Consider the following 57671-nt stretch of genomic DNA (forward strand, 5'->3'; position numbering starts at 1 on the left):
TTACAAAGAAACTCATCGCTATTCATGGCGTTAACCCGCTGTAACGCAATTAAATCAATTTCTTCTTTTTGCTTTTCGGTGAGTTCTAAGTGAGTTTGCTTATTAGTCATATATGCTATTCCTGCGATGAAGAAAGTTTGAACCAAGAAAGTAATTATAGCTCTATGAATATGTTAGTGAAAAATTTTCGACCTTTCGATTGAATCTGAGAGAGCGGTTGATAACAGGCTAAATTGCCCAAGTGAGAGCGAGCTAGCAAGGCCGTCGTGGTAGTGAGTGGCATGATATTGCTATATCATTGTGACCTTATTTTGATTGATAATAACTTATCAATTTCAACCATTTGATTTTAAAAGAATATTATAATGCGCCTATTTCTTGCTAGAGGACGTGAAAAATCCTTACTTCGTCGCCATCCGTGGATTTTCTCTGGGGCAGTGCAACGCCTTGAAGGCAATGCAAGCGCGGGTGAAACCATCGATATTCTTGATAGCCAGGGAAAATGGCTGGCTCGTGCGGCCTACTCACCTGAGTCACAAATTGTGGCCCGAGTCTGGACGTTCCAACAAGATGAAGTTATCGATAGCGAATTCTTTGTTCGCCGTCTACAGCAGGCGCAGAGCTGGCGTGATTGGTTGGCACAGCGTGATGGTTTGAATGGCTATCGTCTTATTGCCGGTGAATCCGACGGCTTGCCGGGTATTACCATCGACCGTTTCCAAAACTTTCTGGTGTTGCAATTGCTATCGGCAGGTGCTGAACATCAGCGTGCAGCGCTGGTCAGTGCATTACAACAGTGCTATCCAGAATGCTCAATTTATGATCGCTCCGATGTTTCGGTGCGTAAAAAAGAAGGTCTGGAACTGACACAAGGTACTGTCTGGGGCGAGATGCCTCCGGCTCTATTACCTATCACTGAGCACGGTATGAAATTGCTGGTAGATATTCAGCATGGTCATAAGACAGGTTTTTATTTAGACCAGCGAGATAGCCGCCTGGCGGCGCGTAATTATGCCGATGGCCGTCGCGTTCTGAACTGCTTCTCGTATACCGGGGCCTTTGCCGTGGCAGCGCTGATGGGAAATTGCCAACAAGTTATCAGTGTTGATACTTCACAATCCGTGTTGGATATCGCTAAACAAAATGTTGAGCTTAATCAGCTAGATCTAAGTAAAGCCGAATTTATTCGTGATGATGTATTCCAATTGCTGCGCAACTATCGCGCACAAGGGGAAAAGTTTGACATGATCATCATGGATCCACCGAAATTTGTGGAAAATAAAAGCCAACTGGCCAGTGCTTGTCGCGGCTATAAAGATATCAATATGTTAGCGATACAGCTTTTACGCCCTGGCGGCATCTTATTAAGTTTCTCTTGTTCTGGTTTGATGCCTACAGATTTATTCCAGAAAATTTTAGCCGATGCTGCGTTAGATGCAGGCCATGATATACAATTTATAGAGCAGTTCCGTCAGGCAGCGGATCACCCGGTTATCGCAACATACCCTGAAGGTTTGTATCTGAAAGGATTTGCGTGTCGGATAATGTGACTTGAAATGCCCTGCGTTGCCCTCATATATAAAGCAGCGTAATAGTTTCCCAGGAGGTTATCATGATCGCGAGCAAATTCGGTATCGGGCAGCAGGTTCGCCACCGCCTCCACGGCTACTTAGGTGTAGTAATTGATATCGATCCTGAATACTCTCTTGAGCCACCAGCACCAGATGAGGTGGCAAACAATGATACGTTGCGTTTGTCGCCTTGGTATCACGTGGTGATTGAAGATGATGAAGGGCAACCGGTACATACTTATCTGGCAGAGGCACAGCTGACTTATGAAGATATGGATGCCCATCCTGAACAGCCTTCATTAGATGAACTGGCAGCCTCTATCCGCCATCAGTTGCAGGCTCCGCGTCTGCGTAACTAGATGTTAAAATTTCTTGATAAAACCCGGCACCTGGTTGCCGGGTTTTTTATAGGGGATATTCAAGGCTATTGCTGCCAAAAACATTACTCTTTCTCTAATCCTAATCGCGGAATTTCAATTTTAGGGCAGCGATCCATAACAACCTTTAAACCGGCATCTGCGGCTAATGTTGCAGCCTGCTCGTTGATAACACCGATTTGCAGCCACAACACCTTGGCTCCGATAGCAATAGCTTCCTGTGCAACACCATATGCCGCGTCAGCATTGCGGAATACATCTACCATATCAATAGGATAAGGAATATCGGCTAATTCAGCATAAACCTGCTGACCCAATAACGTTTTTCCAGCCAGTTTAGGGCTGACGGGTGTGACCTGATATCCCTGCTCTAACAGATAATTCATCACGCCGTAGCTTGGCCGCGCGGGGTTATCGCTGGCCCCCACTAAAGCAATTGTCTTTACCTGTTGGAGAATGTCAGCAATGTCTTTATCGTGCATTTTTCAGTTCCTCTGATGCGCTAAAAGAATACTCCAATCCATTTGCATCCGGATGGATTTACCAATATTAGGTGACATCTCAGTGTATATCATTCAGAAAACTGCGGATAAACGCTCCCTAATTGATTTGATTTAATAGTTATAGCAGTAATAGCTGTTAGATTGGCTCTTTTATCTTTAGAATTCATTAAGATAACGACGACATATTTATACCGAATATTTCAAAAAGTAAATAAATATGGGCAACCGGAAAGACTTTGACACATAATCTAGCGTGTCTGACAATGTAAGTGGATATCACCCTCAGGAGTAGCACATGAAATTTGGTCTGGTGGTCGCAGGGATTTTGGCCGTTTGCTGTAGTACATCAGCTATAGCCACGACCTTAAAACTTGCTCCGGAAATTGATCTGTTGGTGGTCGATGGCAAAAATATGTCAGGTTCTTTACTCAAAGGGGCTGATAGCCTGGAGCTAAATAGCGGTCAGCATCAAATTCTATTCAAAGTTGCCAAACCTCTCCCAACGGATCCAAAAGTCTTATATTCATCCCCGCCATTAGTGGTGGTGTTCAACACCCGTAATGTCCGGTCAGTGGCGATAAAATTACCCGTAATCGAGACCGAGCGAGATGGTATCAAGTTTTCTAAAAACCCGTCATATCAGCTAATTGGCGATAATGGGCGGCCATTATCGGTACGCCACGATGTATTACATCAGGATAATCTTAATACTGCGGCAACACTTGAAACAGCGATGGCATCTTATAACGTCGGGCAATTCGGTGCTTCGGTTCCCTCTTTTGCTACTATCCCCCCCCTCGCCAGTGAGCGCTGTTCCGGGAACCACGATTGCAGTTGCAGGAACGAACTCCCCACAAAAAACCACCAATTTGCAGGGTGAAAATGTGGCAGAACAGATGCTGCAATATTGGTTCTTGCAAGCCGACGCAGACACACAACAACGCTTCTTATTATGGGCTAAAAAACAGCCATTGAAGTAACCAAATAAGCTCAAGCCCGTTCTTAAACATCAGGTTATGCTTGTTTCCTCGCATTTCTTTGCGTTACTGCTATGAACTAAAACACCATTTCAGTAATCTGTCTGCAAACCGCTGGCACTCATACCCTAAATAATTTGAGTTGCAGGAAGGCAGCCAACGCTCATGCAGCTTGAATTATGACGGTTACATTGAAGGAAAAGTTGATGGAACTCACCACCCGCACCATTGCGGCACGCAAGCATATTGCCCTGGTTTCTCATGACCATTGCAAAAAATCTCTGCTCGAATGGGTCATGCAAAACAGAGACCTTTTGTCACAGCACGAACTGTATGCGACTGGCACCACCGGAAACCTGGTACAGAAGGCAACAGGTATTGATGTTCACTGTTTACTCAGTGGCCCTATGGGCGGAGACCAAGAGGTGGGTGCGCTGATATCTGAGAAGAAAATTGATATTTTGATTTTCTTCTGGGATCCACTCAATGCCGTACCACATGACCCTGATGTCAAAGCCCTGCTACGTCTTGCCACAGTCTGGAATATTCCGGTTGCGACTAACCGCTCTACCGCCGACTTCTTAATTGACTCCGCCTTGTTTAGCGGCGAAGTGACTATTGCCATCCCGGATTATGACCGTTACTTACAGCAACGCCTGAAATAATGATGAAACCCGGAGTGATAATATCTCCGGGTTTCATTTCTCACAAAAACGCCCCATATTGGCTAAGGTTTGCGTTGGGTCGGCACCCCTAACTCACTAAGTTGATTAACAAAAATAGAAGGATTAGCGGTATCTTGCAGTAACCAAACTTGATGTTTTGCTCGCGTCATGGCGACATAAAGTAAGCGCCGTTCTTCCGCATCAGGGAAATCTTCAGGGGGCGGTAGCAGCACATCTTCCAAAATTGACTCGCGCACCACTGCAGGGAAACCATCATTTCCCTCATGTAATCCAGCAATAATCACATAATCAGCCTGCTGCCCTTTACTGGCATGGATCGTCATGAAATCAATGGTTAATTTTGGCCAGCGCGTGGTTGCTTTTTGCAATATTTCGGGCCGTAAATGGTGATAACGAGCCAAAATAAGAATGCGCTCATCATCTTTAACAAAGCCACTTAACTTATCCAACAGAGATTCAAGCTGCTCACTCGGCAAGATGACAACCGATTTTTTATTCCCCTGACTCAAGCTATTCAGGGGTTTCTTCAGTTGATAGGGATTCTGCTGAATAAACCGGTTAGCAATCTCACCAATCCGGTCATTAAATCGATAGGTAGTATCCAATGCACATTCTGCGCTTTCACCAAAATTCTGGCTGAAAGCGGTGGTGAGAGAAAGTTCTGCGCCGCTGAAACGGTATATCGCCTGCCAGTCATCACCCACGGCAAACAGGCAGGTCTGCTTATTTTGTTTGCGTAAAGCACTCAGCAGCATGGCACGCTGTGGCGAAATATCCTGAAATTCATCAACCAGAATGTGTTTCCACGGGCTGACAAAACGCCCTTTTTCCAGCAAATTGACGGCTTGATGAATCAGCCCAGAGAAATCAACTGCGCCCTCTTCTTTTAGCGCTGTTTTCCATGCTTTCAATAACGGTGCCATTAGCCGTATACGTTTTTGGAAGAGAGCACGCACTTCTTCATCAGCCTGTTCAATCATTTCAGCCTGACTCCCCCCATGCATGCGCATCAAACCTAACCAGCGCTCAAGTCGCCCGGCTAGCCGGGCTGCGAGCCGCGAATCACGCCAAAATTCGCCATCATCAATATCCCATTCAAGCTCGTCGGTTAACCACTCGCGCCACCCTTTAGCTTGCGCCTTTTTCTCACTACATTGCTGTTGCCAATGTTTGATAAGCAGTGACCGCCTGGCCTGGCTGTCTGATTCCAGTTTGCTTATCACCGGAGTTTTACGGCTACCTTGCTGAATTATTTGCAACGCGAGCGCGTGGAAGGTTTTGGCTTGAATATCATCCACGCCAAGGCGTTGTTTGATGCGGCTGTTCATTTCATCCGCGGCCTGGCGGCCAAAAGCGAGCAGTAAAATCTGCTCAGGCAGAGCTTCATTGCGCCGCAGTAACCAACCCGCGCGAGCAACCAATACAGAAGTTTTACCACTGCCGGCACCAGCCAATATCAATACCGAATCTTCGCCGTTGACGACCGCCCGACTTTGCGACTCATTTAGCGGAGAAGTTTCAACGCTCTGGAAGAAATCCTGATGCTCCTCCAGCATGCGATGAGTCCATTGCTGATTGCGGCGGTCAACACTTCGGTTACCATGCTCCAGCCAGCGCAAGCAAAGCTCATAATCTGCGCGGCAAGAGTCAAATTCGATTAAGCGCTGAACAGGCATCGGCAGCGAGGTAAAAGCCTCACGGATAGATGCTTGCACCTGACTTAACTCGCTGCGTTTAAACCATTTATCCTGCTGCTCAATTCGCTTAATCAGTTCAACTTGTTTATGCAAAACGTCAACACACACCCGGCTCATCTCCTCACTCCATTGTTGCCAGATGCCCAGTAAATGATGATAGAAACGCTGAGTTTCTTGCCATTCGGTGCCATGTAAACGTACAACTTGCTGATTTGGAAGCTCAAACTCCATCTCGCCCCAAACAATACCGCGTTTACATTGAATGTTAACCAACTGGTTAAAAGGAATCAGGTATTGATGTTTATCACCGCATACTTCGATGCCCGCATTGAGCAAACGTACCCGGTTATAGGGGTGCTGAGCCAAATGTTTGCCAAAAGATGTCGCTTTAAGTTCCATATCCGCGCGCCATAACTCGTATTAAGTGAATTGAAATAACATGATGGAGTGTAAATAAAATAATTGAGTTTAAACAACAGGTATCCGATAGTTAACAACGGAAACTAACCGGCGCCATGCGTATAGAATAGATGGCACCTGTTATCACTCATCCGCATTGCGGTTTTTTTATTCAGCTAGGCAGATTAATCACTATGCGTACTGTACTGAATATTCTTAATTTTGTTTTAGGTGGTTTTTTCACCACATTGGGCTGGTTATTGGCAACTGTGGTCAGCGTCATCCTGATTTTCACCTTACCATTAACGCGCTCTTGCTGGGAGATAACCAAGTTATCATTTCTCCCTTATGGCAATGAGGCGATCCATGTCAATGAATTATACCCAGAAAAAAGTAATCCTCTGCTAACCGCGGGTGGTTCTTTGCTGAATATCGTTTGGTTTATTTTATTTGGTTGGTGGTTATGTTTATCACATATTGCAACCGGAATTGTGCAATGTATCACCATAATTGGGATTCCGGTCGGGATTGCCAATTTTAAGATTGCTGCCATCGCGTTATGGCCTGTGGGTCGCCGTGTCGTTTCTGTTGAAATGGCACAACAAGCAAGAATGGCCAATGCTCAACGCCAGTATCAACAACGCTGAATTTTCTGTTTTTAGAGGTTTTTTGTGCTCACTTTCGTCACTGGTTTACGCCGTTATATCTACAATAGCAGCCTGCTTTATCATGTTCGTATATTTATCGCGTTGGTGGGTGTAACGGCGGTTCCGTGGTGGATTGATCAGCCAAAGCTGACAATCCCCTTAACACTGGGTGTCGTGGCCGCAGCATTAACTGATCTTGATGACCGCCTAGCTGGGCGGTTACGTAATCTATTCATTACGCTGATTTGTTTTTTTATCGCATCAGCCTCTATTGAGCTGTTATTTCCTTATCCTTGGTTTTTTGCCCTTGGCCTGACCTTTTCAACCTGTGGCTTTATTCTGCTGGGTACCTTAGGCCAACGTTATGCCACCATCGCCTTTGGCGCATTATTAATTGCCATTTACACCATGTTGGGTACTTCCATGTACCATATTTGGTATCAGCAACCCCTGTTACTGATACTCGGTGCCGTTTGGTATAATGTTCTGACCCTATGTGGACATCTTATTTTTCCTATCCGCCCGTTACAGGATAATCTGGCCCGTTGCTATCAACATCTGGCCCAATATCTTGAGGCAAAAGCTAATCTATTTGACCCTGATATAGAACCTGATGTCAATCAACCACTTATAGATGTAGCAATGGCTAACGGTACATTAGTCTCGACATTGAACCAAGCCAAAACCTCACTTGTTACGCGACTGAAAGGTGATCGCGGTCAGCGTGAAACCCGGCGCACCCTCCACTATTATTTTGTTGCGCAAGATATTCATGAACGCGCCAGTTCATCGCATGTTCAATATCAAGTATTGCGGGAAAAATTTCGCTACAGCGACGTGTTATTCCGCTTTCAACGTCTGCTTAGCATGCAAGCCAGGGCCTGTATGAAGCTATCGCAATCCATTCTGATGAGACAAAAATATCAGCATGACCCGCGTTTCGAACGGGCGTTTACTTTTTTAGATGCTGCATTGGCCCGAGAACTGGCACAGAATGAGAATGTACCACAAGTTAAAGCACTGTCTCATTTGCTCAAAAACCTGCGCGCCATTGATGCCCAGCTGGCTGGCATTGAATCAGAACAAGTATTAGCTGAAGGCCCACAACCTGAAAGTCGCTTATCCGACGATCGTCTCACCGGATGGAGTGATATCAAGCTGCGTATCAGCCGCCATCTGACCCCTCAATCCGCACTCTTCCGACATGCTGTGCGCATGTCCGTTGTACTCTGCGTGGGCTATGCGTTTATTCAGCTTACTGGCATGCGTCATGGTTATTGGATCTTGCTGACCAGCCTTTTTGTCTGCCAGCCCAACTACAATGCGACGAGACGCCGCCTCGCGCTGCGCATTATTGGCACCTTGGCAGGTATCCTTATTGGGCTACCCATCCTTTATTTTGTGCCGTCTATTGAGGGTCAGTTAATCCTGATTGTCATTACTGGCGTACTCTTTTTTGCTTTCCGCAATGTTCAGTATGCTCATGCAACGATGTTCATTACTTTGTTGGTTTTACTCTGTTTTAACTTACTTGGGGAAGGATTTGAGGTTGCCGCACCGCGGGTGTTTGACACGCTACTTGGTTGCGCTATTGCCTGGGTCGCAGTGAGTTTTATCTGGCCTGACTGGAAATTCCGCCAACTTCCTGCCGTGGTTCACAGGACACTAAATGCAAATTGCCGTTATCTGGATGCTATTTTAGTGCAATATTATCAAGGTAAAGATAACAGCTTGCCCTACCGTGTTGCCCGGCGTGATGCACATAATTGCGATGCTGAATTGGCCTCTGTTATTTCAAATATGTCAGCGGAGCCAAAGAATGACAAAGAGACTCAGGAAGCAGCATTTCGTTTACTTTGCCTCAACCACACCATGCTGAGTTATATTTCTGCATTAGGTGCTCACCGTGAAAAACTGACCAATACTGCCACGTTGAATTTACTCGATGATGCTATTTGTTATGTTGAAGGTGCTCTTGAACAAGAACAACCCGACAGTACAAAAATGACACAAGTATTAGCGGGCTTATTAACCCGGCTACAGAGCTGTAATCCTGAGCCGGAGAGCAAAGATCAACTGGTTTTACAACAAATTGGCTTATTGCTCGAATTATTACCTGAGCTTAGTGAACTTAATAAACGCATTGGTCAAGCTGACTAATGAAATCTCGGGCCAGTTTCCATCAATGGCCCTTCTCTATATTGTTTCATATTGCGCGACATCAGCCGGCTGAATGTGCATTTCAAACCATTCAATTAGCTCGCTACGCATCATTAGCGGCAACACCGCACAATGGTGGCCACTTATCGCGCCAGCCAGAGCCAATAATACATTGACGCCTAATGTGCGCCGTAACGTACGTAACTTCAGATAACAACGCTTAGCCCCCTCAAGCTTCAGCTCTGCCGCACTCTGAATACCGACTTTCCATAGTAGCCGTTCGAGGCTGGCACTAAGATTGGGTAAATCCTTCAAACGAACCGGGGGATTTTTTTTACTTAAAACTTCGGATTTAGCCCCTTGATATGACTGTTTTGCAAAGTGGCGCAATGCAAGATCATCGTCCCACAATGCCGAGTCAACCCAATAATAACGCAGTGAAACAGGAAGACCGCGTTTAGCATAAACAAGATTAACCATCCCTCTGGTGCGGAATAAATTTTCAACCAAATCATTAGCACGTAGATACAACTCCCCTTCCGAAACTACGGCAAACATAATGTTATTGGCTAACAGGCCATAACCACCAAATTGTGAGCGGACTGTGATTTGGCCCAAAAAATCAAAACGACACCGAGCCTGCATTATCTTGTTTTCTGATACTTTTTTCATCACTACTCCTTTAGTAAAAATCCTATCCAACGTCCCTTTTTAGTTGCAATAAGTGTAAGAGGAACAGCTAATTAGAAAATACGCAATATGGATAACTGAGCCAAACACAAAATCAACTTTTGCGTATTTACATCGCAATAATGCGAAGCGTCTTGTAAAAATTTAGTTGATCTTCGAACAAACAGTGACTACTGTATATACATACAGGACACCACAGGCGAGGTTCATCATGCGTACTCAATCACTAAAACCTTATAATGCTAATTATCATTCTCTTATTACCCGTGACGCACAGGAAAGAGTTGATGCACCAACCGATAGTGGCCTTATCAGTGAACTTGTGTACAGTGAAAATCAGCCTGCGGTAGCACAATTACTGCTTCCTTTATTACAACAGCTCGGTAAACAGTCCCGGTGGCTCTTGTGGCTGACCCCACAACAGAAATTGAGTCGTTTGTGGTTACAGCAATCAGGTTTACCAATGAGTAAAGTCGTTCAGGCGAGGCAGATCAATCCATTATCCACTGTTGATGCCATGGAAAAGGCGTTGTTGACGGGAAATTACAGTGTTGTTCTTGGATGGCTACCCGAATTGTCAGAAAATGACCGCATTAGATTGCGTATGGCAGCAAAGTTAGGGAATGCTTATGGGTTTGTTATGCGTCCTCTGAATGAGACAAAACTCGATCAAGGACAGTGCGCAACGTTAAAAATTCATTCTTCTTTGTATCATTAAGTAAATTTAGGATTTATCCCATGAATTATTACAATATTTAGGGCTTACTCCTGCAAAATCAGCATAAAGCGAGTCAGAATGCGGCTTGCGGCGGAAAATAAGGTCTAGGAAATACTACATTTCACTGCTAAATCGTTAAAGATTATGCACTATTTCGCTTTTTTTTCAGCCGGTTTATCACATCACACTTGTAACTTTCTCACCACGTTGTAGACTTTACATCGCCAAGGTTGCTCTAAAACGCCAAATTATACTGGCAGCGTGATTAACGGGAGCGTTAAAACCTTGACGAAGAATTTTAACCAAGGGCTTAGCTTTTAAAGCTCATTGCCTATTTGGATGATAACGAGGCGTAAAATGAAAAAGACAGCTATCGCATTAGCAGTGGCACTGGCTGGTTTCGCTACAGTAGCGCAAGCCGCACCGAAAGATAACACCTGGTACACCGGTGGTAAACTGGGCTGGTCTCAGTATCAAAATACTGGCACTGGCGGTATCTATGGCGACCAAGGCAATGACGGTCCAACTCATAAAGACCAATTAGGTGCTGGTGCGTTCTTGGGTTACCAAGCAAACCAATACCTGGGCTTTGAAATGGGATACGACTGGCTTGGCCGTATGCCTTACAAAGGCGACGTTCGTAACGGCGACTTTAAAGCACAAGGCGTTCAACTGGCTGCAAAACTGAGCTACCCAATTGCTCAGGATTTGGACCTGTACACCCGTTTAGGTGGTATGGTTTGGCGTGCAGACTCAAGCGCGTTTGACGCAGCTACTGGCGACCGTCAAAACAACCATGATACCGGTGTTTCTCCACTGGTAGCACTGGGTGCTGAATACGCATGGACCAAAAACTGGGCAACCCGTATGGAATACCAATGGGTTAGCAACATCGGTGATAAAGCTACCGTTGGTGCTCGTCCAGACAACGGCATGCTAAGCGTAGGTGTTTCTTACCGTTTCGGTCAGGAAGATGCAGTAGCTCCAATTGCTCCGGCTCCAGCTCCAGCTCCAGTTGTTGATACCAAGCGTTTCACACTGAAATCTGACGTGCTGTTTGCTTTCAACAAATCAACGTTGAAACCAGAAGGCCAGCAAGCTCTGGACCAACTGTATGCACAACTGAGCTCTATCGATCCTAAAGATGGTTCTGTAGTGGTTCTGGGCTTCGCTGACCGTATCGGCCAACCAGCTCCTAACTTAGCTCTGTCTCAGCGTCGTGCTGACAGCGTGCGTGATTACCTGGTTTCTAAAGGTATCCCTGCTGACAAAATCACCGCTCGCGGTGAAGGCCAAGCTAACCCAGTTACAGGCAACACCTGTGACAACGTGAAACCACGTGCTGCTCTGATTGAGTGCCTGGCACCAGATCGTCGCGTAGAGATCGAAGTTAAAGGCTACAAAGAAGTTGTAACTCAGCCACAGGCTTAAGTTTACTGCTTCCGTAAAAAACCCCGCATTGCGGGGTTTTTTTTATCGTGAAATTAAGAAAATCGAATCAAATCACATTTTCTTAATTTCACTATTTCTGCCGTGTTGATATTGATTCATATCCGTGCGGTTCAAACATCTTTACCAAGAATATCTTGCAAGTCCTGCTTCAACGACGACATCTGATTCTGATACTTCTCTTTACGTTCCGCATCTTCAATTAACTGAACAACTGTCTCTGACAGTGTATTACCTCGACGCCTTGCCAAGGCGGCTAAACGCTGCCACACCAGAAACTCCAGATCGATTGATTTCTTGCGAGTATGTTGATGTTCCGCATTAAAATGGCGCTTACGTCTGGCGCGGATAGTCTGCTTCATCCGGGTAGCGAGCTGCATATTCATATGCGTATCAATCCACTCCAACACCTTCACGGGTTCACTTTCCAACTTCATCAGTTGCTCAACAGCATCCTGAGCCGCACTGTTTTCTATATGACGAGTAATGGCTTCACCTTCACGGTGTTTTTTAACCAAATACGCCCATTTCCAACCGCTTTCCAGATTTTCCAGTTGCTGATATTTCATCGTGAGCTCTTTAGTGACCGTGTAACTTAAGTTAAGCATAACAGTTTTACGCAGAATTTCACCCTACTAAAAGTGCATGCTTAGTTTGTTTTTTGTACGGAATACTGTCGATATCTTACTCCTTGCCCCCAACTGCTACTCTACGTATATGAAGTCTGGTTTATTCTTGTATAATCGCCCTTTCCCTTTTTGACGATTGCATCTATCACTTTGACCAATAACAGACTTGAATGGCAGTCACTGCTGCCGAACACAACGCCATATGAAGCGTTATTTGCTACTGCCTCCCAGTTGGAGCCTGTTTCTTTCGCGGCGATTCAACCCCGGCTTGAAAATGGAATGACACTATTTTGTCATCCACAATCACTGCCGCGTTTTATGTTGATCAAAGCACAGGAAAGTACTGAGTATCTGGCACTGATCGCTCAAGCTGTTAAAGAGCTACAGCCTGAGGCCTCAGCCTTGTTTGGTGGAGACTACCTTGTGCATGGGCACCAGGTCAGCTGGCAACCTGCTCAACGCGGTGATGAGCCATTTGCGGCGATGTCGCGCTGCCTCTATCAGGAATGGGTAGAACCAGAACAGCTGTTTGGCTGTGTCAGATGGCATAAAGATCAAATAACTCTCCAGCCAGGCTTGGTTCATCAAGCTAATGGCGGTGTATTGATCCTGTCGGTACGATCATTACAGGCTCAGCCATTGATGTGGCTACGCCTGAAGCAGATGATAGTTCAGCAACGCTTCGACTGGTTGTCACCTGACGAGACTCGTCCTCTACCGGTACATATTCCCTCAATGCCACTGGATCTGCGTTTGATTCTGATCGGCGATCGTCTTGGCTTGGGTGATTTCCATGATATGGAGCCTGAGCTTGGCGAATTGGCTATTTACGGTGAATTTGAAGTTGAACTGCCGCTAGTCGATATTGATGGCATGACGTTGTGGTGCGGCTATATCAATGCGCTGTTGCAGCAAAAGCAGTTGCCTTCGTTATCCGCCGATGCCTGGCCGGTGCTATTCCGTCAGGCGGTGCGTTACAGCGGCGACCAAGGGAGCCTGCCATTATGCCCGCAATGGCTCACTCGCCAGTTAGCTGAAGCTGCACTCTATGCCGAAGAGGACTCGATTACCGCCAATGCGCTTGAAGTCGCACTAAATGCCCGCGACTGGCGTAATAGCTATCTTGCTGAACGGATGCAAGATGAAATTGAGTTAGGACAAATTCTGGTTGAGACCGAAGGCCAGGTTGTCGGCCAAATTAATGGCCTGTCGGTATTGGAATATCCGGGGCACCCTTATGCTTTCGGTGAACCCGCACGTATCAGCTGCGTTGTTCATTTAGGCGATGGCGAATTTGTTGACGTAGAGCGTAAAGCTGAATTAGGCGGTAACATTCATGCTAAAGGCATGATGATTATGCAAGCGTTCCTGATTTCAGAACTGGAACTTGATCAGCCACTGCCTTTCTCGGCCTCCATTGTTTTTGAGCAATCCTATGGAGAGGTTGATGGCGACAGTGCATCGCTGGCAGAGCTTTGCGCACTGGTCAGTGCCCTATCGCAACAGCCTATCAATCAACAAATCGCCGTGACAGGTTCAGTTGACCAATTTGGCAACGTGCAACCTATTGGTGGTGTGAATGAAAAGATTGAAGGCTTCTTCGAAGCTTGCCAACGTCGTGGGCTTACAGGCAGTCAGGGCGTTATTTTACCGGCCACTAATGTCCGTCATTTATGCTTGAATCAAGCGGTGATTGAGGCGGTACAGCAAGGTCAGTTCCATTTGTGGGCTGTAGATACAGTCGCTGAAGCATTACCTTTGCTTACGGGTATGGCTTATGCTGATGAGCAACAACCTAGCTTATTAGGTATAATTCAAGAGCGAATCTCACAAGTAAATCCGCAGGACAGACGCCGTTGGCCTTGGCCATTACGCTGGCTCAACTGGTTCAACCAGGGCTGATCGGACTTGCTCAGCGTACAGCTGTACGCTATTCTGCGCACTTCATCAAAATAAGGCTTACTGAGAACATGGTAGATAAACGCGAATCCTATACAAAAGAAGACCTTGAAGCATCAGGCCGTGGCGAACTGTTTGGCGCTGGCGGGCCACCATTGCCAGCAGGCAATATGTTAATGATGGACCGTGTCGTTAAAATGACAGAAGACGGCGGTACCTATGGCAAAGGTTATGTGGAAGCGGAACTGGATATAAATCCGGATCTATGGTTCTTCGGTTGCCACTTTATCGGCGACCCGGTAATGCCTGGCTGCCTGGGCCTTGATGCCATGTGGCAGTTAGTTGGTTTCTATCTTGGCTGGTTGGGTGGCGAAGGCAAAGGCCGCGCACTCGGCGTCGGTGAAGTTAAATTCACCGGGCAAGTCCTGCCAGATGCCAAAAAAGTAACATACCGTATTAATTTTAAACGCATTATTATGCGTAAATTGATTATGGGTGTGGCTGACGGTGAAGTGCTGGTAGATGGCAAAGTGATTTATACCGCCACCGATTTAAAAGTAGGCCTGTTTAAAGACACCAACGCCTTCTAATATTTAGACCCGTTTTCCCGTGCAGGGGCGGTTAACTCCCCTGCACATTAACTATGATGCCAATGAACTATTACTATGATGCCAATGGCATTTTTTTTTAACACTAGTCACTATAATAAATGTAGCGACTAGATTACATTTAGTTTTGACGCAGCTCGCTATGCCCACAAAAATCATCCGAGGAGTGGTATGCAAAGAACTCGCCTGCAAGATATGCCCTGCCCGGTGGCCCGTTCTCTTGAACGGGTAGGAGAATGGTGGAGCATACTGATTATCCGTGATGCCTTTCAAGGGCTCACGCGGTTTGATGAATTTCAGCAAAGTTTGCAGCTTTCTCCCACCATCCTTACCCGCCGCCTCAAATATTTAGTGGAAAGCGGTATCCTGGAGAAACAGCTCTATCATGCTCGCCCCGCCCGCTATGAATACTTATTGACGGAGCGCGGCAATGATTTCTTCCCAGTGATTGCAGCCCTGTTTCACTGGGGTAATCAGCATTTTGCGCCAGACGGCCCCGCAGTCATACTCACCGATCGCCGTACCGGTACTCCGGTCGAACCAATTTTGCTGAACAATACCACTCAGCAACCTATTCGCGCAGAGGATGTCACTATCGCGGCAGGCTCGGTCAGGAGCGATATAATTAATAAACGGTTGGCATTGATGCATGAGAAAAATGTAGCCAATGTCAGGTATTCCCCCCATTCAATTGAGTCTTCAAAGGAAAAATAATGAACATGCGCCGTGTAGTAATTACAGGAATGGGTGTGGTTTCCCCATTAGGCTGCGGTATCGATATGGTGTGGCAACGCCTGCTAGCAGGGCAATCGGGTATCCGTGTTCTGCCAGATGAAATTGTCGGTGATTTGTCGGCAAAAATTGGGGGACAAGTGCCAACACTCGCAGCAGATCCAGAAGCAGGCTTCGATCCAGATAAAGCTGTTGCGCCAAAAGATCAAAAGAAAATGGATCGCTTTATTGAATTTGCCATGGCCGCTGCAGATGAAGCCATTGCCCATGCTGGCTGGCAAGCCGATAATGCCGAGAAACAAGAGCGCACTGCGACCATTATTGGTTCTGGTATTGGCGGTTTCCCATCGATTGCAAATGCAGTACGTACCACGGATAGCCGTGGGCCAAAACGGCTGTCACCTTTTACCGTCCCCTCATTTTTGGTGAATCTGGCCGCAGGTCATGTTTCCATTAAACATCATTTCAAAGGGCCGATTGGTGCGCCGGTGACTGCTTGTGCGGCCGGTGTTCAAGCCATCGGCGATGCAGTTCGTCTTATCCGCAATGATGAAGCTGATGTTGCATTATGTGGCGGCGCTGAAGCTGCAATCGATAAAGTCAGCCTGGCTGGCTTTGCGGCTGCACGTGCATTATCAACCGGTTCTAATGATGCTCCTGAAAAAGCGTCTCGCCCCTTCGACAGTGCCCGTGATGGCTTTGTGATGGGTGAAGGTGCTGGCTTACTGGTGATTGAAGAACTGGAACATGCTTTGGCGCGTGGCGCAAAACCCTTAGCCGAGATTGTCGGCTACGGTACCAGTGCCGATGCATATCATATGACCTCCGGTGCCGAAGACGGTGATGGAGCATACCGTGCCATGAAGATTGCGTTACGCCAGGCAGGTATTACACCCGCACAGGTTCAGCATCTCAATGCTCATGCGACCTCAACGCCAGTAGGCGATCTCGGCGAAATTAATGCCATTAAACACTTGTTTGGCGAAGGTGATACCTTAGCAGTTACATCGACTAAGTCAGCGACTGGTCACTTGTTGGGGGCTGCTGGCGGATTGGAAACGATTTTCACCGTGCTGGCATTGCGCGATCAAATCGTACCCGCAACATTGAATCTGGAAAACCTGGACCCAGCCGCCACCGGGCTGAAGGTGATAGCAGGTAAAGCACAGCCTCATGAAATGACTTATGCACTTTCGAATGGTTTTGGTTTTGGCGGGGTGAATGCGAGTATCTTACTAAAACGTTGGGTTGATTAAAGTAACCAATAACCTCCGCATAAAGCGGAGGTTATCCCTTAGTCTGACAGAGAGCCGCTTAAGCGGTCACAGCCCTGTCCTCCATGGCTTGTCGCCAACCTCCTAACCAATGCGATCTGGCGTCTAAAGCTTGATAGGGGCAAATTTCCCTTGAACGCCCTGAAATACCTGCTTGATAACCACGTGACAACGCTCTTTCCAAGCGATCTCTTTTCTGTCTCTTCATGCCTCGTTTCCCTCATCTTTCGGTCTGGTGGAAAGAAAACAGTGACTACTTTATGTTCAGTCACAGTTAAGTGATAGACCTTAGGAAACAGAAAAGCAATGCGCAAAATTCACGCCAATGTCATATTTGTGAGCTATGCCCGCTGAATTTGCTAAGTGATTGATTTGGGGTGAATGGTTTTAACTGATTGATATACAATAAAAATCCTCTTTCACGATAAATTTATAATTATCGATGAAAGAGGATTAGACAGATTTGGAACAAAATATGACTTAAATCACCGTAACTGGGCAGCTATCGACTTGGCCTCTTGCTGCCAACCTTCAGCCAAAGTACGAATCAGTGCATCATAACCATCTTCACCCTGTTTAAGCTCTAAATCGAACGGCTGTTTAATCAGTTGCCCCTGACGTTTGAGTATCCAAACACCACGGATGATGGCACGCCCATCATAGCGGCCATGGAACCCGGTGACAGTAACATTCAGGACATCCTGATCGCTATCGAGTGGTTGTGAGGAAACCAACCAGCCCGGCAGCGCATTGCTCAGATTAGTGACCAAGGTTTGCTGCAACTGTTGATCCAATGGGCTTGCCCAGAGGTTGTTGCTGGCAATCACGTATTGCACATCGTTGGTTTGATATACCACACCGGCCGCCGCCAGATAATCCGCTACACCAACATGCTCAACCCACAATTGCCTTGATGCAACACTACTCGTCGCGCCAGCAGGCGCACTGAGTGCTGGCAACTGATAATACGTTTTGCTGGGTGTGCTGCTGCAAGCACTGAGTAACAGCGCTGCGATAACTGCCATCCATTTCATCATTTTTTGGCCTTCTTAGGCTGAGGATCCTGACTTCCTGCCGCTTCAAATACCAGCGCGTTGCTCTTTTCATTCAGCGTCCGCAACACCGGTTGTAATTCACGCAACACCTGATCTAACCGCTGCATATCACCCACCATTTTATTGTAGGCCGGTGAACCAGGCTGGAAACCTTTCATACTACGATTCAATTCATTCAAAGTTTTTTGTAGATCTTTCGGTAAATCCTGCATTGCCGGGCTGGCGGTGAGTGCCGTCAGTGATTCCAGAGTTTTCTGGGTTTCACGCATGGTTTTCTGACTTTCAGCCAGTGTTTTGGTGACTTCTGTGACCATTGGATCCAGCGGCAGACTATTGATCTTATCCAGTGTTTGCATCACTTTTTGCTGAATCTGCGCTAAACCACCGCTGACGGTTGGCAGCAAAGGATAGCCCGCCACTTCCAATGGCCCTTTCCACGGTTTGGCGTCCGGGTAAAAATCCAGATCGACAAACAGTGCGCCGGTCAACAAGTTGCCTGATTTCAGCGAGGCACGTAGACCGCGTTCTTTGGCCGTTTTCAGTATTTTTTCAAAATTAGCATCTGGGCCTAAGTCCTCGCGGAAACGGCCAGGCTCAATGCGAATTAACACCGGAATCCGAAAGTCATTATCAACGCGTTGCCTTATCCCTTCAGCGAAGAAAGGCACATCTCCGACAGTCCCGATACGAATCCCCCGGAATTCAACCGGTGCTCCAGCTTGTAAGCCACGCACCGAATCAGAGAAGAACAGCAAGAAATCTTCATGTTCGGTGTACAACGAATTTTGAATGCTACTGCGGTTATCAAACAGTTTGAACTCCGCCTTCGCTTCGGTAATTTGCTTACCCGGATCTAAACCGTCAGGCACATCAAAGCTGACGCCGCCACTGAATAAAGTCGCCAGAGAGGCCATTTCGACACGCATCCCTTGCGAGGAGAGATCTACCGCCACCCCACTGTCTTTCCAAAAACGCACATTACTGGTGACCAGGCTGTCATAAGGCGCGCCAATGAATAGCTGATAACGCATCAGACGTGATTTCGCATCAAAAGCACTGGTTTCCACTGAGCCCACACGATAGCCACGGAACAACACGGGATCGCCAGCATTCAGCTGCCCGGCTTGCTCACTGTCAAGTATGATGCGCAGCCCTTTGGCATCCGGCGAGGCAAGTGGTGGGGAATCCAATAATGCGAACTCATTTAATGGCTTACCTTTACCACCAGGTTGCAGTTCAATGTAAGCCCCTGATAGCAAAGTTCCCAAGCCGGAAACACCTTCACGGCCAATCTGCGGCTTGACCACCCAGAAAACGGTATCGCTGTGTAGCAAGGTATTCATGCCGGAATTCAACCGCGCCTTCACAATAACATGGTTGAGATCTTCACTTAACGTGACCTGCTCAACGATGCCAACATCAACACTGCGGCTCTTTATTTTGGTTTTACCCGCTTCAATGCCTTCAGCGTTCAAAGTGGTCATAACCACCTGCGGCCCCTGATGGCTAAAGTGATAAAACAGTATCCATGCGCCAATCAGCGCAGTGACAATCGGGATGATCCACACTGGGGACCACCGCTTGATTTTTTCAATTTCTGCCACACCTTGGCTGGGATTATTGTCCGTCACCTTGCGGCTCCTTTTGGGTTGTTTCACTTATCCGATCCCAGGTTAAACGGGGATCGAAGGTTAATGCAGCAAACATGGTCAGGATAACCACCATGGCAAATAGCAGGGCACCAATCGCCGGATAGATACTCATCAGTTGCCCAATACGTACCAATGACGACAGCACCGCGATAACAAAAACATCAATCATTGACCAGCGGCCAACGAACTCCACTATTTCATAAATAAAATGCATCCGTTCAGTATCGGTATTACCTTTGCCTTTTGCATCCCAACATAACCAACCGATCGCTAGCATTTTTAATGATGGCACCATAATACTGGCAATAAAAATTACCATTGCCACCGGATAAGAGCCTTCACTCCACAAGAAAATCACCCCTGCCATGATGGTGGAGTTCATCTGATTCCCCAAACTTTCAGTAATCATTATGGGCATCAGGTTGGCTGGGATATATAACATGATTGACGTGACTAATAGTGCCATTGTCCACTGGAGGCTATTGCGCCGACGGATATAGCCATGAGTATGGCAGCGAGGGCATTCCACCAGGTCTTGTGGCAAAATAGCCGTACAGCACGCGCAAGAGCGCAGACCCTGGCGCAAACCGGTTCGACCCGCAATCAGTGGGTAAGGTAAAGCCGGTGCAGGGGCGATATCCTGCCACATCCAATGGCGGTCAACACATTGGAAAGCACGCACCTGCAATAAACAGAATAAGCAATAAGGGACAAAACTGCTGCCAATGCCGATTTCGCCATACGCCATTAGCTTAACAAAACTGACCAGCACACCGGCGAGGAAAATCTCGACCATGCACCAGGTTTTAAATTGGAAAAGTGCTTTTGCTATCAGTGCCTTCCAGCGGTGCGGCATACGCACTCGCAGACAAAGCAAAATGATGGCCACCATACAGAAAGCCGGAATCAACTGAACCAAAACCATAAATAACGTTGCCATGCTGGCATAGTCATCTGCCACCATCACTTGGGGTATTTGGATCAGGGTAATTTCGCTGGTGATCCCCGCCACACGCATATTGACGAAGGGGAACATATTAGCCAGCAACAGCATAAAGAGTGCGCTGATAGCATAACCCACCGGGCGCTTACGTGGTTCGTCCCACCGCGCGGTCAGTGTGGTTTTACAGCGCGGACATACCGCTTTGGTGCCATAAGGCAAGTAGGGTAAGGCCACTGACATGTCGCACTGCCGGCACAGGATAACGTTCCCTGACTGCCCTGTGTGCTCGCCGTGCTCAGGCTGAATTACAGAACACAATATCGAATCCCTCACGGCTGATCCCTTTTATATAAAGGGGATTGAACACCGTTCTATCAAGTAACTTACTATAACAATAGACATAATATCATCATAAAGTAGGATATCACGTCACCTGACAGAACGGTGTGAACACGTTTTAGCCGTTTTTCTGAGCTTCCAGCTCTTCCCAACGACTAAACGCCACTTCTAATGCCTGTTCCGTATCGGCTAATGCCTTCAAAACCTGTTGTGTTTCTTCGTGTGGACGGGAGAAGAAATCAGCATGGCTAACCTCAGCCTGTAACTTACCGATTTCATGTTCCAGTTTTTCTAATTGCTGCGGTAACTGATCCAACTCACGTTGCAAGTTATAGCTCAGTTTGCCAGGGCGTTTTGCCGCTGGAGTCGTGCTTTTTACCGGTGCAGCCACTTTGGTTTCTTCAACTTTTGGCGCCACTTGACGAGTAGGTTTCGCCTCGGCGCGCTGCTGATGAGCATCATAATAGCCGCCGACGAAGCTGCTGATTTGACCATTACCTTCAAAGATCCAGCACTCTGTTACCGAGTTATCAACGAATTGACGGTCATGGCTAACCAACAATACTGTACCCTGATAGCTATCAACCATTTCTTCCAACAACTCCAGTGTTTCTACATCCAGATCATTGGTCGGTTCATCGAGGATCAGCAAGTTACTTGGCTTAAGGAATAATTTAGCCAATAACAGACGGTTACGCTCACCACCAGACAACGCTTTTACCGGGGTCATAGCGCGTTTCGGGTGGAACAAGAAGTCTTGCAGGTAGCCCAGAACATGGCGTGAACGACCATTGACCATCACTTCTTGCTTACCTTCAGCCAGGTTATCCATCACCGTGCGCTCTGGATCAAGTTCTGCACGATGCTGGTCAAAATAGGCTACTTCCAGTTTGGTACCGCAATGGACTTTACCGCTATCGGCTTTAAGCTGACCGAGCATCAGTTTCAGCAAGGTGGTTTTACCGCAACCATTCGGCCCCACCAGCGCAATTTTGTCACCGCGCTGTACTTGAGCGGTGAAATCTTTCACCAAAACTTTGCCACCGACCTGATAATTAACATTTTCCAGATCGAAGACAATTTTGCCTGAACGCACGGTTTCTTCCACTTGCATCTTGGCCGTACCCATCACTTCACGGCGTTGTGAACGCTCCATACGCAGTGCTTTCAGGGCGCGAACACGGCCCTCATTACGGGTACGTCGTGCTTTGATGCCTTGGCGGATCCACACTTCTTCTTGCGCCAGTTTGCGGTCAAATTCAGCGTTTTGCAGCTCTTCGACCCGCAGCGCTTCTTCTTTGCTGGCAAGATACAGTTCGTAATTACCTGGCCATGACACCAATTTACCGCGGTCCAGATCGACAATGCGTGTTGCCATCGCACGAATAAAGGAACGGTCATGAGAAATAAAGACAATGCTGCCTTGGAATTCTTTCAGGAAGCCTTCCAGCCAGTTAATAGTTTCAATATCTAAATGGTTGGTCGGTTCATCCAGCAACAGCACTTTTGGCGAGCTAACCAGTGCGCGACCTAATGCCGCTTTACGCAACCAACCGCCAGACAGTGAGGAAAGCTCGGCATCTGCATTCAGACCCAACTGTTTCAGCACTTCCTGAATGCGGCTATCTAATTGCCATAAACCCTGGTGATCCAGAATTTCCTGCAATGCCGCCAGACGATTGAGGTTTTTTTCGCTCGGATCAAGTTCAACCTGATGCAGCGTGGCATGGTAAGCCTTCAAATGCTCGGCTTGCTCCTGAACACCTTCCGCGACAAAGTCAAACACCGTACCGGCCACATTACGCGGTGGATCTTGTTGCAAACGCGCGACAATTAAATCCTGCTCATAAATGAGCCGACCATCATCCAAAGGCACTTCTTTACTCAGAATTTTCAGCAAGGTGGATTTGCCCGCGCCATTGCGGCCCACCAGACAAACACGTTCGTTTGCCTCAATATGCAATTCAGTATTATCTAATAAAGGTGCATCGCTGAACGACAGCCAGGCACCGGACATGCTAATTAACGACATAGTTTCTACTTTTCCTCGTGGCTGTGAGTCACCAGCCAACAGTTGTGGATTTGACGATTGCGGGCAAAGTCTTCAGATTGTGTTTGCGCAGTGATCTCTTTCGCTTCCAATCCCAACGCCTTTATCCCGTCCAAATCCATCTGGAAACCGCGCTTATTGTTTGAGAACATGATTGTTCCCTTACGGCGCAGTAACCGTTTAAGTTCTTTCATCAGCACTAAATGATCGCGTTGAACATCAAAGGTGGTCTCCATACGCTTGGAGTTGGAGAAGGTCGGTGGATCAATGAAGATCACATCGAATTGCTCATCGGTGTTACTCAGCCAGGAGAGGCAATCGGCCTGAATCAAGCGGTGCTGCTGGCCGGTTAAACCATTTGCTCGCAGGTTTTTCTCCGCCCATTCCAAATAGGTGCGCGACATATCAACTGTAGTGGTACTGCGCGCGCCCCCCAGACCCGCATGAACACTGGCAGTACCGGTATAAGCGAACAGGTTAAGGAAGTCTTTACCCTGGCTCATTTTACCCAGCATCTGGCGGGCAATACGGTGGTCAAGGAACAAACCAGTATCGAGATAATCAGTCAGGTTAACCCATAACTTGGCATTATATTCACTCACCAGCAGGAACTCGCCTTTCTGCGCCAATTTCTCGTATTGGTTTTTGCCTTTCTGCCGTTCGCGAGTTTTCAATACCAACTGGTTAGAAGGCAAATTCAACACCGCCAAAGTGGCATTAATCACATCAAACAGACGCTGACGCGCTTTTTGTGCATCAATCGTTTTCGGCGGCGCGTATTCCTGCACCACCACTTTGCTGCCATAACGATCGACCGCGACGTTGTAATCCGGTAAGTCAGCATCATACAAGCGGTAACATTCAATGCCCTGCTGCTTGGCCCACTTATCCAGCTTTTTCACATTCTTACGCAGACGGTTAGCATAATCCTCAGCCACCTGAACGCCCGTCGCACCTTGTGGATTTGCCGCTAATTGGTAGTTTTTCTGCACACAATCCAGCGGGCCATTCTTGGCTTTGAATTCGCGCTCTGCGCGCAATTGCAAACAGCTCAGTAATTCCGGCGAGGCACTGAACAGGGATAAACGCCAGCCACCAAATGACGCTTTCATGATGCGACCGAGCATATTATGCAACGCAATCAATGCTGGCTCACTGTCCAACCGCTCACCGTAAGGTGGATTACTGATAACCGTGCCTACAGGCCCTTCCGGTAATGGGTTCACCAATTTGCTGACATCATTGGCATTAAAGGTAATCAGTTCTGCTACCCCAGCGCGACGGGCATTGGCTCGAGCCATCTCAATCACCCGCCGATCAATATCAGAACCAAAGAAGCGAGAGGTCGTCTCCTGCAAACCACGGCGCGCACGAACTTGCGCTTCGGTGGTTAATTCACGCCACAGCTCTTCGTTAAAAGCATTCCAGGCGGTAAAGCCCCAATGCTCACGATGCAGCCCCGGGGCGCGGTCAGATGCCATCATGGCAGCTTCAATCAGCAATGTACCGGAACCACACATCGGATCGACCATCGGTGTGCCCAACTGCCAGCCAGAACGTTGAATAATCGCCGCAGCCAAATTTTCTTTCAGCGGTGCCTGACCGGTAAGGTCACGATAGCCGCGCTGATGCAGACCTTCACCACTGAGATCAAGTGCCACACTGGCCATATCGCGTTGCAGGAACACATTCACCCGGATATCCGGCTGTTGTTTAGCTACAGTTGGGCGCTGATCCAGCTTACGAGTAAAGCTATCAACGATGGCATCTTTAACTTTTAATGCCCCATACTGGCTATTGCGGATTTCGTCATTCACGCCGCTAAAATGCACGGCAAAGGTTTTATCCACACCAAAAATTGATGGCCAATCAATCGCCTGCACCCCAAGGTACAAATCTAAATCGCTGTAAACTTTAAAATCATTGAGCGGTAACAAAATGCGCGAAGCCAAACGGCTCCACAGCAGGCTTTGGTACATGAGTCGATCGTCGCCCTGAAAATGTACCCCGCCCTGCACTATTTTACAGTCGTGAGCGCCCAACGCTTCGAGTTCGCTTTTTAACAGTTCTTCCAGTCCACGCGCCGTGCTGGCAAACAGAGAGTTCATATCGCACTATCACCAAAAAGAAAATTGTTGCGCATTATAGCTAATCCCAGCAGCTTGTCATAAAGTTGCTCCCTCTTATTTAATACTCGCACGGAGGCAATGGTGATTACCCTCTCCCGACTTTATGTTCATCCGGTAAAATCCATGCGCGGCTTGCAGCTTTCTCATGCACAAGTCAGCAGCAGTGGATTAGCCTTTGACCGCGTATTTATGATTACCGAACCGGATGGCACTTTTATTACTGCGCGCCAATATCCGAAGATGGTGATGTTTACCCCCGCCTTAATGTCAGACGGTTTATATCTCACAGCCCCTGACGGCGAGAGTGCCAGTATCCGCTTTAATGATTTTTTAGCCAATGCCGAACCAACAGAAGTTTGGGGGAATCATTTTACCGCGCTAATTGCCCCTGCTGCTATCAACAACTGGCTCAGTGGTTATTTTCAAAGAGAAGTACAATTACGCTGGCTGGGGCCAGAATTAACCCGGCGGGTAAAACCCATGCCGGAAATTCCGCTGTCATTCGCGGATGGTTTCCCTTATCTGCTAATTAACGAAGCTTCATTTAAAGAGTTGCAACAACGCTGCCCCGGCAGTATTAAGCTAGAACAGTTTCGCCCTAATTTACTGGTGACCGGTGCCAGTGCATTCGCTGAAGACAGTTGGCAAGTTATCCGAGTGGGCGATATTACTTTTGATTTGGTTAAGCCATGTAGCCGTTGCGTATTAACCACGGTCAGTGTTGAACGCGGTCGCAAGCATCCAACCGGCGAGCCATTACAAACACTACAGACATTCCGAACCGCCGAGAATGGCGATATCGATTTTGGTCAGAATATGGTGGCCAGGAACAGCGGTATTATTCGGGTTGGGGATGAAGTAGAAGTTCTGTCAACTAAGCCACCGCGCCCTTATGGCGCTGGAGCGGTAGTTGAAAGCCTTGCGGCACCAGAGGATAAATCCAAAGCCGTAGCCATTGAATATAATGGCATTCGCTTTAACGGGAATAATCAGCAGGTATTATTGGAGCAGTTGGAGCAACAAAATATCCGCATTCCTTACTCGTGCCGGGCAGGAATATGTGGCAGTTGCAGAATTACGTTAATCAATGGCGAGGTCGCACCGTTAAAACAAAGTGCTATTGGAAATGACGGAACGATTCTTTGTTGCAGTTGCATACCTAAAGGAGATATTACGCTTAGCGGTAAATAAGCTGCAATTGATTAACTAAACCGCCCGGTCAAGATTAAAGGCCGGTGCGGTATAAGGTTTCTCGATAACCAATGGTATTAAGCGGTCATTCATTATCTTTATCGCATCGCCCAATACTAACTGACGCCCGGCTAATACTACCTGGGATTGTGCTAATAAACACAAACTGGCAGTGTCACCAGACTCAACCACTAACAAACTAATATCTTCACCGGTCTCCAATACTTTTACTGTCGCCAGCTCTGCATTTTGTGGCAGCCACGTTTTAGGTTGTTGTGCAAAATACCAGCTTTTGGGCATTAATGGTTTAAGAAAACGAAAAGCAACCAACGCATTTAATATCAATTCCGAACGTTGCTCATGCCCCATTTTAATTTGGCGGCATTGATCTTCAAACTCAAAATAAAGCGCTGCATCGTCGACACAAAATGCAGACTCATCAAATGCATCAGGGGTTAACATTTTAGACGGGAAGCGCGAGCGAAATATCATACCATTGGCTAAATCCAACATAAGTCGGTCATGTTCGGTATCAAAATACCAACGCCATTTATCGTCTGGTTTAATCCGCATATTTTACCCTTCCCGCCACGCTCACCAACATTATTGACTCAAGAATTGAGTTCTCACCCATCAAATTGCACTTAATCGTATATACCCGTCATACTTCAAGCTGCATGTTCGTTGGCTGCTTTCGTTCACCCGAATCACTTACCTGAGTAAGCTCATCGGAATTTACTCAGTTGCCGCCTTCCTGCAACTCAAATTATTTAGGGTATAAGGCTTTTGATGTATATTTAATCCATTGGGGTAAAATATAGACGAGCCGGAGGAATAAATAAACCCCCCGGCCAATAATGAAGATAAATAATTAGATATGAGTAACGATATTCTTAATCAAACCTGGCCCACGGAAGATAAATCCGGAATAAATTTGAATCAATGAAGCTCCCGCAGCCATTTTTTCTCGCGCAGCCGTGACTGAGTCAATTCCACCCACCCCGATAATAGGTAAGCGGCCTTGCAGCTCTTGCGATAAACGGCGAATCACTTCAGTACTACGTAATTGCAATGGACGGCCACTTAACCCACCGGCTTGTTCGCAATAATTTAATCCCTGAATGAGAGAACGATCTAAAGTGGTATTAGTAGCAATAACGCCATCTATATTATGGCGAACCAAACTGTCCGCTATTTGGATCAATTCTTCTTCAGTAAGATCCGGGGCGATCTTTACCGCCACCGGAACATACTTATGATGACGCTGATGTAATTCAGTTTGTTTATTTTTAATTGCTGCTAATAAATCATCCAGCGCTTCACCATACTGTAAAGATCGTAATCCTGGGGTGTTGGGTGATGAAATATTAATCGCGATATATCCGGCGTAAGGATAAACTTTATCCATACAAATCAAGTAATCTTCTTTGCCTTGTTCTACCGGCGTATCTTTATTCTTGCCAATATTAATACCTAAAATACCGCCAAAATGTGATTTCTTGACGTTTTCAATTAAGTTATCAACCCCATGATTATTAAAGCCCATACGATTGATCAAGCCTTCAGCCTCGACGATCCTAAACAATCTTGGTTTATCATTTCCTGACTGTGGCTTTGGTGTTACCGTTCCGACTTCAATAAAACCAAATCCCATCGCGCCAAGAGCATCAATACACTCGCCGTCTTTATCCAAACCCGCAGCCAAACCTAATGGATTCTTGAATGACAGGCCCATACAGCTTACAGGTTTGGTTGGCACTGATTGGCTAACCAAAAATTGAAGCGGTGTGCCGGTAAGACGTTTTAGCTGGCGAAAAGTGAATTCATGGGCACGTTCTGGATCAAGCTGAAATAGTGCTTTTTTAACGAGTGGATAATACATGTAATCTCCTGAGCGAGCGGTGACTAGCCGTTGATGCGGGAATGGTAAATTCATCTCTCAGGAAAGTAAACGTTTGCGACGTAAAGCCATGCAAAGACTGAAGGTATTTCAGGGGATAAAAAAGCAGAGAGCATCGCTGCCCTCTGTTTATCATGCAAACAACCTATTTATGCGGCCAATGCTTTGGTTATCTTTTCGTATAAATCACCGGATAAATTATCCAATTTTTTCAATTGTTCCAAAGCCTGGCGCATCAACGTTTGACGACCTGAGTCATAGCGTTTCAAACGAATCAAGGGTTCAATCAAACGAGCGGCAACCTGCGGGTTACGGGTATTCAAATCACTGAGTATTTCGACCAGGAATTGATAGCCGCTGCCGTCAGTAGCATGGAATGCCGCCGGGTTACCGGAGGCAAAACTACCAATCAACGAACGAGTACGGTTGGGATTACTCAAACTAAATGCCGGATGTTTAAGCAAGGCTCGTACTTGCGCCAAAACATCCACCGCCGGGCTGGTGGCTTGCAACGCAAACCATTTATCCATCACCAAACCATCATGACTCCAACGCACATCAAACGCCGCCAGTAATTCATCACGGCAAGGCAACTGGGCAGCAACTGCGGCTGCTAATGCTGCCAGCGAATCAGTCATGTTGTCAGCTTGATGATATTGAGAAGACACAAGCTTATTTGCAAACTCAGCATCACCAAACGCCAAATAATTCAGACAGGTATTGCGTAACGCCCGCTTGGCAATATCACTGTGTTCAATACGATATTCAGGAGTTATATTCGCCACATAGACGGCCAATAATTCGTCCGATAACTCATTTGCCAGACAGCGGGTAATAGCCTCATGTACCGCACTGATAGCTTGCGGATCAATTGTGGTAAACAGTTCCGCAATTTCATTTTCTGATGGCAATGTCAGGATCTGTGCCGCTAACGCGGGATCAAGATTTTCATCAAGTAATATGGCGCGGAAAGCATCAGCGACGTGATTAGGCAGACTCAGCGGCTGTTTTTGTTGGTATTTAGCAACATTGAGTTTGATATAGGTTGCCAGCAAACTTTGTGCCGCATCCCAACGGGAAAATTCATTGCGCGCATGTTGCATGAGGAACGTGAGTTGCTGATCGCTGTAGGTATAATCCAATTTGACCGGTGCAGAGAATTCCCGCAACAGGGACGGGATCGGAGTGTGCTCTACATTATCAAAGGTAAAGGTCTGTTCGGCCTCTGTCACATTCAGAACATGATGAACCGGTAAACCATTTCGCTGCAATGCAATCACATTGCCTTTACTGTCATATAGCTCAATATCCAATGGAATATGCAATGGCAGTTTTTCTGGTTGATCAGCAGTTGGCAACGTTTTCTGGCTAACGTGCAGATGATATTGCTGTTTTTCAGCATCATAATCATCACGTACCGTCAATATTGGTGTACCGGATTGGCTATACCAGCGACGGAATAAAGACAGATCGACATTAGATGCATCTTCCATTGCCTGCACAAAATCATCACAGGTCGCCGCACTGCCATCATGACGTTCAAAATAGAGTTGCATGCCAGCTTGGAATTGTTGTTCACCCAGTAAAGTATGCATCATGCGGATAACTTCTGACCCTTTCTCATACACCGTTAAGGTATAGAAGTTGTTCATCTCGATGACTTTATCTGGGCGAATGGCATGAGCCATCGGGCTAGCATCTTCGGCAAACTGCGCTGCACGCATAACTCGCACGTTTTCGATACGATTAACTGACCGCGAGCCTAAATCAGAACTGAATTCCTGATCTCTGAATACTGTTAAGCCTTCTTTCAGGCTTAATTGGAACCAATCACGGCAAGTGACTCGGTTACCCGTCCAGTTATGGAAATATTCATGACCAATAACCGCTTCAATGTTCAGATAATCTTTATCTGTCGCCGTTTCTGCTTTTGCCAGAACATATTTTGAATTGAAAACATTCAACCCTTTATTTTCCATGGCCCCCATATTGAAGAAATCAACCGCCACAATCATATAAATGTCGAGGTCATACTCCAGACCAAAACGGGTTTCATCCCACTTCATGGAGTTCTTCAATGAGGTCATCGCCCAGTCGGCACGATCCAGGTTACCGCGATCAACAAACAACTCCAGTGCAACTTCACGCCCCGAGCGGGTAATGAACTTATCACGCAACACATCAAAATCACCGGCGACCAAAGCAAACAGGTAACAAGGTTTTGGGAACGGGTCTTCCCATTTTACCCAATGGCGGCCATCATCCAGAACTCCCTGCCCCACACGGTTACCGTTGGAGAGTAAATAAGGATAAAGTGCTTTATCAGCGACAATGCGGGTGGTAAAACGCGCCAACACATCAGGGCGATCTAAATAATAGGTAATATGCCGGAAACCTTCAGCTTCACATTGGGTACAGAGTGCCTCACCGGAAAGATATAACCCCTCAAGTGCGCTGTTAGTTGCAGGGTGAATATCATTGACGATTGTCAGTGTAAAATGAGCGGGTAATTGCTCAATAACCAGCGAATTATCCTGTAGCTGGTAATGCGGCCATGCTTGCCCGTCAACGCTGATACTCACAAGCGTTAAATCCTCACCATCTAAAACCAACGGTGTCACGTCTGCTGTTTGACGTTTTACCTGACTGATCGCCGTTACTGTCGTTTTTTGCGCATCAAGTGCGAAATCCAGATTGATATCGGTGATAGTGTAATCCGGCGATTTATAATCGTGACGGTATTTAACTTGTGGCTGTTGTGTCATGGAAACCCTTTTGACGTCATCAGTGAATATGATTATCAAGTCTGTATTTATGGTCGTTTTCGCTTAAAGTTTAGCTTCAAAGTACTGCTACCAGCGACTTCGCCTTAGACTCAGATAGTCTTTTCAATGTATCACAATTGTAAAAAAAACCTAGGTAAGAGGCGGTGTTAATCCGGCAAATAGTGCATTGAATGATCTTTTTTCGAGCCGCCTCGCATGCCCACGACTTTAATTACATTTAGCTCAAAACCAAACGGAGAGTTGATGTTATCAAGAGGAGAAAGCTTGCCGGATGTTTCACGTTATTTCGAATATACTCGTGACTATTGTCTATATTCTATTCAGATTAATAACCCTATATATTTTAATACAATTTCTCCTTATTATCTAAATAGCTAAAAACTGACCTTAATTGGATTGATCGTTTAGCAAAACAGCTTTTCTATCGCTTATGGCACGTTTAATCCTAGACCTGGGATTAGAATTTATGGTGTGATGAGGCTTCAATAACAGGATAATACCGGTATACTTCTGCGACTTTAGATTCTGCCGACTGTGGAAAATGCTCCTACGAGGATGCTGTATAGCGCCATGACCCAAGACGCCTCACCGATTTTGACTTCATTGCTTGATACCGATGCATATAAACTTCATATGCAACAAGCAGTGTTTCATCGTTATCGCCATATTACCGTTGCCGCTGAGTTCCGCTGCCGTGGTGATGAGCTGCTGGGCGAGTATGCCGACGAAATCCGCCACCAGATAACATTGATGAGCCAATTGGCATTGACCGATGATGAGTATCAGTATCTCTCCGGTTTGCCCTTCTTTAAAAATGACTATCTCAATTGGCTACGGGCCTTTCGTTTTAATCCCGAGCAAGTCACTGTATCTGATAATGACGGTGAATTAGATATTCGTATTACTGGGTTATGGTGCGAAACAATCCTGTGGGAGGTGCCACTATTAGCGGTAATCAGTGAAATCGTCCATCGCCGCCGTTCTGCGCATGTCACGGCTGATCTGGCTGTTTCACAACTACGTAGCAAGCTTCAGCAATTTAACGCGCTCAGTGCTGATATTGATATAACCCACTTCAAGTTAATGGATTTTGGTACGCGTCGCCGTTTCTCACGCGAAATACAACATGCCATTGTCAGTCACTTAAAAGATGAATTCCCCTACCTGGTGGGCACCAGTAATTATGATTTAGCACGGAAATTGTCTTTAGATCCCGTGGGAACCCAAGCTCATGAATGGTTCCAGGCGCATCAACAAATTAGCCCGGTGCTGGCCAATAGCCAACGCGTCGCGTTACAAGCCTGGTTAGATGAGTATCCAAACCAACTTGGTGTGGCGTTAACCGACTGCATTACTATGGATGCATTCCTGCGCGATTTTGATAAAACATTTGCTGACCGCTATCAAGGATTGCGCCATGACTCGGGTGATCCGGTTGAATGGGGTGAAAAGGCTATCGCCCATTATGAAAAACTGGGTATTGACCCAATGAGTAAAACACTCGTGTTCTCAGATAATCTGGATCTGGAAAAAGCGCTGTCGCTATACCGCCACTTTTACCAACGGGTTAAGTTAGTATTTGGTATTGGTACACGTTTAACCTGTGATATTCCAGGTGTCAAGCCGCTGAATATCGTGATTAAACTGGTTGAGTGTAATGACAAACCGGTGGCTAAACTTTCTGATAGCCCAGGCAAAACTATTTGCCATGATCCCGCGTTTGTTGATGAATTACGTGAGGCATTCGCTCTGCCGTTGGTTAAAAAGGCCAGCTAATACGCAATTGCCGGGCGACAAATGCTTGCCCGGCCCCACTCTAATTTGAACTTTTTTCCTCGCTTTACTCTTCTATATTCCACTATTCAATCATTTCTCTGTTTGTGTCGTATATTTTTATGACAATGTTGCACTGAACTGATGATTTCTACTTGTGTCCTGCTCCGCCACAAGTAACATAGCAACATCCCCATTTCTTTGGGTTGTTAACTATTTCGATATTAAAATTATCCAAAACTATTAAAGAGAGAAATCTATGAGCGTAGTGCCTGTAGTCGACGTACTGCAAGGCCGTGCTGCGGTTGACAGTGAAGTCACCGTGCGCGGTTGGGTGCGTACCCGGAGAGATTCTAAAGCGGGTATCTCCTTCGTTGCCGTTTATGACGGTTCCTGCTTTGACCCGTTACAGGCCGTCGTAAATAATACTTTGCCTAATTATCAGGACGAAGTACTGCATTTAACTACCGGCTGTTCAGTAGAAGTGACTGGCACCGTAGTGGCATCACCGGGTGAAGGGCAGAGTTTTGAAATTCAGGCCACCGCTATCAAAGTGGTCGGTTGGGTTGATGATCCCGATACTTACCCAATGGCAGCAAAACGTCACAGTATCGAATACTTGCGTGAAGTCGCTCACTTGCGCCCGCGCACGAACCTGATCGGTGCAGTGGCTCGTGTTCGCCATACTTTGGCACAAGCTATTCACCGTTTCTTCGATGAGAACGGTTACTTTTGGGTTTCAACACCGCTAATCACGGCATCTGATACTGAAGGTGCGGGTGAAATGTTCCGTGTATCGACGTTAGATCTGGAAAACCTGCCGCGCACTGATACTGGCGCTGTCGATTTCAGTGAAGATTTCTTCGGTAAAGAAGCCTTCCTGACGGTATCCGGTCAGCTTAACGGCGAAACCTACGCCTGCGCGTTATCCAAAGTTTACACTTTCGGCCCGACTTTCCGTGCTGAAAACTCTAACACCAGCCGTCATCTGGCTGAGTTCTGGATGGTAGAGCCAGAAGTCGCCTTTGCGTCATTAGATGATGTCGCCGGTTTAGCAGAGAAAATGTTGAAATACGTCTTCCAAGCGGTGTTAAACGAACGTGCAGATGACATGAAATTCTTTGCCGAACGTGTGGATAAAGATGCGATTGATCGCTTGCAGCGCTTTGTCACCTCAGATTTTGCTCAGGTTGATTACACTGATGCTATTGAAATCTTGCTGGCATCAGGCCAGAAGTTTGAGAATGATGTCGCCTGGGGCATAGATTTGTCTTCTGAGCATGAGCGCTATTTAGCTGAGCAACACTTTAAAGCGCCAGTAGTGGTTAAAAACTATCCGAAAGATATCAAAGCTTTCTATATGCGGATGAACGAAGACGGTAAAACCGTGGCTGCGATGGATGTTCTCGCACCGGGTATTGGCGAAATCATCGGGGGTTCCCAACGTGAAGAGCGTTTAGATGTGCTGGATGCACGTCTGGCAGAAATGGGCCTCAATAAAGAAGATTATTGGTGGTATCGTGATCTGCGTCGCTATGGCACGGTGCCACATTCAGGCTTTGGCCTTGGATTTGAGCGTTTGATCTCATATGTAACAGGGGTTCAAAACGTTCGGGATGTCATTCCGTTCCCACGCACACCGAGAAATGCCAGTTTCTAAGTTAGTCATTTAGAAAAAAATTGTGATTTTGTATAAATAAAAGCCAGCCTTGCTGGCTTTTATCATTTTTTAAAGTTCGATCTGAGTCACAAAGTTCCCTGATATTTACATTTGGTAACACATAGTTTCTCAATGAAACATATTCAGGTAATTGGTAGCATTTTCGGTCTGGATTATAACCCTCGTGAATGGAACACTGCGTTCAGACACAGACGACACCAAACTCTCAACAATAGTTCCAAAAAAATTATTGGCGGCAGTGGCAGGTGTCCGAATAACACCAATGAGGGTAATAATAATGATGAAGCGCAATATTCTTGCAGTAGTAATCCCAGCATTGTTAGTAGCTGGTGCAGCTAATGCAGCAGAAATCTACAACAAAGACGGCAACAAACTTGACCTGTACGGTAAAGTTGACGCGCGTCACCAGTTCTCTGACAACGCTGGCCAAGACGGCGACGAATCTTATGTTCGTTTCGGCTTCAAAGGTGAAACCCAAATTACTGACCAACTGACCGGTTACGGCCAGTGGGAATACAACGTTCAGGCTAACCACGCTGAATCTCAAGGCGACAAAGGCAACAAAACCCGTCTGGGCTTTGCTGGTCTGAAATTTGCTGAATTCGGTTCATTCGACTACGGCCGTAACTACGGCGTAATCTATGATGTCAACGCATGGACTGACATGTTGCCAGTGTTCGGTGGTGATTCAATCTCCAACTCTGACAACTACATGACTGGCCGTTCTACTGGCTTGGCTACTTACCGTAACACCAACTTCTTCGGTCTGGTTGATGGCCTGAACTTTGCTCTGCAATATCAAGGCAAAAACGAAGATGGTCGTAATGGCACTACTACTGACGCAGCTGGTGTAGTAACTTCTTACGATAATCTGAAAGATCAGAATGGCGACGGCTTCGGTATCTCTTCTACTTATGATATCGGTTACGGCGTGAACTTCGGTGCTGGTTTCTCTTCTTCAAACCGTACTGATCAGCAAAAACGTTTCAGTACTGCTGAGGGCGATAAAGCTCAGGCATGGAACGTTGGTGCTAAATACGACGCAAACAACGTATACCTGGCTGTAATGTATGCTGAAACTCAGAACATGACTCCATATGGCGATGCTAACGATACTATCGCTAATAAGACTCGTGATATTGAAATCACTGCACAATACCAGTTTGACTTCGGTCTGCGCCCATCTTTAGGCTACGTTCAGTCTAAAGGGAAAGATCTTAACGCGAATGGCGATAACCAAGATCTGTTGAAATATGTTTCTGTAGGTTCTTACTACTACTTCAACAAAAACATGTCTACCTATGTTGATTACAAAATCAACTTGCTGGACGAAAATGACTTCACTCGTGCAAACGGTCTGAACACAGACGACGTTGTAGGTGTTGGCTTGGTTTACCAGTTCTAAGTTAAACTTAACCCGGCAGTTTATCTGCTGACCTAAGTTAAAAAAGACAGGGCCTCGGCTCTGTCTTTTTGTTTTTGTCCTTGGCTAAAATAGAGATATTGCGCTGCCGAATACACTATTTTGCCGATTTTTCACCCCGAATCCCCTCGCCTCACAACATTCATTTCTTTTTATCGCAAACGGTTGGCAAAGGCCGCAACTGGCGCTACCCTGATGGTTCTGTTTGCTTAACGCTAAGCCATGGAAGCCTCTGACATGTTTGAAAAAATCACTGCTGCACCTGCGGACCCGATTCTGGGCCTGACCGATATTTTCCGCGCGGATGACCGCCCTAATAAAATTAACCTGGGGATCGGTGTCTACAAAGACGAATCCGGGAAAACGCCGGTGCTGACCAGCGTCAAAAAAGCTGAGCAGTATTTGCTGGAAAATGAAGTCACCAAAAACTATCTGGGAATTGAAGGGCTGCCAGCTTTCGCCCATTGTACTCAGGAACTGCTGTTCGGTGCCAATAGCACGATTATTACTGATAAACGTGCCCGCACCGCTCAAACTCCTGGTGGTACGGGTGGCCTGCGTATCGCGGCTGATTTTATTGCCCATCAAACCAGTGCCAAACGTGTCTGGGTCAGTAATCCAAGCTGGCCGAATCATAAAAACATCTTCGCCGCAGCGGGGTTGGAAGTGGTTGAATATGCCTATTATGATGCCGCTAACCATGCTCTAGACTTCGATGGGCTATTAAATAGCCTGTCAGAAGCCCACGCAGGTGATGTCGTGTTGTTCCACGGCTGCTGCCATAACCCAACCGGGATTGACCCAACAGAAGCTCAGTGGAGACAATTAGCTGAACTGTCAGTGGCTAAAGGTTGGTTGCCACTGTTTGACTTCGCCTATCAAGGTTTTGCCAAAGGTTTGGAAGAAGATGCTCAAGGCCTGCGTATTTTTGCCACACAGCATCAAGAGCTGATCGTTTGCAGCTCTTATTCCAAAAACTTCGGTCTGTACAATGAACGTGTTGGCGCTTGTACCCTTGTTGCTGCAAACAGTGAAGTGGCTGATATCGCCTTTAGCCAGGTTAAAGCGGTTATCCGTGCTAACTATTCCAACCCTCCTGCTCACGGTGCGTCAGTGGTTGCGACCATACTGAGTGACAAAGCGCTACGGGCAATTTGGGAGCAAGAACTGACTGATATGCGTCAGCGCATTCATCGTATGCGTCAGTTGTTTGTTAACACCTTGCAAGAAAAAGGCGCTAAGCAAGATTTCAGCTTTATCATCAACCAGAATGGTATGTTCTCATTCAGTGGCCTGACCAAAGAACAAGTGCTGCGTCTGCGCAATGAGTTCGCGGTTTATGCAGTAAATTCTGGCCGTGTTAACGTGGCCGGTATGACGCCAGATAATATGGCGCCATTGTGTGAAGCTATCGTTGCTGTGCTTTAATTGAGTCATTGTGATTAATCTGTAAAAAGGGTGCCCCAGGCACCCTTTGTTTTATCTATCAGGCTAAAAATATTAATGAAATAAATACTTGGCAAATTCGTTCATCGGCATAGGTCGCCCATACATATAACCTTGCAGGTAATCCACTTTGTGGGCCTGTAAATAACGCATTTGAGTCTCGTTTTCGACACCCTCGGCAATAGTTTGCAACCCCAGCCGAGTCGCCAGATCAATCACATTGCCCACGATGTGGCTAGACAAAGCATCTGAACCAATCATGCCGACAAAACTTTGGTCAATCTTGAGGAAATCAACTTTAAACTTCTGCAAATAAGTCAAACTTGAATGCCCCGTGCCAAAGTCGTCAATAGCAATAAAGACGCCTAAAGCATGAAGCTCAGCAAATAATTTATCTGTAGTCGCATCGGCAACAATTAATTTCCGTTCAGTTAATTCCAGCGTGATATTTATTTTATTGCCACCGAAGGCTTGGATAAAATTACGGCAGTCATCTACCAGACTGAGATCACGGCAATGATTGGCACTGATATTAAAACCGAAGTGGAAGCCTTCAGGTAATTGATTTACGTAAGGTGCAAATTTGGCACTGACTTGTTGCATAATAGAACGAGTCATCGGCACGATAAGTTCACTGTCTTCTGCCATCGGAATAAATTGATTCGGTTGAATTAACCCCTGCCCCGGATGTTGCCAGCGCATTAAGACTTCACAGCCAATCCAGCATTGTTCTTTGCCACTGACAATCGGTTGCAGGTAAGGAATAAATTCGTTATTTTCTAACGCGTGTTTTAATACCTGGGTAGGTGATGCCGCCCTACCAGATAACCAGAAGACAAGTGCAGCTGACCCAACACTCATTAATATGAAGAAAATTAAGCTGCCACGGGCATATTGCCAAGCGTAAGCCAAATATTGTTGATTAGACAGTGCGGTGCTTAATGCATAAGCATACTTCTCTGAAGCTAAGTATAGCGGCTCCCCGCCGTTCGGCGGGTTACCAGAATGCACAATTCCAGCCGCATCCATCCATTTATCACCAACTCTCAGTTGTAACTCTATATCGCTACTCAATAAATTAAGAATACTACGCAGGTAATAGCCATCAACTGCAACCAGAATGCTGTAATTACCTCTCGCCAGGCGGTAAACCATCAAAGCGCGATCAGGTGTCACATCATTGCCTTGCATTAACTCTAATTGCCCATCAACAAATACATCTAAATCAAAAGGGGTGAAAAGTGGCCCATATATTGAAGAACAATAAATGTTACTGCCTTTGGCTAAAGAGACAGAGCGAACATCCGGAATCAATACCACCTGATCGCGCAAATTCTGTACCACTTGCAAACAAGGTTTTCCAAGCCCAGTTTCAACCTGAATAGCTGCATGCTGTAAATTACTAAATATTTGGTCGAAGCGCACCCTAGCCTGTAATAACTTAGCTTCAGCATTCTGATGCATATTGCTTTTTGTTTGCGCATAAATCACTACTGCGCCCAGCAACAGAAAAAGCAATAATACCATAGAAGAAAAACCGAGCCGGGACAGGAATTTATTCGGTCTGAAACGACGAAATGGCATAGTGGATTCCATTGAAAGGCGCTCGTTAATACTACGAACTCAAACGGCAGAAAAATGACTGCCGAGTCAATATCAGTTATATCTTTCAGCCATGCTACGCCTTATGGATATCTCAGAGGTGATACTTACTTGATGAACACCGTCATTATCTTCATAGTTCGCAGAAATAGCTGATTATGACTTCACAAAATGCTTTAACAGCTCATTAAATATAATATAAAAAAGGCACCGAATGGCGCCCTTCTTGTTATTCCATGCTGTCACTCTGCTAAGAGTTTATAACACTAAGCAGTTGCTGTTACCAAACAGCAGGTTCTTCGCGTATAAACGGATTAGTCTGCCGTTCATGTCCCAGCGTCGACATTGGGCCATGACCTGGAATAAATGTCATGTCATCTCCCAAAGGTAACAGTTTAGTTCGGATGGAATTAATCAGTTGCTGATGGTCACCACGCGGGAAATCACTGCGCCCAACTCCACCACTAAAAATAACATCGCCAACTAACGCCAAACGATCTTTTTGATCAATAAAGACGATATGCCCCGGCGTATGTCCTGGACAATGCAAAACTGAGAGCTCGATTGCACCCACAGTAATTTTATCGCCCTCTTCCAGCCAACGTGTTGGCGTGAAGGCCTCACATTCGCTCAACCCGAACATTCTACTTTGAGCGGGTAGTCCTTCTAGCCAGAAGGTATCTTCTTTTTCTGGCCCATAAATCGGCACCTGAAAATGCGCAGCTAATTCAGCGGCGGCACCCACATGATCCAAATGGCCGTGGGTCAATAAAATCTGGTTAATCTGAATATTGTGACGAGCAACTTCTGCAATGATCTTGGCGGCTTCACCACCTGGGTCAACAAGGGCGGCCTGCCCTGTTTCTTCACACCAGATAAGTGTGCAATTTTGGCTAAAGGCCGTCACTGGAATAATTTGATATTTCATAAAACTCCAACCCCAGTGCCCTGGGTATAGATTCAAAGCACTGGCATAAAAATACATATTACCAGGATCGTGTTGGCCCAGTATCAATATGCACAAAGTTACTGCGAGGGTAATATCCTACACCACCAGCGCGCATTTTTAATGCTGCTTTACGGATATTACTCAATTGAATGCCTTCAATATGGAAATCCATTGCCCGCCCTTGTGTGTGGAAGCTGTGTTTGGCCACACCACGGCTCCGTTCACGTAGCTCATTATTAGTATCAAGCGAGCGGTAACCTGAAATCAGCTGCACCGGTTTAGTTGTACCGAGAAGGCCTTGCAGGCGGTATAGCTGATCGAAGAGACGAGGATCAATGGTTTTTACTTTATTGGCCCGATAATCGCGGAATAAATGATTCAAACGGGAAAGTTCATCTTTGTTATAGCTTCTACCGTCAAAAAACTCGGCTTTTATGGACTCACCTGTATTCAGGTTATTCAGGGTCAAGATGCGTGGACGAGGAGTCGAAAGGGTAGCAAATGCTTGCCCTGGGAGCAGCGACATCCCGAGTGCTACCCCGCCTAACGCTAGCCATTTACGGCGATAATTATCAATTTTATCCATGATCTCTGTTAATACCTGGCAAGAATGTCAAAAGTAAGCACTGCCCCTTATTACTTGAAGCCGCAACTGTATTGGCTGCAACCCAATTGCTTTGGGTATCTATGTGCCGTCCCGAACCATAACCGCCTACGGAAAACCAGTCAACCCGCATTCGGCACGCATTCACTGTGCGTTTAGTCCAGGTTTATAGGGCACCCGCTGAGGAACCCCATAAGACAACCCGATATTGAGACCATTAGTTATTGAGTTTTACTGCATTTATTGCAGCAAAAGTTCGGCTTGATGGGAGATTTGTGAACCTGATCTCACCGTCATATCATAATTGTAAATATCTGTTCTAAACTGCGGTTTACCGTCATCAGCCACCCATGCCGTCAGGTAATAGAGTTGTACCGGCACGCGTTGGCGGATGTTGACATAAGTAGTATCGCCTTGTTTCAAGGTCGAGGATACCCGAGCATCATTCCAGCCGGCATCCTGCAACAGCATATTGGCTAAATCAGAGGCTTTATTCACCCGAACACAACCAGAGCTCAGCGCGCGGATATCTTTCTGGAACAAGCCATGGTTCGGCGTGTCATGCAAATAGATTGCATCTGAGCTTGGCATATTGAATTTGAACCGCCCCAAGGAGTTGCTGGCACCTGGTGCCTGGCGCAAGCGGTACGGGAAATTGTTCGGTGAAATCATGCTCCAGTCAATCATCGAAGGATCGACGACTTCAGCATCATTACTCCAACCGGACAAGACGGTATAGCCATGACGCTGGAAATAGCTGGAATCGTAACGTGCTTTCGGCACGATATCCTGACGCACCAGAGAGGTCGGCACGTTCCACGGCGGGTTCACCACCACATTATTCAGCGCACTACTCATTAATGGTGTTTTACGGCTTGGGCGACCCACAATCACACGGGATGAAAGCACCTGTGTGCCATTTTTATAATAATTCAGCGAATAGTTTGGAATGTTAACCATGATGCCGTTATCCACCCGCCCCGGCAAAATGCGCAAACGCTGAATATTCAATGCTAACAATGTCGCCCTTGTCTGCGGAGAAACATTCAACCACTCACGCGTCCGGGCACCGATAACGCCATCATCACTCAGACCATGCCAGCGTTGAAAACGTTTGACTGCCTCCATTAGCTCTGGCGTATAGACATTGTCGGTCACTGTAGCCGTCACTGGCGCAGAGGATGGAGCAACCACGCCACTGGTCACCGGCGTATCTGCAACAGGTGCCGCTGATGGACTAACCACCAGGCTGTGGGCCTGGGCGCGGCTTTTCTCTTCATCGACGGAGAGGTCATCATTCACCACCGCCACCGCCGGATTATCAACCGGAATGACTTCCGGAGTTTGTACCGGCGCTGACACAACCGGATGCAACATGCCGGTTCTGTCGAGAATCTCCCGTAAAGCAGGTATATCGTCGCTTAGCTGGCCTGGGCGTAAACTCGGGCCATTGGCCATTTGTGGCCACGGGCGGCGGTCGGCTAGCATCTCTTTCAGCGCCTGATGCATTTTTTCATATTGAGGATGCTGAGGTGCCAGGGACGCCAGATATGGAGCAGTAGTACCCTCATGCACCGCCTGCTGCCAACGGTTTAAAATCGTAGCAGGTGGCATCGCCATCTTGTACGGCACATTGCTGTACAACCAGACACTGCCATTCGCACCGACACCTGAGATAAAGTGCAAATAGCCCAGCATCGCGTCGGACAAAATAACGTCGCGCGCCAAACCGGTAATGGCCGGATCACTCAGCCATTTCACCCATTGCATAAATTGTGGTTGGATACCGGAGAGTGCCAGTTCCGCTAATTGTTGCTGGAAATGCTGAACAGCGGCCCGGTCTTGCCACATAGGTTGCATATGGTTTGCAGCATAAAGCACAGCCAATTCAGAAGAATAGAACGGCGTAACGTTTTTCGGTAATACCGCCAATAATTGGGAACGGCTTTGGGCCACCGACATGCTTTGCGATGCAGGTGAGCGCGCCGACGATAAATCTACAGGCATGATAGGTGCTGTGGCCGATACGGTAAATGTAGGCATCAAGCTACAGATTAAAGCGCAATATAACGCGAATGCGCGTTGCGGATTTCTTTTTTCTACCGACATTCTATGCCCCCGGTATGCTTATCTAAGTACGTCATAGTTTGTCGTAACCCTTCTTCCTTGAAGTCACAGCATGTTAGCGGCTCAGCACGATTCTTTCGTTAACTGCAACACCACTTTCTTTGGGTATTAATATTATTATACAAACAGAAATACCACTAAGTAGCCAATAATATAAATTTAACCATTTATGTACGCTAACAGATTTCCCTTGCTTATAAAATATAACCCTCAGATGTGACAACAAATAAAAATGGCCGCTAGGCGGCCATTGACGAGAATTAATTATTATTACGTTCTTGTTGAACAATAATTAACCATCAGGTCATTGCTCAACGGGTATAGATGGCAATGTTGGTATTTCATTTGCAAAACCGCGCAAGCCAACCACGTGTACATGTTCATGGTTTTGGAAGACTTTTCGCACCAGCTTATAGGTGGTCCCTTTTTCTGGGCTGATATTTTCTGGCGCAGCAATAATTAATTGCATTTCTAACCGCTCACACAATTCAAATAATGTCGCGATAGATTTTGCATCCAAACGCGCAGCTTCATCGAGGAACAGTAAGCGGCACGGCGAAATATCTTTACCGCGTAAACGGCGCGATTCTTCTTCCCAACTCTGTACCACCATCACCAGAATAGACATACCAGTACCGATAGCCTCACCGGTAGACAGTGCGCCACTCTCGGCACGTAGCCAGCCATCAGCACCGCGGTTAACTTCAACTTCCAGCTCTAAATAGTTACGGTAATCAAGTAACTCTTCGCCGATGGTTTGCGGTAAACGCTGGCCCATATCCATTTGTGGGTTCAGGCGCTGATACAGTTTTGCCAGTGCTTCAGAGAAGGTCAGACGATTACTGTTGAACAAGTCCTGATGTTGCTCTTGTTGTTCAGACAGCACATCCAGCAAGGTCGCATGAGCTTCGCGCACATTCACATTTAGCCGCACACTCTTAACCTGGCCGAATGATACCGCTTGCAAGCCCTGATTCAGCATACGAATCCGGTTCTGCTCGCGCTGAATGGTTTTACGAATGATATTCGACACACTTTTCGAGCTGATGGCCAGTTTCTGTTCGCGGGCGGTCAATTCTTCGGTCAAACGGCCCAGTTCAATCTCCATTTGCTCAATGGCTTCGACTGGGTCATCAGTGCGGATAATATCCTGACGGATACGCTCACGCAGATGCTGATACACCGCAATATAGAATTGGATTTTGCGCTCAGGCCGTTTGGGATCTTCAGACATACGCAGCACATCGCGTAAATGCTCATTATCCGCTACCGCCAGACGCAATGCCCCCAGCGCCTTATCCGACATAGAACGCAGCTCATCGCCATCCATATAGGCCAGCTCTCGGCGATGTAAACGGCGCTCAACACCATTATCTTTCACCATGCGCATCACCGCACACCAACCCGCTTTCGCATTAACTACCTGCTCACGAATCTGATGATAATCCCGCTCCAGTTTGCGCAGTTTCTTCTGCAAACTGTCCATCTCGGCTTCACAGAAGGTCAGTTGTTTTTCCAACTGATTACGGCGCGAACGGTTAGTGCTTAGTGCAGCATGCAGTTCATCACGACGGGTACGGGCACGCGCTTCGGCATTAGCATCGGCCTGAACGCCAATATCCACCAGCTCCTGACTCAACTCTTTGAGCATGTCACGTTTGGCATCATATGAACTTTTCAATGACGCCAGCACTTGATTGTATTGGGTAAACTGCGCCTGATATTGACGTAGCTGCTCACGGGCGCGAGTACGCTCCGCTTCTGCCTGTTCCAGGCGCTGACGCAGTTTATCATTAAGGTCAGAGTTTTCGGTCAACATCCCCGCAGAATCGGTATAACCAAAGTGCGCGCGACGCTGCACCACTTCAACTAAAGCGAATGCTTGCTGCTTGGCCTGACGCTGACTGTTCTGCGCCTGCGCATAGTTCTCTTTTAACTGTTCGTGTTGCTGCGGATCGCTTTGCAATACCGCCAACAGCGGTTCAAGTTTAGTCAGGGACGCACCGTGTTTCTGAATATGGCGTGCCGCTTCTTGTGCTTCTGTCAGCTCTTCCGTAATTTCTTCAACACGGTCAGCCAGAGTATCGTCAAGCAACAATGACACTAGCGGGATCAAACGATTAAGGGCTGAAATGCCCTCTTTGGCTTGTTCGAATTGCTGACGTTGTTGCTGATTTCTTTCTTCATGCGCGTTCAGAGCGCGTTCGATTTCTCCACGGCGGGTATTCAGCAACCGAATCTCTGCTTCCGGATCAGAGTCGAATGCCACCGCCAGATGAGAACCAATAAACCGGCTGAATGCCTGATGTAACCGTTGCGTTTTTTGCACATCAAACGACAGCGTCGCATAGCGCTCTGCCAGGCTATCACGTTCTTGATACAGCGCTTCTAGCCGATTTTCACGGGCTGCGCGGCCAAACAGTGGCACTTCTGGATAGCGGGAGTAACGCCATTGGCGATCGGCAATTTTCACCACCACCGCTTTTTCAAGTTCTTCGACGGCAAAGACACTGTCATCAAATGACTGCGGGTCCCCTTCGATGAGATACAAATCTTCCGGGCAATCTTCCAACCCTGCCAATTGGTCGCGCACTAATGACAAATCAGGCACCACAATACCGTGGCGAGACGGGCCATACAGCGCGGAGAAGTATGGTGCATCATCAAGAGTCACATCGTCGTAAATTTCGGATAACAGCACGCCACCAAAACGCTCGGCCAACGCAATCATCCGTGAATCTTCAGCACCACTTGGCTGGCTCAAGCGCTCAATTTGAGCATCAATAGCCCGTTTAGCTGCCGCCACTTCGTCACGCTCGACGGTGGTTTCGCGCTCGCGCTCCAGCAACTGCTGCATACATTCCGTCACTTGACGGCTGTCTTCCAGCGCCTCACCGCTCTGCTCACTCAGTTGGCTCAGGGCATCTTGTGCCGCCAGCCAAACCGGGGCACGCGCCGTCAATTCCTGAATTTTGAGCTTAATTTGCTCGAGTTCCTGACGCATTTCCATGCGCCGCTCACCGGCATCACTGACACTGAGAGAAAGCTCTTCAACCGTTGATTCCAACTCACGTTGCAGCTCTTCCAGCTCTTCCGGTTGATAGGCTTGCCCCTGGCGTTTACAGAACTCTTGCAACAAGCGCTCGGCATCTTGCTGCGCGCGTAAACGCTGCTCCAGTTCGGACAAACGCATGCGCAATGGTTGAACGCGTTCGGCCAAATGTTGCTGCGACGGCCAATCACGCAATAATTCACGGGCAGTTTGCCAGGCCTCGCTGCGGCTAACCTGACCGGCGATACTCACCACTAACTGGTAGGCTTGCTCAAATTGACTGTGTGCGGCGTCAGCGACACTCAGCTTTTGCTCAAGTTGCAATAGCGCCTCGGTGGCTTCCTGCTCTTTGGCTTGGAAAGTTTCCAGCCAATCTTCGGCGTTATCCGCCGTTAATTCAGGTAACTGGCACAGCGCACGGGCACGTTCCAATGCTTGTAATGCTTGCTGATACTGAATGGCACGGGTCTGCTGAACATCCAGCGCTTGCTGATAATCAGCCAACTGGCTTTTCAGTTCATCCACTTCCAACTCAGCGGCTTCGGCACGAGCTTCGTTATCAGCCTGCTGTTCGCTGGCCTCCGCGACAACTTCATTTTGCTCTTCCAACCGGTAAGTCAGCTCTTCCAAATCACTTTGGTAGCGCTCGATTTTTTCTTGCTGGCGCATCGCGGTTTGCACCAGACTCAAGTGGTCGCTGGCGGCCTGATAATCAGTTTCAAGATCAGACTCAGCCCCACTTTGCTCAGCCAGCTCACGAGACATCTCGACATGGCGATACTGCTCGGTCACCAGTTGTTTGCGGCTAGCCAGCAACTCACGACGCAATACCAAAGCGCCGTCAAGATGAATGCGCCGCTCATTGGCATGGCGCATATAGTCAGCGGCAACGTAGGAGGTCGCTTCGGAAATCAGATGCTTAAACAGGTCACGGTCGGACTGAGTAACACGTATAGCCTCAAGGGTCATACGGTTTTCGCGTAACGCCGCTTCCATATCCTGGAAAGCTTTACGTACCCCGCTGTTTTCTGGCAATAAATAATCGCGCAGCGAGCGAGTAATCGCGCTGGAAATACCGCCATACAATGAGGCTTCAATCAAACGATAGAATTTGCTGCGGTCAGCAGAAGAGCGCAGACGTTTGGGAATTACACCCAAATCAAACATCAATGAGTGGTAATCGGTGATGGAGTTAAATTGCTTAAACTGCACCCCTTCCATTGCTTCAACACTTTCTTTCAACTCTTGCAGTGACAACACGCGCGCTTGGCGCTCACCGACAACTTCAGTGAGGATCTGTGTTGGTTGAATCGCCGTCGGAAGGCCTTGAATAGTGAACGGCTTGATATCAACTTTGCGGTCACGCCCTGCGACTTGTTGTAGGCGTACCCCTACAATCACCCGCTGATGGCGGGAGTTGACCACATCTAAAGTGGAGTAACACACGCCAGCGCGCAATTTACCGTGCAAACCTTTATCACGAGAGCCGCTGGTAGCACCCGCTTCGGTGGTGTTACGAAAGTGCAGCAAGGTCAAGTCTGGGATCAATGCAGTGACGAAAGCCGCCATAGTGGTGGATTTACCCGCACCATTCCCCCCTGATAAGGTGGTGACCAGCTCATCAAGATCGAAGGTTCGGGCAAAGAAACCATTCCAGTTAACCAAGGTCAGTGAGCGAAATTTACCGCGTTCAATCATTCCTGTTCATCCTCTGCACTGTCCGTTGCATTTCTCATGGTGATGTCGCTTTCATCGCTTTCATCATGGAGTGACAGACTGTTCTCTACTGCCATAGCTTCGCCATCGCGGATCATACGCAACTGAGCTTCACGTGGATCATCGCCACTGCGCACATCGGCACCGAAACGGAATACCGCCTCAGTGATGCGAAACTTGCTGCTGTCATTGCCCATAAAGTAAATCATGCCCAAACGGCGCAGCCGATTGAGCGAGGTGCGTACTTTTTCCTGTAACTTCTGCTTATCTAAATCCGAGCCGGTTGAGCGCTGGTTAACGAACTTCAGCAATTTGCTCTCATCGGCCAGGCTTAGCAGCTCTTCGTACAACTCGTGTTGGGCGAAAATACCTTCATGAGCCAGACGTTCCGGGCTGAGATACAGGTAACAAAGAATTTTGCCCACCATCATATCCAGCTCAGATAACACTGAGCGCGGGATAAGCGTGGTAGAACGTGGGCGCAGATAGAAGAAACCTTCAGGTGCGCGAATTAACTCCACGTTATAGCGGGTATAGAACTCTTCCAGTTGCTCCTGAAAATCCATCAGGAAAGCATGATTATCCAGCTCATCAATCCCGATATGACGGCCAGCGCGCAACTGGCTATCCAGTGCCGGAAACAATGAGTTGGCCAATGCCTGAGCCAGCTTAACCGGCATTACTACTTCAATATTTGTTGATGACATGTGCCTGCACCTTGGCTCCGTAATCATTGATTGCCAGCCATTCAGCTGGTAACCCTGAGAAATCGGCTTCGGCCACACCAAGGCGAACAGCCTGGTCGACCAGGATACGAGCCACGTCAAAATGACGAGCACGCGGATATTGCGCGAGATAATCGCGCATAACTTCCCCCAGATTGAGCGGCAGTTTTTGCTGTTGATACACCAGCAACGCCTGTTCAATCATGGCGGCCAACTGCTCACGGATGGCATTAAATTCTTCAAATTCCAGATCCGGTGGCAGTTCCCCTGTTACCTCTTCACTACGCAGCGACAACTCTTCATCGCGCATATCCAGCAAGCGATCTGCATTGGCGTAGGTTAAGGCCCAAGGGTTATCAAAATAATTTTGCACCGATTGGCGCAGGCGCTGGGCGAATACCCGGTTTTTATCCATATCAATCGCAGTACGGATAAACTTATGCACATGACGGTCATAGCCAATCCACAGATCGATCGCCTGCTGGCCCCAACTGATAATACGGTCAAGTTTACTTTGTAAATCAAAGACTAACTTATCAACCAGATCCAAGCCTGCATTGCCGATAGTGGCTTCTTGAATCCGCAATAAATTTGCTTGAAGCTTATCACCTGCCGCTTCCAGCGTATCTTGCAACTCACGCAGTGTACCGGAGGTTTCTGACAGCAGCATTTCACAGCTGGCAATGGCGGCACGCCAATCTTGATTCAGCAGCGCCGCGATATCTTCTTTGACGCTATGCTGCTGCTCGTCCATCAAGCGCTGTGTCATATCGATGCTGTCAAAGATTTCAGCAACTGAATATTTAAGTGGGGCAAAGACGTTACGGTGCCAGTGGAATTCGTCACCGCCCTCTTCTGCCGCTTCTGCCGCCCGTTGCAGCTCTTGTGCCACAATCGATAACTGCATCGACAAGCGCAGAGTGGAAAATTCACGTTGGCGGATATAGTAATCGGTAATACCAATGCCCAATGGCGTCAGGCGATAAATAGCATTGCCATCAGCCATTTCGCTGGTAAAGCGGTTAAGCAAACGCTGGCGCACCATATCATTGATGGCGTTATTAGCGCGCACTGCCACGGTTTCTGTGGTCTGTTCAAAACCTTTGCTGACGTGACGAAATGCATCAACCAACTCGCCTTCGCTCATTTCACCGTCCAGCCGCTCACCGTTTAAGGTAGCAATAGCCATAAGAAAGGCCAGACGCTCTGTTGGCAGAGTAATCGAAAAATCATTTTTCCGCGCCCAGGCGACCAGTTCGGGTACTGTCTGGGAAAATTCACTCATAATGGGTCCTTCAGATTCGGCTTAAACGCCATGACATGCACGTAGCGCCCCAAACTGATAAAGGGCTCCTGCCGGCAATAGCGCTGTTCCAACGCCAATAATTCAGCAAACTCATCAACTTGTTGCTGTTTATTTTTCATGTAATCGTGAAACACCCGCACTCCCGTCTTACCGCTAATGGATAAACCCATTTGCTCAAGCCAACCATATACCGTCGGGGGATCTAAAGGGTATTGCGGCGACAACGAGCGCTGCCGACGTCTTTTAACGCCCGGTATCGCCAATTGAAAGTTACCTAATACCGCATTACGCATCACCAGCCCATTGGCATTGAAAAACATCAACGATAGCGCGCCACCTGGGTTTAGCGCATTAAAAAGTATTTGCAGAACTTGTTGTGGCTCTGCAATCCATTCTAAAACCGCATGGAACAATATCAGATCAACGGGCTGTGCTAAATGTTGGGTGATGTCCTGAGCCGCACTTTGTACAAATTGCATGTTGTGGCTCACACCTTTTTCTTCAGCCGCAATTTTTGCACGCTGGATCATCTCGGCAGACAGGTCACATAATAGAACCTGATGGCCCAATGCCGCCAATTGGCAAGCCATATGCCCTTCACCACCACCTGCATCTAAAATCCGTAACGGGCGTTGCGGTAACTGCGCTAACAGCCCGGTGATATCTTGCCACACCACCGCCTGACGGATCATTCCCTTCGTCGTGCCGTAGATATTGCGCGAGAATTTCTCGGCAATATCATCGAAATTGCGATCCTGCATGGACACTTGCTCCGCGATTGTATCTATAACTATTGATTTACCGGCCTTGATAGAGACTCGCAAATCAATGGCTACAGCAAAAAGAATGACTACCAACCTGCTATTTTGGCACAGCCTGACTTAGAATAAATCTTCTTGACCCCTAATCATCACCAAATGCCGTTTTTTCAGCCAAAAGGTTCCAGTTTTTATGCTTTTTACCCTAAAAAAGTTTGTTGGCGGCTTATTAATGCCATTGCCCTTTCTGCTTATCGTTATGGGGCTGGCGTTAATCCTATTGTGGTTTACCCGCTGGCAAAAAAGCGGCAAAACGCTTTTTACACTAAGTTGGCTGGCATTATTGCTTATTAGCCTGCAACCGGTCGCCGATCGCCTATTATTGCCGCTGGAAAAACAATACGCCACATATCAGGGAAATGACCCGGTAGATTACATTGTTGTCCTTGGTGGCGGCTACACGTTTAATCCGAATTGGGCGCCAAGCGCTAATTTATTCGCAAATAGTTTGCCGAGGGTAACGGAGGGGATCCGGCTATCTCGCGCCCATCCCAACGCCAAAATGGTATTTACTGGCAGCGCCGGCCCGAACAGCCAAAGCAGTGCAAAAACGGCGGCACAGGTAGCGGAAAGTTTAGGGGTTCCAGCGGCAGATATTATTGCCTTGGAGCAGCCCAAAGATACTGTTGAAGAAGCGGCAGCAGTGGCAGCATTGGTGGGTGATAAACCTTTTTTGTTGGTGACGTCAGCCAGCCATTTACCTCGTGCGATTAAATTTTTCACTGCCAAGGGGCTGCATCCTATTCCTGCCCCAGCCAATCAGTTAGCCATTACTACCCCATTACATAGCTGGGAGCGCACTATTCCGGCAGCCGCCTATTTAGGCCATTCCGAGCGTGCCTGGTATGAAACATTGGGGCTACTGTGGCAAAAGTTAACGGGCAATAAAAATGATGAATAAAGCTATTCTAACCAGGGTAAAAGTTGCTGGGCGGCATTATCAAATAAAGTGCGATCCAGATTACCGGTATGAATAAAACGGGAAACCAGTTCCCAAAGAGTATAGAGCCAGCGGCGCGCCACAAAAGATTCAGAAACCGGCGCTTTGCTAAGGTAGCGATAAAATAGCTGGCTTGGCATCCCCTCTTCACTGAGGCGGAATAAATCATACTCACGCGGTGCCCATAGCATTGGGCCGGGATTAAGCATCGCCAACAGTTGGTCACTGCGGGGATCTTTGAGCATACTGCGCAAAGTCAAATTGCCGTGAACCAGTACGGAACTGTCGTCAAAACCGGCGAAAAGACTATTTAGTGCTGCCCGAGCACGATAAAGCACCGCCCGATCTTCCAAAGTCATTAGGGGTGAATTCATATTAGACAGCGTGGCCCACAGCACTTCAACTCGTTGCTGATACCAACTAAACCAATCATTCTCTTGTGTGCTGTCAACATTGCCGACACACCCATGGCTATCAATCCGGTGCCAAGCTAATACTCCTTCAACTATCTGATCCATCAGCGCATTCCAACGCTCCCCTGTCCGAGTGGGTGCCTCTACCGAAACGCCACGTAAGCGTTCCATCAGCAGAATTTCTTTATAAGGGGATTGATGGGTCATGACTAAACCATACACCGTCGGCAAGCGGATATCACCTTCACGTGAGAGCATTGAAAGTTTATAGGCCTCTTGCTGCGCAATTCCCTGACAGACATAACTCTTTGCCAACAATGGGATAGCCTGCCCCTGCTGATTATACATCGCATACAAGTGGGCATATGGCTGCTCGCTGATGCGTTCAAGGCGGGTAATAGACTCCCCGAGCACGACACTTAACTCAGCTTTCAGTTGTTCCATAAGGCTTTGTCCGATTATCTGACGAAATAGATAATTCATAATGAGATGATGGGCTGAATATTTCCAGAACGCAGATCAAATAACATCCACAATAAAAATCAAACCAGCAGGATCGGCATAGAATGGGATAAAAAGGTAGGAATAATAACGCCAGACCCTATAAGCCTGGCGTAGAAATCTGAACAATAATTATTTATTGAGCATAATGGCTCTAACTCTGTCCAAATCTTCTTGGGTATCAACGCCAACTGCGGGTACTGCTTTTGCCACAGCAACGTGAATTTTTTCACCGTACCACAACACTCGCAATTGCTCTAACAGCTCGATTTGCTCAAGTTGACTCGGTGCCCAATTAACATAACGGCGCACAAAACCAGCGCGATAAGCATAAATGCCAATATGGCGTAAGAAACAATCGCCGATGGTTTCTTTAGACTGCGCAAAGCGCTCTCTTTCCCACGGAATAGCGGCGCGCGAGAAATACAGCGCATAGCCTTGTGCATCCATTACCACTTTCACGGCATTAGGGTTAAAGGCCTCTTCACTGCTTTCAATCGGCACAGCCAATGTTGCCATACCCGCACTGGAGGCTGCCAAATTCTCAGCAACCTGGCGAATAATCTCTGGTGGCACCAGTGGCTCATCCCCTTGCACATTGACGATAATTTGATCATCGGCAAAGCCATAACGCTCAATAACTTCCGCTAAGCGCTCGGTACCGGATTGATGATCAGCCCGGGTTAGACACACTTCGCCACCCGCCGCTTCAACCGCAGTCACCACTTCCGGATGGTCTGTTGCCACAATCACCCGGGAAGCACCTGACTCCAACGCTCGCTCCATCACATGTACTACCATCGGTTTGCCAGCGATATCCGCCAGTGGCTTGCCTGGTAGACGGGTTGAAGCATAACGGGCGGGAATTATAGCAATGAAACTCATGCGTGTTTCTCATCAATTGGCAGTGGGCGGGCTTCGTTTTCTAACAATACCGGAATGCCATCACGCACCGGGTAAGCCAGATTGTCAGCTTTGCATACCAATTCAAGGTTTTCTTTATTGAAGTACAACTTACCGTTGCAGACAGGACAGGCAACGATTTCGAGTAAACGGTGGTCCATACAACCTCCAAAATGGAGTTTAGCCAGCAGGAAAGTGGTCGAGGATACCATATCCGCCGATGCAGGTTAACTGTGTCGATACCATCACGCACATCAGGTATTGATAACAAAGAGTTATGTTAATCAATCTCAAGATAAGTAAATACAACCCACGGCCGGGATAATAAATGTTGGTTTTGTTATTGATATGTTGAATTGCGAGGAGTAATATTTTGTGACTGACATCACACAATTATGTACATCGAGTAAGAAATGAAAGTATTCCATAAAATCATTGCGCTGTTTGCTAACTTCAGCAACTAAACCGCAAAAACAAATAGAAGCACCTGCAAAAAGGCCCGGCGACAGAAAAAACTGTCGAACAGAGGCCAAAAAACTAACGGCTACCCTTGGGTAGCCGTTTCAGACTGCTGGCAAACCTCGGTAACTCGATCTTGCAAGGTGAAGGCAGGTAGAAGAGTAAAGCGTCCGCGCCAAGGATGGCGCGGGTCGAGCCATCAGGGATGATTTTACGGCGTCTTTATGATCTACCTGTTTTCACCGCTGCGGGCACTTTGTCAATAACCTCACGGCTACCCTTGGGTAACCGTTTCTTTAGAAGCGATTATCTCACCGCTTACTTAGAAAGCGATCACATCTGCGGCTGACGGCCCGTGAATACTACGATAAGTAGAGAATTCAACGTCCTGCCCTTCACTCAGTGATTTGTTTTTGGTGTTGGCAATGGCTGTCTTGCTGACATACACATCCAAACTACCGTCGTGTGGTGAAATGAAACCGTAGCCTTCGGACTGATTGAACCATTTCACGCGACCCATTTTTAACGTCATAATAAATTTCCTTTTACTGGGCATCCTAACAACTCATTTTTATTTATTGTTTAGATGCAGTTGCCCATCCTAAAGTTTTCTGATTAAACCTCTATGAGCTTGATTATATGAAAAAAACCCGCATAAACGCGGGCTTTAGAATTTTGCTATCCGGAGAGATGATTAACACATCAGCATCATCAATTTCCTGGATCATTCAAACATTATATTTCTGTATTACAGAGCAACAACGTTCGCAGCAGCCGGCCCGCGCGGGCTGTCTTGGATGGTATATTCAACACGCTGGCCTTCAGCCAAAGTCTTGAAACCATCAGTTGCGATTGCGGAGAAGTGAACAAACACATCTTTACCGCCATCATGCTGTTCAATAAAACCAAAACCTTTAGCTTCGTTGAACCACTTAACCTGACCAGTCTTCTTAGACATAATTCTTACCTTTACTATCAAATACAAATACTAATAAATCTGCCATAAGGCACTCTACGCCATTGGAATAGCGGGTCTGCAACAGGAACATTACTTATGGGAGTTACTTATCGGAGATACTAGGAGGTTCGTCTTTGAAGCGGCATCAAAAGATAACGTCTTGGGAGGAACTGCTTTGCTTTACTCTCGCACACTCTTACACATAAATAGGTCTGTAACACAGGCCGGCGGCTATTTACTCACAAAACAAATCACCATGCAACTTATTTTATCTGAGAACATGTTTTTATCTGGGAATATGTAGCAAACAGTAGCATCAATGAGATGCCACGCATAAAAAACCAATATTATCCGCAAGATCCCCGCAATTTACCGATATCAACCTAAAATAAAAACTGAACATCTACGCCATTATTTGGCAATTTTGTGCCGTAGCTGGCCCCAAGGAGCAACCTGATTATGATCCATCAGCCATTTGTCCCACCCGACGAGATTCGCGCCAAATTCTCCAGTGCAATGTCGGATATGTATCAGGTTGAAGTTCCGTTATACGGGGCTTTATTACAATTAGTCGCCGAAACGAATCACCAAACTATGGAGCAACAGCCAGAGCTGAGTCGCCATTTACGTCAAACCGGTGAAATTGAACGATTAAATCTGGAACGCCATGGCGCAATCCGGGTGGGAACCGCCGCCGAACTGGCTACCTTGCGCCGTTTGTTTGCCGTTATGGGTATGTTTCCAGTTGGCTATTATGACCTGGCCCCTGCTGGGGTCCCCGTTCACTCTACGGCATTTCGTGCTGTGCATGAGGCTTCACTACAAGCCATCCCATTCAGAATTTTTACTTCTTTACTGCGTTTGGAGTTGATTGAACAACCGCAATTACGGCAACGGGCTGCGGATATTCTTGCTAAAAGAAATATTTTCACGCCACGTGCTATTGAATTGATTGTTAAGCATGAAACCGCCGGGGGGCTGACCAGTCAGGAGGCAGATGATTTTATTATTCAGTCACTGGACACATTCCGCTGGCATAATCAGGCAACTGTCAGTGCGGAGGTTTATCAGCAACTACATGATCAGCATCGATTAATTGCAGATGTCGTGGCTTTTAAGGGGCCGCATATTAACCACTTAACCCCAAGGACACTGAATATAGACGCAGTACAAGTTGCCATGCCACAGCACAACATTACCCCTAAAGCAGTAATCGAAGGGCCACCTCCACGCCATTGCCCAATACTGCTGCGACAAACCAGTTTCAAAGCCATGGAGGAAAAAGTCGCTTTTATCTCGCCCGATGGCAAAATTATTCAGGGGCATCATACTGCCCGTTTTGGTGAAATAGAGCAGCGCGGTGCGGCACTGACGGCGAAAGGCCGCCATCTCTATGACCGTTTGCTACAAGCAGCACAAGATAAACTGCAAGTTCCGGCGAATGAGAAAAATGCGGCGCAATATATGGCTATTCTTAGCGAGCAGTTTAGCCAATTTCCGGATGATTACCCGACAATACGCGCTGAGAAACTTGCTTTTTTCCGCTATTTCCCGACCGAGAAAAGCCTTAAAGCCCCAGTAGACCTAATGCAAGGTTTAACCTTAGATGAGTTAATTGATGCTGAATTCATCCAATTCGAGCCTTTGGTTTATGAAGATTTTCTGCCAGTCAGTGCCGCCGGTATTTTCCAGTCAAATTTAGGCGATAAAGGGCAAAGTCATTTTACGGGGCACTCTAGTAAGCAGAGTTTCCAACACCACTTGGGGGCTGAAGTTATCGATGAACTGCAATTATATGAAGAAACTCAGCAACGTTCGCTCACTGCATGCGCAGCGGCCCTGAAGCTCGCATCCCTGAGTCTCTAACTGAGATTACGTAGAACAGCGGGATAGTGCCTGGATCTTCAGCAGTAATTGTTCAGCTTGATCAGGAGGTAACTGCGCATCTACCGGCAAATACCACCAGTTGGGCTGAGCAAAAACCCGGCACTTCACGGCATCTTTTTCAGTCATCAGCAAATTTTGTGGCCCGGAAGTCAGCGAACTCAGTTGGGCTAATGAATAATCCTGATGGTCGGCGAAGGCATATTCCTTTTTGGGAGCAATGCCAAGCAGATTCAATGTGGCGAAAAAACGTGGGGGATGACCGATACCGGCCATGGCAACAACATGCTGTAGTTGCTGTGCCGGACAACGTTCCCCCGTCACCAAATTGACAGCTTCCCGTGCAGCCAGTTGCATCGGTATCTCGCCAGTTGCAGCGATACCACCATTGGTTATCACTGCATCGACTGAGCGCAATCGTCCAGCTCGTTCGCGCATCGGGCCAGCCGGTAGCCACCAGCCATTGCCAAAGCGGCGCACACCGTCAATCACCACCAGCTCAAAGTCTCGCTGTAACGCATAATGCTGTAAACCATCATCAGTGATAATGAAATCCAGATCATGAGATTTCAGTAATGCTTTGACTGCATCAGAACGCTTTGGCGAGACAGCAACTGGGGCAGCGGTGCGCTGATAAATCAGAACTGGCTCATCGCCAGCTTGAGACGTTGTGGTGCTGTTGGAGAGCAGTAATGGATACACATCTGATTTGCCACCGTAACCACGAGACACAACCCCAACGCGATAACCCCGCTGTTTAAGCTGTTCTACCAACCAAATAACTACCGGCGTTTTGCCATTGCCGCCCGCAGTTAAGTTACCCACAATGATAACCGGCACGGGGGCGCGCCATGCTGAGCGCAGCCCCAGAGTATAACTGATGCGGATAAGCCAGGTGATAGCACCGTATAGCCAGGACAGCGGCAGCAGGAGCAAATACAGCCAAGACTTTCCCGACCAGATACGCTCAATCATTGGCCAAACTGCATACGGTTAAGCTGAGCATAAACGCCCTTTTTCGCTAGCAATTCAGCATGCATGCCACGTTCCACAATGCGCCCGTCCTCAATCACCAGGATCTCATCGGCTTTTTCAATAGTCGATAAGCGGTGGGCGATGACCAGCGAAGTCCGGGTTTTCTGCAACTCATCCAATGCGGCTTGAATTGCTCGCTCAGATTCAGTATCCAGCGCCGAGGTAGCTTCATCCAAAATCAATATTGGGCAATCACGTAACAGCGCTCGTGCAATTGCAATGCGCTGGCGTTGACCACCAGAGAGCATGACACCATTTTCACCAATAACAGTGTCCAGGCCATTTTCCATTTTAT

47 protein-coding genes and 1 pseudogene (2 of these 48 running past the window's edge) are annotated in these 57671 nt (G+C 47.2%); 19 read left to right on the top strand and 29 right to left on the bottom strand.

Going from position 1 to position 57671, the window contains the following annotated elements; translation table 11 throughout:
- Window positions 1-110, bottom strand: partial view of a hypothetical protein gene (locus FGL26_RS07180; protein WP_005170847.1) — the 5' portion only. It extends 100 nt beyond the left edge of the window; only the first 110 of its 210 coding nucleotides appear in the window; its start codon is at window positions 108-110; its stop codon lies beyond the left edge, outside the window.
- A 249-nt stretch (window positions 111-359) separates the two neighbouring features.
- On the opposite strand from FGL26_RS07180, the gene rlmI reads away from it, so the two are divergent.
- Window positions 360-1550 carry a 23S rRNA (cytosine(1962)-C(5))-methyltransferase RlmI gene (gene rlmI / locus FGL26_RS07185; protein WP_172667459.1) on the top strand — a complete coding sequence of 397 codons (1191 nt, stop codon included), beginning with the start codon at window positions 360-362 and terminating at the stop codon, window positions 1548-1550.
- A 62-nt stretch (window positions 1551-1612) separates the two neighbouring features.
- Window positions 1613-1930, top strand: coding sequence for a heat shock protein HspQ (hspQ, locus tag FGL26_RS07190; RefSeq protein WP_005160102.1), 318 nt, complete (start codon window positions 1613-1615; stop codon window positions 1928-1930).
- 83 nt (window positions 1931-2013) lie between these two features.
- Here hspQ and FGL26_RS07195 read toward each other — a convergent pair whose 3' ends face one another.
- Entirely contained in the window at window positions 2014-2430 is a 417-nt protein-coding gene (locus tag FGL26_RS07195) for a CoA-binding protein (protein ID WP_005170853.1), read from the bottom strand.
- Window positions 2431-2746: 316 nt separating this feature from the next.
- On the opposite strand from FGL26_RS07195, the pseudogene FGL26_RS07200 reads away from it, so the two are divergent.
- A pseudogene (locus FGL26_RS07200) lies at window positions 2747-3431 on the top strand (DUF2057 family protein).
- 203 nt (window positions 3432-3634) lie between these two features.
- Window positions 3635-4093: a methylglyoxal synthase gene (locus FGL26_RS07205; protein ID WP_005160079.1), complete on the top strand. Its 459-nt coding sequence runs from the start codon at window positions 3635-3637 to the stop codon at window positions 4091-4093.
- A 62-nt stretch (window positions 4094-4155) separates the two neighbouring features.
- Here the strand turns inward: FGL26_RS07205 and helD are convergent, their stop codons facing one another.
- Complete coding sequence (gene helD / locus FGL26_RS07210) at window positions 4156-6210, bottom strand: DNA helicase IV (protein ID WP_005170858.1); 2055 nt, start codon at window positions 6208-6210, stop codon at window positions 4156-4158.
- A 194-nt stretch (window positions 6211-6404) separates the two neighbouring features.
- Here helD and FGL26_RS07215 point away from each other — a divergent pair, with 194 nt between their 5' ends.
- Window positions 6405-6857 carry a YccF domain-containing protein gene (locus FGL26_RS07215; RefSeq protein ID WP_005170867.1) on the top strand — a complete coding sequence of 151 codons (453 nt, stop codon included), beginning with the start codon at window positions 6405-6407 and terminating at the stop codon, window positions 6855-6857.
- Between the two features lie 24 nt (window positions 6858-6881).
- On the top strand, window positions 6882-9017 hold the full coding sequence (gene yccS / locus FGL26_RS07220) for a YccS family putative transporter (RefSeq protein WP_005170869.1): 2136 nt from the start codon (window positions 6882-6884) through the stop codon (window positions 9015-9017).
- Between the two features lie 36 nt (window positions 9018-9053).
- Here the strand turns inward: yccS and FGL26_RS07225 are convergent, their stop codons facing one another.
- Complete coding sequence (locus FGL26_RS07225; RefSeq protein WP_005170872.1) at window positions 9054-9689, bottom strand: TfoX/Sxy family DNA transformation protein; 636 nt, start codon at window positions 9687-9689, stop codon at window positions 9054-9056.
- Window positions 9690-9918: 229 nt separating this feature from the next.
- Between FGL26_RS07225 and sulA the strand changes: the two genes are divergently transcribed.
- Window positions 9919-10425 (top strand): SOS-induced cell division inhibitor SulA, encoded by a 507-nt coding sequence (sulA, locus tag FGL26_RS07230; RefSeq protein WP_005170875.1) that lies wholly within the window; start codon window positions 9919-9921, stop codon window positions 10423-10425.
- A 357-nt stretch (window positions 10426-10782) separates the two neighbouring features.
- Window positions 10783-11856, top strand: a complete 1074-nt coding sequence (gene ompA / locus FGL26_RS07235) for a porin OmpA (RefSeq protein WP_005170877.1) — start codon at window positions 10783-10785, stop codon at window positions 11854-11856.
- Window positions 11857-11987: 131 nt separating this feature from the next.
- On the opposite strand, the gene matP is transcribed toward ompA, so the two are convergent.
- A complete protein-coding gene (gene matP / locus FGL26_RS07240) occupies window positions 11988-12443 on the bottom strand; it encodes a macrodomain Ter protein MatP (RefSeq protein WP_005170880.1) in 456 nt (151 codons plus the stop codon).
- A gap of 210 nt (window positions 12444-12653) precedes the next feature.
- Between matP and FGL26_RS07245 the strand changes: the two genes are divergently transcribed.
- The 4 genes from FGL26_RS07245 to fabF all read left to right on the top strand — a co-directional run bounded on the left by FGL26_RS07245 (window position 12654) and on the right by fabF (window position 16998).
- Complete coding sequence (locus tag FGL26_RS07245) at window positions 12654-14405, top strand: AAA family ATPase (protein ID WP_032909324.1); 1752 nt, start codon at window positions 12654-12656, stop codon at window positions 14403-14405.
- Window positions 14406-14473: 68 nt separating this feature from the next.
- Window positions 14474-14992, top strand: a complete 519-nt coding sequence (gene fabA, locus FGL26_RS07250; RefSeq protein WP_005160035.1) for a bifunctional 3-hydroxydecanoyl-ACP dehydratase/trans-2-decenoyl-ACP isomerase — start codon at window positions 14474-14476, stop codon at window positions 14990-14992.
- 189 nt (window positions 14993-15181) lie between these two features.
- Window positions 15182-15724, top strand: a complete 543-nt coding sequence (locus tag FGL26_RS07255; protein ID WP_005170904.1) for a winged helix-turn-helix transcriptional regulator — start codon at window positions 15182-15184, stop codon at window positions 15722-15724.
- The gene (fabF, locus tag FGL26_RS07260; RefSeq protein WP_011816052.1) at window positions 15724-16998 is read left to right on the top strand and encodes a beta-ketoacyl-ACP synthase II; all 1275 of its coding nucleotides are present in this window, start codon (window positions 15724-15726) and stop codon (window positions 16996-16998) included. The genes FGL26_RS07255 and fabF overlap by 1 nt, the downstream gene beginning before the upstream one ends.
- A 58-nt stretch (window positions 16999-17056) precedes the next feature.
- Here fabF and rmf read toward each other — a convergent pair whose 3' ends face one another.
- From rmf to rlmKL, 6 genes are all read right to left on the bottom strand, one after another.
- Complete coding sequence (gene rmf, locus FGL26_RS07265) at window positions 17057-17224, bottom strand: ribosome modulation factor (RefSeq protein ID WP_005170911.1); 168 nt, start codon at window positions 17222-17224, stop codon at window positions 17057-17059.
- 277 nt (window positions 17225-17501) lie between these two features.
- On the bottom strand, window positions 17502-18053 hold the full coding sequence (pqiC, locus tag FGL26_RS07270) for a membrane integrity-associated transporter subunit PqiC (RefSeq protein ID WP_005170914.1): 552 nt from the start codon (window positions 18051-18053) through the stop codon (window positions 17502-17504).
- The gene (gene pqiB / locus FGL26_RS07275; RefSeq protein ID WP_005170919.1) at window positions 18050-19702 is read right to left on the bottom strand and encodes an intermembrane transport protein PqiB; all 1653 of its coding nucleotides are present in this window, start codon (window positions 19700-19702) and stop codon (window positions 18050-18052) included. The genes pqiC and pqiB overlap by 4 nt, the downstream gene beginning before the upstream one ends.
- Window positions 19689-20984, bottom strand: coding sequence for a membrane integrity-associated transporter subunit PqiA (gene pqiA / locus FGL26_RS07280; RefSeq protein WP_072013161.1), 1296 nt, complete (start codon window positions 20982-20984; stop codon window positions 19689-19691). Before pqiA ends, pqiB begins: the two co-directional genes overlap by 14 nt.
- Before the next feature lie 139 nt (window positions 20985-21123).
- Entirely contained in the window at window positions 21124-23037 is a 1914-nt protein-coding gene (locus FGL26_RS07285) for an ABC transporter ATP-binding protein (RefSeq protein ID WP_005170926.1), read from the bottom strand.
- 5 nt (window positions 23038-23042) lie between these two features.
- Window positions 23043-25163: a bifunctional 23S rRNA (guanine(2069)-N(7))-methyltransferase RlmK/23S rRNA (guanine(2445)-N(2))-methyltransferase RlmL gene (gene rlmKL, locus FGL26_RS07290; RefSeq protein ID WP_005170930.1), complete on the bottom strand. Its 2121-nt coding sequence runs from the start codon at window positions 25161-25163 to the stop codon at window positions 23043-23045.
- Between the two features lie 99 nt (window positions 25164-25262).
- On the opposite strand from rlmKL, the gene FGL26_RS07295 reads away from it, so the two are divergent.
- On the top strand, window positions 25263-26375 hold the full coding sequence (locus tag FGL26_RS07295; protein ID WP_011816047.1) for a YcbX family protein: 1113 nt from the start codon (window positions 25263-25265) through the stop codon (window positions 26373-26375).
- A gap of 15 nt (window positions 26376-26390) precedes the next feature.
- On the opposite strand, the gene FGL26_RS07300 is transcribed toward FGL26_RS07295, so the two are convergent.
- The 3 genes from FGL26_RS07300 to pepN form a co-directional block, all read right to left on the bottom strand.
- The gene (locus FGL26_RS07300; RefSeq protein WP_005170935.1) at window positions 26391-26948 is read right to left on the bottom strand and encodes a cell division protein ZapC; all 558 of its coding nucleotides are present in this window, start codon (window positions 26946-26948) and stop codon (window positions 26391-26393) included.
- Between the two features lie 298 nt (window positions 26949-27246).
- Complete coding sequence (pyrD, locus tag FGL26_RS07305) at window positions 27247-28257, bottom strand: quinone-dependent dihydroorotate dehydrogenase (protein ID WP_005159993.1); 1011 nt, start codon at window positions 28255-28257, stop codon at window positions 27247-27249.
- A gap of 167 nt (window positions 28258-28424) precedes the next feature.
- Window positions 28425-31040: an aminopeptidase N gene (gene pepN, locus FGL26_RS07310; RefSeq protein ID WP_005170937.1), complete on the bottom strand. Its 2616-nt coding sequence runs from the start codon at window positions 31038-31040 to the stop codon at window positions 28425-28427.
- Window positions 31041-31631: 591 nt separating this feature from the next.
- Between pepN and pncB the strand changes: the two genes are divergently transcribed.
- The 4 genes from pncB to FGL26_RS07335 all read left to right on the top strand — a co-directional run bounded on the left by pncB (window position 31632) and on the right by FGL26_RS07335 (window position 37366).
- Entirely contained in the window at window positions 31632-32837 is a 1206-nt protein-coding gene (gene pncB, locus FGL26_RS07320; RefSeq protein WP_005170939.1) for a nicotinate phosphoribosyltransferase, read from the top strand.
- A 256-nt stretch (window positions 32838-33093) separates the two neighbouring features.
- Window positions 33094-34494, top strand: a complete 1401-nt coding sequence (gene asnS / locus FGL26_RS07325; RefSeq protein WP_005170940.1) for an asparagine--tRNA ligase — start codon at window positions 33094-33096, stop codon at window positions 34492-34494.
- A 301-nt stretch (window positions 34495-34795) separates the two neighbouring features.
- Complete coding sequence (gene ompF / locus FGL26_RS07330; RefSeq protein ID WP_005170944.1) at window positions 34796-35920, top strand: porin OmpF; 1125 nt, start codon at window positions 34796-34798, stop codon at window positions 35918-35920.
- Between the two features lie 255 nt (window positions 35921-36175).
- On the top strand, window positions 36176-37366 hold the full coding sequence (locus FGL26_RS07335; RefSeq protein ID WP_005170947.1) for an amino acid aminotransferase: 1191 nt from the start codon (window positions 36176-36178) through the stop codon (window positions 37364-37366).
- Between the two features lie 72 nt (window positions 37367-37438).
- Here FGL26_RS07335 and FGL26_RS07340 read toward each other — a convergent pair whose 3' ends face one another.
- The 8 genes from FGL26_RS07340 to cmoM form a co-directional block, all read right to left on the bottom strand.
- The gene (locus tag FGL26_RS07340) at window positions 37439-38968 is read right to left on the bottom strand and encodes an EAL domain-containing protein (protein WP_005170951.1); all 1530 of its coding nucleotides are present in this window, start codon (window positions 38966-38968) and stop codon (window positions 37439-37441) included.
- 298 nt (window positions 38969-39266) lie between these two features.
- A complete protein-coding gene (locus FGL26_RS07345) occupies window positions 39267-39914 on the bottom strand; it encodes an MBL fold metallo-hydrolase (RefSeq protein WP_005170954.1) in 648 nt (215 codons plus the stop codon).
- Window positions 39915-39972: 58 nt separating this feature from the next.
- On the bottom strand, window positions 39973-40521 hold the full coding sequence (gene mepK, locus FGL26_RS07350) for a peptidoglycan L,D-endopeptidase MepK (protein WP_005170957.1): 549 nt from the start codon (window positions 40519-40521) through the stop codon (window positions 39973-39975).
- Window positions 40522-40779: 258 nt separating this feature from the next.
- Window positions 40780-42648 (bottom strand): L,D-transpeptidase, encoded by a 1869-nt coding sequence (gene ldtD, locus FGL26_RS07355; RefSeq protein ID WP_005170967.1) that lies wholly within the window; start codon window positions 42646-42648, stop codon window positions 40780-40782.
- A 322-nt stretch (window positions 42649-42970) separates the two neighbouring features.
- Window positions 42971-47416, bottom strand: coding sequence for a chromosome partition protein MukB (mukB, locus tag FGL26_RS07360; RefSeq protein WP_005170968.1), 4446 nt, complete (start codon window positions 47414-47416; stop codon window positions 42971-42973).
- The gene (gene mukE, locus FGL26_RS07365; protein WP_005170969.1) at window positions 47413-48141 is read right to left on the bottom strand and encodes a chromosome partition protein MukE; all 729 of its coding nucleotides are present in this window, start codon (window positions 48139-48141) and stop codon (window positions 47413-47415) included. The genes mukB and mukE overlap by 4 nt, the downstream gene beginning before the upstream one ends.
- The gene (gene mukF, locus FGL26_RS07370) at window positions 48122-49444 is read right to left on the bottom strand and encodes a chromosome partition protein MukF (RefSeq protein WP_005170970.1); all 1323 of its coding nucleotides are present in this window, start codon (window positions 49442-49444) and stop codon (window positions 48122-48124) included. Before mukF ends, mukE begins: the two co-directional genes overlap by 20 nt.
- The gene (cmoM, locus tag FGL26_RS07375; RefSeq protein WP_005170971.1) at window positions 49441-50226 is read right to left on the bottom strand and encodes a tRNA uridine 5-oxyacetic acid(34) methyltransferase CmoM; all 786 of its coding nucleotides are present in this window, start codon (window positions 50224-50226) and stop codon (window positions 49441-49443) included. The genes mukF and cmoM overlap by 4 nt, the downstream gene beginning before the upstream one ends.
- A 190-nt stretch (window positions 50227-50416) precedes the next feature.
- Between cmoM and elyC the strand changes: the two genes are divergently transcribed.
- Entirely contained in the window at window positions 50417-51184 is a 768-nt protein-coding gene (gene elyC / locus FGL26_RS07380) for an envelope biogenesis factor ElyC (RefSeq protein WP_005170975.1), read from the top strand.
- Between the two features lie 2 nt (window positions 51185-51186).
- Here elyC and FGL26_RS07385 read toward each other — a convergent pair whose 3' ends face one another.
- From FGL26_RS07385 to cspE, 5 genes are all read right to left on the bottom strand, one after another.
- The gene (locus tag FGL26_RS07385; protein ID WP_005170979.1) at window positions 51187-52080 is read right to left on the bottom strand and encodes a YcbJ family phosphotransferase; all 894 of its coding nucleotides are present in this window, start codon (window positions 52078-52080) and stop codon (window positions 51187-51189) included.
- Between the two features lie 189 nt (window positions 52081-52269).
- Complete coding sequence (gene kdsB / locus FGL26_RS07390; protein WP_005170982.1) at window positions 52270-53022, bottom strand: 3-deoxy-manno-octulosonate cytidylyltransferase; 753 nt, start codon at window positions 53020-53022, stop codon at window positions 52270-52272.
- Window positions 53019-53201 (bottom strand): Trm112 family protein, encoded by a 183-nt coding sequence (locus tag FGL26_RS07395; RefSeq protein ID WP_005170985.1) that lies wholly within the window; start codon window positions 53199-53201, stop codon window positions 53019-53021. Before FGL26_RS07395 ends, kdsB begins: the two co-directional genes overlap by 4 nt.
- A 620-nt stretch (window positions 53202-53821) precedes the next feature.
- The gene (locus FGL26_RS07400; protein ID WP_005159937.1) at window positions 53822-54031 is read right to left on the bottom strand and encodes a cold-shock protein; all 210 of its coding nucleotides are present in this window, start codon (window positions 54029-54031) and stop codon (window positions 53822-53824) included.
- Window positions 54032-54247: 216 nt separating this feature from the next.
- Complete coding sequence (gene cspE / locus FGL26_RS07405; RefSeq protein WP_005159934.1) at window positions 54248-54457, bottom strand: transcription antiterminator/RNA stability regulator CspE; 210 nt, start codon at window positions 54455-54457, stop codon at window positions 54248-54250.
- 459 nt (window positions 54458-54916) lie between these two features.
- Between cspE and hglS the strand changes: the two genes are divergently transcribed.
- Window positions 54917-56323: a 2-oxoadipate dioxygenase/decarboxylase HglS gene (gene hglS / locus FGL26_RS07415; protein WP_005170987.1), complete on the top strand. Its 1407-nt coding sequence runs from the start codon at window positions 54917-54919 to the stop codon at window positions 56321-56323.
- A 6-nt stretch (window positions 56324-56329) separates the two neighbouring features.
- On the opposite strand, the gene lpxK is transcribed toward hglS, so the two are convergent.
- Together lpxK and msbA are read right to left on the bottom strand one after the other, a co-directional pair.
- Complete coding sequence (gene lpxK / locus FGL26_RS07420) at window positions 56330-57316, bottom strand: tetraacyldisaccharide 4'-kinase (RefSeq protein WP_005170991.1); 987 nt, start codon at window positions 57314-57316, stop codon at window positions 56330-56332.
- Window positions 57313-57671, bottom strand: the end of a protein-coding gene (gene msbA, locus FGL26_RS07425; protein ID WP_005170994.1) for a lipid A ABC transporter ATP-binding protein/permease MsbA. The gene runs 1390 nt beyond the window's last position; the window shows 359 of its 1749 coding nt (coding positions 1391-1749); the start codon falls outside the window, past its right edge — the gene reads right to left on this strand; the stop codon is at window positions 57313-57315. The genes lpxK and msbA overlap by 4 nt, the downstream gene beginning before the upstream one ends.

The organism is Yersinia enterocolitica subsp. enterocolitica, assembly GCF_901472495.1.
Taxonomy (GTDB): Bacteria; Pseudomonadota; Gammaproteobacteria; order Enterobacterales; family Enterobacteriaceae; genus Yersinia; species Yersinia enterocolitica.

What these genes read in the sequence shown, in the direction of transcription:
- hspQ (WP_005160102.1), top strand. Translation starts at nt 1,613, where the DNA reads ATGATCGCGAGCAAATTCGGTATCGGGCAGCAGGTTCGCCACCGCCTC.
- FGL26_RS07195 (WP_005170853.1), bottom strand. Translation starts at nt 2,430, where the DNA reads ATGCACGATAAAGACATTGCTGACATTCTCCAACAGGTAAAGACAATT.
- FGL26_RS07205 (WP_005160079.1), top strand. Translation starts at nt 3,635, where the DNA reads ATGGAACTCACCACCCGCACCATTGCGGCACGCAAGCATATTGCCCTG.
- helD (WP_005170858.1), bottom strand. Translation starts at nt 6,210, where the DNA reads ATGGAACTTAAAGCGACATCTTTTGGCAAACATTTGGCTCAGCACCCC.
- FGL26_RS07215 (WP_005170867.1), top strand. Translation starts at nt 6,405, where the DNA reads ATGCGTACTGTACTGAATATTCTTAATTTTGTTTTAGGTGGTTTTTTC.
- FGL26_RS07225 (WP_005170872.1), bottom strand. Translation starts at nt 9,689, where the DNA reads ATGAAAAAAGTATCAGAAAACAAGATAATGCAGGCTCGGTGTCGTTTT.
- sulA (WP_005170875.1), top strand. Translation starts at nt 9,919, where the DNA reads ATGCGTACTCAATCACTAAAACCTTATAATGCTAATTATCATTCTCTT.
- ompA (WP_005170877.1), top strand. Translation starts at nt 10,783, where the DNA reads ATGAAAAAGACAGCTATCGCATTAGCAGTGGCACTGGCTGGTTTCGCT.
- matP (WP_005170880.1), bottom strand. Translation starts at nt 12,443, where the DNA reads ATGAAATATCAGCAACTGGAAAATCTGGAAAGCGGTTGGAAATGGGCG.
- fabA (WP_005160035.1), top strand. Translation starts at nt 14,474, where the DNA reads ATGGTAGATAAACGCGAATCCTATACAAAAGAAGACCTTGAAGCATCA.
- FGL26_RS07255 (WP_005170904.1), top strand. Translation starts at nt 15,182, where the DNA reads ATGCAAAGAACTCGCCTGCAAGATATGCCCTGCCCGGTGGCCCGTTCT.
- fabF (WP_011816052.1), top strand. Translation starts at nt 15,724, where the DNA reads ATGAACATGCGCCGTGTAGTAATTACAGGAATGGGTGTGGTTTCCCCA.
- rmf (WP_005170911.1), bottom strand. Translation starts at nt 17,224, where the DNA reads ATGAAGAGACAGAAAAGAGATCGCTTGGAAAGAGCGTTGTCACGTGGT.
- pqiC (WP_005170914.1), bottom strand. Translation starts at nt 18,053, where the DNA reads ATGATGAAATGGATGGCAGTTATCGCAGCGCTGTTACTCAGTGCTTGC.
- FGL26_RS07285 (WP_005170926.1), bottom strand. Translation starts at nt 23,037, where the DNA reads ATGTCGTTAATTAGCATGTCCGGTGCCTGGCTGTCGTTCAGCGATGCA.
- rlmKL (WP_005170930.1), bottom strand. Translation starts at nt 25,163, where the DNA reads ATGAACTCTCTGTTTGCCAGCACGGCGCGTGGACTGGAAGAACTGTTA.
- FGL26_RS07295 (WP_011816047.1), top strand. Translation starts at nt 25,263, where the DNA reads ATGGTGATTACCCTCTCCCGACTTTATGTTCATCCGGTAAAATCCATG.
- FGL26_RS07300 (WP_005170935.1), bottom strand. Translation starts at nt 26,948, where the DNA reads ATGCGGATTAAACCAGACGATAAATGGCGTTGGTATTTTGATACCGAA.
- pyrD (WP_005159993.1), bottom strand. Translation starts at nt 28,257, where the DNA reads ATGTATTATCCACTCGTTAAAAAAGCACTATTTCAGCTTGATCCAGAA.
- pepN (WP_005170937.1), bottom strand. Translation starts at nt 31,040, where the DNA reads ATGACACAACAGCCACAAGTTAAATACCGTCACGATTATAAATCGCCG.
- pncB (WP_005170939.1), top strand. Translation starts at nt 31,632, where the DNA reads ATGACCCAAGACGCCTCACCGATTTTGACTTCATTGCTTGATACCGAT.
- asnS (WP_005170940.1), top strand. Translation starts at nt 33,094, where the DNA reads ATGAGCGTAGTGCCTGTAGTCGACGTACTGCAAGGCCGTGCTGCGGTT.
- ompF (WP_005170944.1), top strand. Translation starts at nt 34,796, where the DNA reads ATGAAGCGCAATATTCTTGCAGTAGTAATCCCAGCATTGTTAGTAGCT.
- FGL26_RS07335 (WP_005170947.1), top strand. Translation starts at nt 36,176, where the DNA reads ATGTTTGAAAAAATCACTGCTGCACCTGCGGACCCGATTCTGGGCCTG.
- FGL26_RS07340 (WP_005170951.1), bottom strand. Translation starts at nt 38,968, where the DNA reads ATGCCATTTCGTCGTTTCAGACCGAATAAATTCCTGTCCCGGCTCGGT.
- FGL26_RS07345 (WP_005170954.1), bottom strand. Translation starts at nt 39,914, where the DNA reads ATGAAATATCAAATTATTCCAGTGACGGCCTTTAGCCAAAATTGCACA.
- mepK (WP_005170957.1), bottom strand. Translation starts at nt 40,521, where the DNA reads ATGGATAAAATTGATAATTATCGCCGTAAATGGCTAGCGTTAGGCGGG.
- ldtD (WP_005170967.1), bottom strand. Translation starts at nt 42,648, where the DNA reads ATGTCGGTAGAAAAAAGAAATCCGCAACGCGCATTCGCGTTATATTGC.
- mukB (WP_005170968.1), bottom strand. Translation starts at nt 47,416, where the DNA reads ATGATTGAACGCGGTAAATTTCGCTCACTGACCTTGGTTAACTGGAAT.
- mukE (WP_005170969.1), bottom strand. Translation starts at nt 48,141, where the DNA reads ATGTCATCAACAAATATTGAAGTAGTAATGCCGGTTAAGCTGGCTCAG.
- mukF (WP_005170970.1), bottom strand. Translation starts at nt 49,444, where the DNA reads ATGAGTGAATTTTCCCAGACAGTACCCGAACTGGTCGCCTGGGCGCGG.
- cmoM (WP_005170971.1), bottom strand. Translation starts at nt 50,226, where the DNA reads ATGCAGGATCGCAATTTCGATGATATTGCCGAGAAATTCTCGCGCAAT.
- elyC (WP_005170975.1), top strand. Translation starts at nt 50,417, where the DNA reads ATGCTTTTTACCCTAAAAAAGTTTGTTGGCGGCTTATTAATGCCATTG.
- FGL26_RS07385 (WP_005170979.1), bottom strand. Translation starts at nt 52,080, where the DNA reads ATGGAACAACTGAAAGCTGAGTTAAGTGTCGTGCTCGGGGAGTCTATT.
- kdsB (WP_005170982.1), bottom strand. Translation starts at nt 53,022, where the DNA reads ATGAGTTTCATTGCTATAATTCCCGCCCGTTATGCTTCAACCCGTCTA.
- FGL26_RS07395 (WP_005170985.1), bottom strand. Translation starts at nt 53,201, where the DNA reads ATGGACCACCGTTTACTCGAAATCGTTGCCTGTCCTGTCTGCAACGGT.
- FGL26_RS07400 (WP_005159937.1), bottom strand. Translation starts at nt 54,031, where the DNA reads ATGACGTTAAAAATGGGTCGCGTGAAATGGTTCAATCAGTCCGAAGGC.
- cspE (WP_005159934.1), bottom strand. Translation starts at nt 54,457, where the DNA reads ATGTCTAAGAAGACTGGTCAGGTTAAGTGGTTCAACGAAGCTAAAGGT.
- hglS (WP_005170987.1), top strand. Translation starts at nt 54,917, where the DNA reads ATGATCCATCAGCCATTTGTCCCACCCGACGAGATTCGCGCCAAATTC.
- lpxK (WP_005170991.1), bottom strand. Translation starts at nt 57,316, where the DNA reads ATGATTGAGCGTATCTGGTCGGGAAAGTCTTGGCTGTATTTGCTCCTG.